Origin of the sequence: Saccharibacillus sp. JS10, assembly GCF_024436065.1 — a bacterium.
GTDB lineage: Bacteria > Bacillota > Bacilli > Paenibacillales > Paenibacillaceae > Saccharibacillus.
Map to the genome: position 1 here is coordinate 908,688 of NZ_JANFNS010000002.1, position 57,671 is coordinate 966,358.

Below are 57,671 nucleotides of genomic sequence, written 5' to 3' on the forward strand. Positions count from 1 at the left end.
CGCGAATACGGTTCACCTAGTAAATTCAGCGCTTGATCTTGCGTGGTGCCGATAGGCAGCGAAGTTTCGGTTACGCTTCGAATCATCGAAGTCGGTACAGTCGAATCGGATGCCATCAAGCCGGTGATCGGTTTTTGTGTGCTTTGGATCTGCTCTTTTTTCACCCATAACAAAGCTGGACGCACAACCGAACCATTGGCATAACCGGGATCGGCGGAGAGCGCTACACCATACCAGTCTTTGTAACTCATCGTGGCAACGACGCCGTCTGACGCATAATCGGCAGACCATGATTGCTGACTATCGGGAAAAAGAGATAACGTAGCTTCCGGTTTCAGTTGAAGAATGGTCGGTTGAATAGACTTCGCACTACGCGCTTGGTCTTCGGTATACCAGATCGGGACATAGACTTTTTCTCCAAAAGGCGTTTGGCTTTCAAGCATTTCGCCAGACAAGACCGCGTTCGGCAAGATCGATTTGGCTTCGCCATAGTAGCTCACACCAAGTGAACCGCGCTCGTTGGTCGTAGGAACACTTTTGAAAAAAGGAGCCGGAATTTGAAGCACAGTTTGTTGTTGATTTATGTAGGAAGTCGGCTTCGGTGTTGCGTTGGAAGCGTAAGCTGATGTAAAGGTCATAGGAAAAATCAAGATCGGAACACTCAAAGTCACGCCTACGCGTTTTGCCAGAGTCTTGATCCGTTTCGCTTGCTGCTTATTTTGTTTATTTTTAATTGCCGCTTCACGCGACATATTGGAGTAACGATGTGTCATGACAACCTCCTGAATGATAGATGAAAAAACTTTTCTTTCTTACATTTAGACGCAATAGGGGAGCTTCGACGCTGGAAAAAGAAAAAAAGTTTATCCAATTTATATAAAAAGACGAAATTTGTATCAAACATGCGGATTCGTTCTTTGGAAAAGGAAGTAGTATAATGAAAGCATTAATCGAAGCGGAAGCGACTATAGATCGTTTTCGTCCGCTGGAGGAAGAAGCTATGAACTCTGCGTCCGAACCCCGTTCACTTTTTCCCAAAACGTATCATATTCAAGGTCTTCACGTAACGTTGGCGGGAATACGAAATTCAGAATATCCACCTGTTGTATTCGAGCACGGTTGTGGGGTGTCCTCGGAAGTATGGTCGTTGGTCTATCCGGAACTTGCCGAAATCACGCAGACCCTGACTTATGACCGAGCCGGTTATGGTTTTAGTGATCCCGGAGAATTGCCCCGGACCAGCGATCGTTGCGTCGAAGATTTGCATCGGGTGATCGAAGCGTTGAACATTGTGCGTCCTTTTATATTAGTCGGTCATTCTTTGGGTGGATTTTATGCTCGGTTGTATGCGGAACGTTACCCTGAAGATGTGGCGGCGCTTCTATTGATCGATGCCTCGCATGAAGACGAAATTCGAGGAGCATTCCCGATTCCGTATATCAAAAAGCAAAAGTGGAGTGTCCGGTGGTACAGATTGGCGAAATACGCCGCTCGAATCGGCCTATTGCCTTGGCTTGCCAAGCGGCACTGGATTCCGGGGTTTGGCAAGTTCGTATCGAAGCTTCCGGAAGCTTCTCAACATGCAATGTGGGAACGTGTATTTAGCGAAAGCAGTATGGAAGCCGCCGAAAGCGAATATGATTGTTTTGTTGGCGAGACCGGCAGTGTGCCGAGATCGAGGTTCGCTCGCTTGCCTCTAGCTGTTGTCAAAGCCGGGGTCTATCTGCCGGGTAACAACCGCAAAGCCACGCTGCGTCAGCAAGTGGAGCGTACGTTGTACGATACAGCGGTCAAAATGCAGCATTTGTCGGAAGCCGGACGCTTGATTGAAGCTGGCGGAAGCGGTCATCATGTGCAAGTGGACAAGCCGGGAACGATTATCGGAATCGTCAAACGATTACTAGAACAGACACGTGAAGCCTGAGGAGGACTATAGGATGAAAAATATACCTTTGAATACTCATGGAATTCCAGCAAGTCGCTTGGTACTCGGATGTATGCCTTTTGGTGGAGATTGGGATCGTTCGACGCTCACCGACGAACGCGTGAAGCTGTCGGAACAAGCTGTAGATGCCGCATTGTCGATCGGAATCAATATGTTCGACCATGCCGACATTTATACGCGCGGAAAGTCTGAAGAAGCATTCGGGCGTATCCTTCAAAATAAACCGAGTTTGCGAAGCGAGATTGTACTTCAATCCAAATGCGGGATTGGTTTGGAAGGATATGGACTGCCTTCATTATTCGATTTTTCGCGAGATCATATTTTGGAGTCTGTCGACGGATCGTTGCAACGGTTAGGTACCGATTATTTGGATGTGCTATTGCTGCATCGTCCTGATCCATTGATGGAACCGGAAGAAATCGCCGAAGCTTTCGCTAAGCTTAAAGCGTCGGGTAAAGTCCGGTATTTCGGCGTGTCCAATATGAGCGTTGCTCAAATACGTTTTATCGAACAAGCGTTGACCGATCAATTGATCGTGAATCAATTGGAGATGGGATTAGGTCGATTGGACTTTGTTGAAGAAACGGTACGCGTCAATCAAACTCGCGGAGCTAATATTCATTTCTCGGACGGTCTTATGGAGTATTCCCGCTCGGAAAATGTACAGCTTCAAGCTTGGGGCCCTCTTGCTCAAGGTAAATTCACAGGGCGCGATGTGAGCGGAGAATCGGAAGCGGTTCGCAAAACAGCAAAATTAGTCGCAACGATGGCTGAGGAACGCCAAACGACTAGAGAAGCGATTGCGCTTGGATGGCTAATGAAGCATCCTGCAAAGATCCAGCCTGTCATTGGCACCATGAATCCAGAGCGTATCGAAGCTTGCCGGGATGCCGAGCAACAAGCGGAGCAGATGAGCCGGGAAGATTGGTACCGACTGTACATGACCGCTCGTGGCGATTGAGGTTGTGTTTAATACGATTTACCTGTATAAAGAATCAGAGATCAACCTCAATCTTTAAATAGAGGTGAACGGAGGAATTACAGATGAATAAGCAACAATGGGTAGAGGCAGTAGATCGCGGTGAAATTCCAGAAGAACATGTGGAGCACGTACTTTGGGTATTATCCAATACGCCTTTGCTGTTCGACGATGGATCTACGATTGCAGTCGAAGATTATATGCAAAGACTGGATCGCGAACTTTCAACCGAAGAAGCGGAAGCTTATCAAGAATTATTCGATCTGGCGGTAGCATTAAGCCGTCGATATAGCGAAGCGAGCGAATATGATCGTATGCAAGATGTTCTGAGCCTGCAATTCGATCTATGGGCACGCGGGACATTAACTTTGCAAGATTGGATGGCTTGGTTGCAAGGCGCGGTGAAAGGCGAAATTCTTTTGCCTGAATACGATTTTGATGAAGTACTGGGTAGTGCACCGGAAGAATTTATGATCCAGGATTTCCATGACGAACTGAATTTTCGACTGGAAGATGCGCCGGAAGACGAATGGGCTTTGTCGCATCTTGACGAACTATATCGGAAAGTCGGCGTAACGGAAAAAATATAAATTCGGCTATAAGGGTTGACGCTAGCAAGCAAAGCCGATATGATGGGAAACAACGAGAGACGAGCCGACCACGGCTTGTCTCTCGTTTTATTTTGCTAACTTTTCAACAAACGCGAAGAAACCGATTAAAAGTCGAAAAAAAGTGATAAATTCAAGATATAATATAAGTATAAGTAGCTTATTTTGATGAATAATCGGGTATTTTGCGAAAAATATAGATAAATGTCGATTGCTTTTCCTCGAATTGCCTTCAAAAAAACTTATTTTACGCGTATAATCAAGCACAATCTATGTATTCGGAATGTCAAACGGAAAGGAGCGAGGATAAGTTGAACGATGGAAACAGAGCGAAAGCTATCGATCATTTACAACAAGGTATACGTGGATACGTACCGGAATTGATAGGTCGTGAGATTGCTCCGTTAGGCAAAATTATCGAAGCTTATCCGATCCTAGCCGGCACGTCCGCTGATTTAAAATATAAAGTTCATTTTTATGGATATGACGGAGCGTATCTATTGCGTTTATTTGATGAATCCGAGCTCTCATTCAAACGTTTCGAATTTGAAGCTCTGCACCGTATGCAATCGATGACTGTGCATTGTTCCCGCCCGATTGCGATGGGACGTTGGGAAACAAAAAACGTTTATTTTTTGCTGGTTTCTTATATAGACGGTATTGATGCAGGTCAGATCTTATCCACTGTACCCAAACCGCAGCAACTTCGAATCGGGATGCAAGCGGGTGAAGAACTAAGTCGGATTAGCGCATATCCCGCACCGGAAGGGATAGAGCCGTGGGCAGATCGTTATCGGAAAAAGATCAAGCAACAACTAGAGCTTGTCACCAAGCACGCAGTTTCCTCGAAAGGCGTAGCAGCTGCTATCGAAATGATTGAAGCCACACAAAATTTGGTGGAAGAACGTCCTTCGGTCTTTTTGCATGGAAACTTCCGACCGGCAAATTTGATTGTGCATCATAGCCGATTGACAGGTGTTGTTGGGTTTGGACATTTCGATTGGGGCGATCCGTTATACGAATTTGCCAAATTGGGTCTATATAGTCGAGAGCTAAGTTCGTTATTTTGTACCGGACAAATCCTAGGCTATCATGGCGGGCAAGCGCCATGCGCCGAATTTTGGGGACTCTATCGTCTATACGCGGCTTCCGCAGCGATTTCTTTACTAGCGGAAGTTGTGGCAAATCAGTCTCCACAATTAAATAGGGTATTGAAGTCTATTGATCGATTAGCGCAAGATCATCATGATTTTCGTGAAGAGCAGCCTTCTTGGTTTGCTTCTTTATAGAAAAGAAATGCACGGTGAATCGTTTTGATCCTCGTTATCCAGACTCTTCAGCTTGGGATTTACGATGTTTTGCGTTATAATTGATCCATATCGCTCGGTTAACCGAGCTGTCAGCCAGCGCTGAGATCATAAATTGCAGTTCATAACGCGCGGTTTACAGCGTTGTTTTACTGCGGATGGTCGTTACTGAAAATCGGGAGGAATATAGATGACACAAGATCAAAAAATGTTCGTTTTCGTCGGTTCTTATGCCGAAGCGAATACAAGCGGTGTATACACGTATGAGTTTGATGAACAAGAAGGCAAACTTCAATTGTTGGATCAAACTTCCGATTTGAAAAACCCGACATTTTTGAATGTTGATGTTGAAAATCGGCATATTTATGCGATTGGAGAAACAGAGACAGACAGCGGTAAAGCTGGTGAAGTCATGATGATTCATTTTTCCGATGAAGGCACATTAACGCGCTTTAATCGTACAATCTCAACGCCGAATACGACTTGTCATATTCAACGCGATGCAGAAAATCGTTTTCTGGTCGTAACCAGCTACCACGGGGGTATGGCAGGGCTTCTGTCGCTCAAGCCTAACGGTCATGTGGGCGAATTGCTTGATGTGCAAACGCATGAGTCGATCGATGGTGCAACGCCTCGTGTACACTCGACGTTCTTCAGCCCAGATGGAAAGTTCTTGCTTGCTCAAGATCTCGGTCTGGATCTGATTCGTACGTATTCAATCGATCAAGAAGCAGGCAAACTCGTACCGCATGGCGATACCAAAGCGGCGAAAGGCGCAGGTCCTCGTCATTTGGTCTTCCATACAAGCGGTAATTTTGCTTTCGTTATTAACGAATTAAATTCGACGATCGCTTCGTACCGTTATGATGCAGCGACAGGTTCGCTCAGCGAAATCGAAGTTGTACCTACGCTTCCGTCTGATTATACAGGCGAAAACGGCTGCTCCGAGATTACGGTATCGGCAGACGGACGCTTTGTATACGGCGGCAACCGCGGACATGATAGTATCGTGGTCTACGCATTCGACGAAGCTTCGGAAAAGCTGACTTTGGTTGAACATGTATCGACAGAAGGCGGACATCCCCGTCATTTCGCATTGACGCCAAGCGGCAAACACGCACTGGTTGCAAACCGCGATGCAAATAACATTGTCGTATTTAATGTGGATCAAGAAACAGGTCGTCTGACTTCGACAGGCAATTCGGTCAGCGTATCCAAACCGGTATGCGTACGTCCTTACTACATCTAAATGAATGTCTGGTCCAGAAAATTTGCGGTTTTTCCGTTATACGGAAAAACCGTTTTTTTAACGACAGATTTTTATATAATGAAAGAATAACAAAAGACAAAGGAGGAATAGAAATATGAATGATCTGCCATCTTCGCAACCGGATTGGCCGCATATTATTTCGGAACTGCGTTCATCGGTTACGATTACGGACGCGACAGATCCTAAGCAACCTCTCATTTTCGTTAATGATTATTTTGTACAGCTCACCGGATACTCCAAAGAAGAAGTAATCGGTCGCAATTGCCGCTTTTTGCAAGGTGCGGATACGCGCAGCGAGACCGCTCGCGAAATTCGTCACGCGTTGTCGAAATGTATGCCTGTACGTACCGAAATCTTGAATTATCGCCGCGACGGAAGCACATTTTGGAATGAATTGAATATCGATCCGATCTTCGACAAAGAAGGACGCTGCGTATTGTTCGTCGGTTTACAATATGATGTGACGGATCGCAAACTTCTTGAAGAAGAAGCGACGCATGCTGCACGTTCGGCACACGGACAAAGTCGGGCATTGATGGAGTTTATGGGCAAGCTCAATCATGAACTGCGTAATAATATGAACGGCATGTTGGGGTTAATCGATATTGTATTGATGGACGAGACACTGCCGGAAGACGTCCGCGAATATCTGGAACTTGCTAAAGGCAGCGGGGATACCCTGCTTAATATCGCTAACGATGTGCTGGATCTAGCTGGCGCTACAGACGGACGCATGAAACTGGAGCGTATCGAGTTTAATCCGAAGCATGTTTTGGATTCAATCGTCAAAACCCATCGATTACGCGCCGAAGAAAAAGGATTGCCGCTTATTCTAAACGTAGAAGGGATTCATCATCAACGATTGTACGGCGACCCGCATCGGTTGCGTCAAGTATTGGATAACCTTATCGGCAATGCGCTTAAATTTACGACGACGGGCAGTATTACGTTGACGGCGGAAGAATCCAAACGCGCGGAATCAAGCCCATTCATTTATATGCGGTTTACGGTTCGGGATACAGGGATTGGAATTCCAGAAGAACATATGGATAAATTGTTCAAAGCATTCAGCCAGACAGAAGCTTCTCATGCCCGAGTATATGGCGGCAGCGGACTAGGCTTGAAGATTTGCGAAGAATTAGTGACTTTGATGGGTGGTAGCATTTCGGTAGACAGCCGCAAAGGCGAAGGCAGCTCATTCCATATCGATATTCCTTTTTCAAAAGAAAATCAAGCGCAGTTACCTTTGTGAGTCGATCGGTAACTTGTGTGCAACCAAGCAAAAACACTCTCTATAGAGCGAATGGACGTTTCGAACTTCCAACTCTCTTCGAGGGTGTTTTTGCGTTTTACAAATTCATACCGGTCAGTAAAAGCAGAACAGGCAGCACGATAAAGGATGCCAGTGTCGTCCATACGATGCAGCGAGAAACAAATTTAGGCGAAGCTCCGAACTGTTCAGCCAAGATGACCGCATTCACCGCAGTGGGCATAGAAGCCAAAATCAGCAATACACCAAGCAAAGTGCGATCTGCTCCAAGTAGGATCAAGATAAGCGCGCTCAGCAGAGGAGCAATCAATAATCGAAGCGCTAGACCGGCTTGAAACGCACGTTGTAGTCGAGGTTCCCATGAACCGCTGTTTTGGCTAATCATCTGAGCGCCAAGAATAACGAGAACAACAGGCGAATAAGCATTTGCCAGTAAGTTTACGCCAGTCGACAAAGATTCTGTCAAATGAATATCTCCCAAGCGGAGTAATCCAGCAAGTGCAGCCACGTACAAAGCAGGCAATTTCAACACAGCCAAGCCTGCTTTTTTAATTGAAAAGTGCGATCGTGCTGCGAAAAAGACACCGATTGTATTTACGATCAGAATTTGAAGCACGACATAGATTGCGGCTTTATCCAATCCGACTTGTCCAAAAGCAAGCAGTACAAGCGGCAACCCGTAATTCACACAGTTCGTAAATGAAGCGACCAAGGTCAATCCTGATTTTTCGGCATCTCCTAAGCGGAGTAGGCGACCGAGCAATACCGAAATGCCCCACATCGCAATAAGATTGATCAAACTGAAGGCAACAGTGATTTTCAGATCTTCTGACGAAACATCGGCGTTAAGCAGCGTCGTAAAAATAATCGACGGGCTAAGCAGATACAGTGCCAATACGGATAAAGGCTGGGTATCGAGCTTTTTGAATTTTTTGAGTAACATGCCCGCAATGACAGGCAAAGCCAGAGGAACGAACACTTGTACAAGAATTGATCCAAACGAAGAAAACATGTCAACCCATCCTTTTTGTATACCGATTCACTTGATATGAAGATGGGTCTAACTGTATCCAATGGTGATCAAGACGTCCAATACCGAATGCCTATAAACTTATTGCAATCCTAAAAAGACCATAATGCTTACTTCAAATCACGCTCGACAAATCGATGCAATTGATCCCACAATCCTTCTTTTCGTAAAATTTCGGCTTGTTTGGTTCCCATCAGATCGAAATGCGGATAGCGGTCGCGCTTATGAATATATTGAGGAGGTAGCCCATTGTCGATACACCAGGTCGTTAACTGATTCAAATCGGAGCAACCGACTTTCGTTACCGAAGTAATGCCCGGAAATCTGGGGTCTAGCCAAAAATGAGTAAGAAAAGCAATCTCGCCGCGTTCGACTGATTTTTTCCATGCTGAAAGTTCTTGTCTACGGATTCCAAATGCCATACTAACCCTCTTTTCTTGAGCGATTCTTTAAGTATACCAGCCCTGATTGCGTAAGAGAAAGATGCATGCAATACTTGTCCGCAGAAGAGTTAGCGCGTACACTGAAAGAAGTTTGATGATAACGTATTCAGAGGAGAACAACCCACTATGCGAAATAATCAGGTAGATGTCGTTACACTCGGGGAAAGTATGATTTTGTTTCAATCGTACAATCAAGGAGCTTTGCAATACGAGCCTTTATTTACCAAATCACTAGCAGGTGCGGAATCCAATGTCGCGATCGGATTGAGTCGGCTAGAGAAGTCGACCCGTTGGATCGGTCGTCTCGGTCATGATCCATTCGGAGATCTGGTGTTGACTACATTGTCTGGTCAAGGCGTAGATACGTCTTATGCGGTGCGAGATGCAGAAGCGCCGACCGCTGTATATTTCAAAGATTTCAAACGTTACGGCGATCCAGCCGTCTATTATTATCGCAAAGGATCAGCGGCAAGCCGTCTTACGCCAGAGATGATCGATGTTTCATGGCTTGAGGGCGCAAGTCATCTTCACGTGACCGGCATTACACCAGCGCTGGGTGAGCAGACTGCTGCGGCTACGCGCAAGCTGATGGAACTTGCGCGGAAGCAAGGGCTAACGGTCTCTTTCGATCCGAATTTAAGACGCAAATTATGGAGTGAGGAGCTGGCGCGCGAAACATTGCTATCATTGATTCCATTATGTGATATTTTTATGCCGGGCGATGAAGAAGCCGAGTTTTTACTTGGTGAAATGGAGATCGAAGCCTACGGCGAAGCTTTTCTGGATATGGGCCCTAAACTTGTCGCGATGAAACTTGGTGCGGAAGGGTCGATCGGGTTTACGCAAAAAGGTTTCGTACGCGCAGAACCTTTTGCTGTGGATCGCTTGATTGATACGGTGGGAGCCGGAGATGCTTTCGCTTCAGGATTGTTATCGGTACTGCTGGATTATCGAGAGCAAATTGAAGGCGGGTTGGATGAAGCACATCTGCATGAAGCTTTGCGCCGCGCCAATCTGCTGGGATCGATGGCAACTCAGTTCAAAGGCGATTGGGAAGGATTACCGACGCTTGCGGAAGTGAATGATATTTTGGGTGGGCAAAAAAGCGTAACCCGTTAAGTTTAATCTATAGATAAGAAAAGGAGAATGAATCCGATGAGTAAACAAATGCTTGTGTTAGGCGGAACTCGATTTTTCGGTAAAATTTTAGTACATAAGCTGCTGCAAGCCGGGCATCAGGTGACGATTGCGACGCGCGGAACCACAGAAGATTCATTCGGCGATCAAGTTCAGCGTATCCAAGTAGATCGTACCGACGAGTCAGCTTTGGCGGCAGCACTTGAAGGCCGCAGCTTCGATGTGGTGTTCGATAATATTTGTTACAATGCGGACGAAGCAAGAGCGGCAATACGGGTATTTTCCGGGAAGATCGGCCATTATGTCCTAACTTCCAGTCTGTCGGTATATAGCGATTGGGCTTTTGATATGGCGGAATCTTTAGTCGATACGACAACTTTATCTGTACCGCCAAGCCCGGTAGGGAAAGTGGCTTACGGAGAAGGTAAAGCACAAGCGGAAGCCGTCTTTTTCCAAGAAGCGCCGTTCTCGGTATCTGCGGCTCGTTTCCCGATTGTGCTGGGCCCTAACGATTACACCAAGCGTCTACATTTCCATGTGGATCGGATTCAAAGCGGGACTTCATTCGTGATGCCGAATACCGACGCGCAGATTTGCTTTGTCCATGAAGAAGAAGCGGCAGATTTTCTAAAATGGTTAGGCGAGAGCGGCGTTACCGGAGCTTTCAACGCGGCATCGCAAGGTAAGCCGAAGCTGCGCGAGTTGTTGGCGGAGATCGAGAAGCAAAGCGGAGGTTCGGTAATTGTACTGCCGGAAGGGCCGGAGGGAGAAAGTTCTCCATTTGGAATTCCGGGTGATTGGGCAATGGATACGTCTAAAGCCGAAGCGGCAGGATTTACTTTCCGTTCTCTCGAAGATTGGCTGCCTGATCTAATTGGGATGCTGGTGCGTAAAGAAGCTTAGAGTAAAGACGTAAAGTAAAGGCTTAGCATAAGAGTTTAAATCCAAAAGCCGGAGTCGCTTCGACGTGAAGCGACTCCGGCTTTTTATATTGACGCAATTTTGTTTACACGATACTTTTTGGTCGTCTGCGTAGCATTTGATTCAATACTTCAGATAAGACTAGACCTGCTGCGATTGCTCCTGCAATCATCAGCGTCTGAGCACCGATTTGAAGCGCTTCGTCGTAGCGGTTTTCTACAAAGCGGCGCATCGCATTATACGCCATACCGCCGGGCACGAGAGGAATGATCCCAGCCACGCTGAAAATAATGACAGGAGTTCGGTAAAATTTGGCGAACAGTTGGCACAAAATGCCGACCAGTAGCGAAGCGGCAAGTGTTGCTGGAGCTTCGCCAATGTCATCACGCACATAAACATATAATACCCATCCCAGCATCCCGACCAGCCCGCAATGAAACAGCGATTTTTTCGGTGCGTTAAATAAAATGACGAACGCAGCGGCGCCGAAAAAACTCGTCAAAAAATGAGCCCACATCTTATAAATCCTCCTAATGGAAAAAGAGTAAAGCAACAGCGATTCCGGCGCCGATCGCAAAAGCGGTTAAGCACGCATCTGCGCCTTTGGAAATGCCCGATACAAGATGACCTGCCATCAAATCGCGAATCGCGTTCGTAATCAACAATCCCGGTACCAGTGGCATCACCGAGCCGACCGCAATCCGGTCGAATTCATAACCGAATCCTGCCCATATAAATAATAAAGCCAATAGGCCGACAAGCAGTGCCGCCGAAAACTCAGCGAAAAATTTAACTTGTACAATACGATGCAGCCAGACTGAAGCGGCAAAGCCTGCTCCACCTGCTAAAAAAGCCGCTAAGAAATCCGGCCAACTTCCACCGAACATAATGAGGAAGCAAGCACTTGCCAAAGCCGCGGCAAAAATCTGCATCGGTAAATTGTAATCAAAAGAAGCAGATTCGCTTTGCAGTAATAAAGCTTTTGCTTCATGTGCGGATAATTCACCAAGCGCAATCCGTCGAGAGATCGCGTTCACTTCCGCGATCTTGTGCAGATCGGTCGTTCGATTTTCGATACGAATAAGTTTTGCCGGTTGTTCTCCGCTTGTCGAAAAAATAAGCGCTGTAGGCGTGACATAACTATGACTTTCGGTTAATCCAAAAGCTGTCGCAATCCGTACCATTGTATCTTCAACCCGATAAGTCTCTGCTCCGCTTTGCAGCATGATTTTACCGGCAAGTAAACAAAGTTCTATCGTTTCATAAATCGAAGTTTTTTGTTCCAAAACGTTCCGTTCTCCTTCACCTATTCATTCGTTACAACATGTGGCAACTTATTGTAACACAACTGAAATCTGTTTTTCAGCTTGTCTTAAGCTTTGCTGTTTATTATATAAATACAACCCCCTTAGAACTATATATTTTGGACCGCAGGCGCTACGTAGCGCGGCGGTCCCCTTTTTTTGTTCAAAATTTTGCGTCGAGAGTGCGAAGCCGTTATACTAAGAAATCGAGCTTTGCTAGGCAGCCGACTTTACTTTGGAGCTGATCTTGAAGCTGTGTATAACTTTCCCTATAACGGGTAATAGGAACAAATGAGAAAGAAGCAGCCGAATCTAACTCGGTGCGTATGAACAAAGGAGGAATGGGCGTGAATTTCGGCGCACGGATGCTGAAAACAGGGATAGCGGTTACCCTTGCTCTTTATTTAACGGCGCTGCTGAATCTGACGCCGCCCGTGATCGCGGCAATCGCAGCGATTTTTGCGATGCAGCCTACGATCTATAAATCGTGGACGTATTTTTTGGATCAATTATTAACGAATACATTGGGAGCCGTGATCGCGGTTACCGCAGGACGCCTATTATCGAGTGAACCGATTGCAGTAGGATTGACTTGTATCGTCGTTATTATGATTTGTTTGAAAATGAAGCGTGCCGATACGATCGGGCTTACGCTTGTGACCGTTATCTCCGTGATGGAAGCATCAGGAGACTTTGGGTTTGCGCTTAACCGGTTTATGATCAGCGTTATCGGGATTTTCTCGGCGTTCTTCATTAATATCGTGGTGCTTCCTCCGAAGCCGCGTCAACAATTTATCGGTCAGATTCAATCGACTTTTACTCAACTTTCCTTATTGATGCGAACCGCTGTTTCTGACGAGATCAAAGAAAGCGTGTTTCGAGACGAGCAAAAAGCACTTGAAGGTTCGATTCAATCGTTGACGGAAAAATACAATCTTCTTGAGGAAGATCAACATAAACGTAAACGTCCTTCGTATACAGAAAGTCGTCATCTAGTGGTCTATAAGCAAATGCTGAATACGTTGAAAAAAGGGAGCGAAGTGGTCGAAGCGGTAGAAGAACATTATTTCCCGACTTCTCGAACACTGCTGCTCGATAAGTTATTTGACGATCAACTAGAGTATCAGGTCAAATACCATGAACATGTTCTTTTGAAATTCGAAGGAAAATTAAAGCCTGATGATTTGCCGTGGCAAAACCTCGAAGAAGAAAATGAACGTTTTGCGTTAGCGATGAAAGAATACATGCAGCAACAAGACGGAAGTACGATGCGGCTTTCGATCGTTGCGGCTGAAATTCAAGCTTATGGCTATCAATTAGAGCGACTTAACCGTCTGGTCGATCATTATGGAGACAACGAAAGAAGCGTGCCGAAACCGTGGCAAAAATGGATCGATCCCAAAAGCTGGCGCAAATCCAAATCGTAAATCTTTACTAATCCTCGTTTATGTAAAAAGCCCTGGGGTAATGATACAAGAACGTTTGACTTCGGATTAACGTGAAGGAGGAAAAGAGGATGACGAAAGAAGAAATGCGCCGATGTATCGACGAGTGCCTAAAATGTATGGAGACATGCAACAACTGCTACGATGCTTGCTTGCAGGAAAAAGACGTAGCCATGATGAAAGAATGTATCCGTCTGGATCGTATATGCGCGGATATGTGTGAATTTGCCGCCAAAGCGATGACGCAAAACAGTGCGTACGCGGCGCAAATTTGCGGGCTATGTGCTCAAATCTGCGAAGATTGCGGCAACGAATGCGCCAAACATGATATGGATCACTGTCGCCTGTGCGCGGAGCAATGCAAGCGTTGTGCAGAAGTTTGCCGGGAAATGGCTGCGTAAGTCTAGATCCGAACGCGAACAAAGGGAAGGAACGGCCGAACAGCGGCGCTCCTTCCCTTTCTCTATGGTCGGAATTTTCGGTATATTATTCTATAGAAACAAACATGCGGTAGAGGTTGATTTCATTTGGGCTCGGGCGTACAATTAAACTCTGTTTATTTGACGACTATATGAATTTTCCAGTAAAACCATATATTTTTATTTAATTAATAGAAAGTAAGCGGAGTAAAGTGGGATTAGAGGGGGAATAACGAGATGGAAATGAATGATCCGGAATGGAAGCAAGAACAATCGCGCGTCGATGATGTAACCTCCAAAATCAAACGTCGTATTCGCGGTCTCGAAGCTCAAGTCGGAGAAATGCGCGGCGATGTCGTCGGCTTGCGTAAAGAATTTTGGGACGAAGTTACGATGAATTTTGCCGAACCGGACGATTTGGGCGAGACGTCGACCAGTATGCGTCAGCAATCGCAAGTATTGGCAGAACGAGAATTCGGGCATAAAAGAGCTTTTTCTCAACTGGGGAAATTACGCAGACTCCAACATTCTCCGTATTTTGGACGTATCGATTTTCGTGAATCGGATGAAGCGACAGCAGAACCGATCTATTTGGGGATCGCTTCGCTGCTGGATGACAACGAGCAAGACTTTTTGATTTATGATTGGCGTGCGCCAATTTCCAGTCTTTATTATGACGGTGCCCCGGGCGACGTGAAATATCGCACACCGGGCGGCAGCGTCGAAGGAGAAATGGAATTGAAACGGCAATACGTGATCCGGGACGCAAAAATTCGGGTTATGTTCGATACGGGAATGACGATTGGCGACGAGTTACTTCAAGAAGTGCTCAGTCAAAGTGCCGACGATCGGATGAAAAGTATCGTCTCGACGATCCAACAAGAACAAAATGCGATTATCCGCGATGAGCAAAGTCGGTTGTTGGTCGTGCAAGGTGCGGCAGGAAGCGGCAAAACATCGGCGGCGCTTCAGCGTGTCGCGTATTTGCTATATCGGTATCGAGATACCTTGAGTGCCGATCAATTGATCTTGTTTTCGCCCAATTCGTTATTTAATAGCTATGTCTCGACCGTGCTGCCGGAGCTTGGTGAAGAGAATATGCTACAAACGACTTTTCAAGCGTATCTGGAACGCCGGATCGGCAGAGAATTTGAGCTTGAAGATGCGTTCGATCAGTTGGAGTATTTACTACGCGGGGATGTTTCCGAAGACGGCGAATACGAAGCAAGACTGGCGGGAATTCGATACAAGTCGTCTTTAGCTTATTTGGAAGTGATTCGTGCGTATCGGAAGCATCTCGCAGAGCGCGAAATGATGTTCCGTCCGATTCGGTTTCAAGGTCATGAGATCGTATCTGCCGAGCAGATGCGCCGTAAATTTTACGAGTATGATGAGACCATTAAAATCCCAAGCCGGATCGAGCAAATGAGCAAATGGTTATTGAAGCAAGTGAGTGAATATGGCAAAAGCCAACGCGACGAAGAATGGGTAGACGAGCAGATTCAACTGTTGGATTCGAGCGCGCTGCACCGAGCGTATAATTTGATGCGCCGCAAGCAAAAAGGAGCTGCCGATACATTCGATGATTTCGATCAACAACGCGAAGCGGCGGCTCGAATGATCGTCAACGATTGGCTTAAGCCGGTACGCAAATGGATCAAACGCCAACGTTTTGTCGATATCAAAGGGATGTATCGTCGACTCTACAAAGACGAAGCGTTATTCATGAAGTTATCCGGTGGACGTCCGCTTCCGGCGATGTGGCATGAATTTTCGCGTCAGACGCTGGATCGGATCGGAAAATCGGAATTGATGTTTGAAGATGCGACGCCATTATTGCTTCTTCGAGAATTGGTACAAGGTTTTATTACGAATACTTCGATTCGTCATCTGATTGTCGATGAAGTGCAAGATTACACGCCGTTCCAACTTGAATTTTTGAAGCGTCTGTTCCCGCGTGCGCGTATGACCGCGCTCGGTGATCTGAATCAAGCGATCTATGGGCATGATTCGGCGTTAGACGATTATGATCCGCTATTGAATCTATATGGAAAAGACGAAAGCAAAGTATTGCGTCTGACCCGAAGTTACCGATCCACACGCGAGATCACAGAGTTTACCAAAGCGATGTTGCCGGAAGGCGAAATGATTTTGCCGTTTACGCGTAGTGGCGATAAGCCTATTCTCCGTCAATTTGATCCACATGCCGAAACGCAGATGGAAGCAGCGATTATAGACGATATCGAAGCTTTGAGTGAGCAAGGTCTAGACTACACGGCAATTATTTGTAAAACGCAAAGTGAATGCAACCAACTGCATGAACGATTGAAAGATCGATTGCATACACGATTAATTACGAAAAACACGCCAGCGTTCGAAAAAGGGACGGTCATCGTTCCTGCGTATCTTGCCAAAGGGATCGAATTCGATGCCGTGCTGCTGCATAATGCTTCGGCAGAGCGGTATTCGCGAGAATCCGAGCGCAAGCTATTTTATACCGCTTGTACGCGGGCGATGCACGTTCTACATTTGTATACATTAGGAGAAACAAGCCCTTTCGTGAGCGGTGTAGATTCGGCTTTATATGAAGTTCGCTAATAATAGACAGTAGATTGCAAAAGTGCAGATCATATCGATAAAAAGGCAGCTCAGGAGTTTTTCGGGCTGCCTTTTTGGTATCCTATTTTTTCGAGCCAGCTCATGTTGACTTTGACGTAACGTCATAGTTTAACGTAGCAGGTAAATCGACAAAAGGAGAGATTCATATGAATATTACGATGCTTCGTTCCGACACGATCTACCGCCAAATCATAGAACTTAAGCCAGAGGAAAAAAGAGAAGCTTACCGCGAACAAATGCTGGCTCCATTCAAAAAGAAATGGGAGATCCAACAAATTCCGTTTCGCTCTGAACGTCCAGGCGGATTTGATGTACTGACGCTGAATGACCTAATGTATCTGCCTGCGGATCGGATCGATGAATCGCTACTTGAGACTGTAGATCTGATCTCGCCTAATGACTTTTGGGCAGAATGCGAACAGATCGTAAAAGACAGCTTTTCTTGTTTCGAGCAGCAGGGAATATATCTTCCGGTGCAGAAGGTTGTTTTTACCGTTTTGCTTGGAAATCCAGATAGCCAAATCTTGAAGATCAACGAAGGATATTCGGGAGACGGCGGTATTCCGGGTTATATTCTAACTGTGCTGACGCCGAACACTTACACGTTACCTCGTATCCGGGCGGCTCTAGCCCATGAATGCAATCATAATGTAAGATATCAATTTATCCGTTGGGATATGGACGTAACGCTTGCTGAGCTGATCGTAAGCGAAGGGCTGGCGGAGAGTTTTGCAGTATCGCGTTGCGGAGAAGAATGGTTAGGGCCGTGGGTATCCAAGACAGATACGGAGACCTTGAATAAGGTCATCAAACCTATGCTAAAGCCGATACTACAGGGTAAAGGTTGGGCGAATATTGCACCTTATCTATACGGGGACGAGATCGCCGCTTTGCAAAGCATGACTCCGGTCGGTGCACCTTATGGAGCGGGCTATGCCTGCGGTTATTATCTCATTCAACATTATTTACGCAAAACCGGAGAAACGATTGAACAGGCTACTTTAAAAAGCGCAGAAGAAATATTGAAGGTGACGGAGGATTATTGGTATGCCGAAAGTGTTGTTGACGGTACATGAAGTCGTAGGCATCACAGGCACGACGGCGCGAACGCTGCATCATTATGACCGAATCGGTCTGCTGAAGCCTGCGAAGGTGAAGGAGAGCGGCTATCGGCTGTATGACCGCGACAATCTGGAGCGGCTACAGATCATTCTTTTTCTAAAAGAAGCCGGCTTGCGTCTTGAAGATATTGCGGCATTGTTGGAGTTGCCTGAATCGGAACGCCGCCCAGCGCTCCAAGAACATCGTGAACGATTAGTAGAGAAAAAGCGTAGGCTAGAGCGTACGTTGCATGACTTCGATCAGTATTTGGAAGCTGGGACGATCTTCGGACCTCGATCGCCGGATCTGCCAGGTCTTACGTTGCGTGAGCAATATGATCGCGAAGCAGAGGTCGTCTATGGAGATACGCCGGCTTATGCGGCATATCGGCAACAGATGCAAAAATTAGAGCGGTTGCCGCAAGAGAAGCGAGAAGCAGAGTTGAATCAAGCCCAACAACGCATAAACGATGTGTTCGTCGACATTTTTTCTTTATTGAAATATGCTCCTGACTCTCCCGATGTTCAGCTCAAGATTGCGGAATGGGCAAATGCGCTAGAAACCTATACGGCGATTACGCCGCAGCTTTTGGAGCATATTGCAGAAAACTATCGTAGCGACAATCGGTTCCGAGCTTTTTTTGATACGTTCGGAGGAGAAGCGGGACAGTTTTCCTGTTTTTTGTATGAAGCGATACGGATATACAGCCTGTCGTTGCCGGATCGGAACAAAGAGGGCTAAACATGCTGAGCCAAGCTCGAAGCGGATACGTTTCCGCTTTCCAATCTTTTTCGATATTGAGAAGGCGTACAGCCTTGATGTTGTTTGAACAAAGAAATAAAGTAGCTCAAATTATCGAATCCGACTTCCATCGCGATCTCGACGATTTTATGCCCGCTTTCTTCAAGGAGCCGACAAGCCTGCTGCGTTCGGTAGCGATTCAAATAATCGACAGGCGTTTTGTGCACCATGCTTTTAAAAAAGCGACAAAAATATCCTTCGCTCATGCCGAGTAGTTGTGCCAGATCGCTAAGTTTGATTGCGGACGCGTAATGATGATGGATATATCCAAGCACTTTTTTTAACCGTTCGATCTTTTCTCGATCGTTGCCGGTCACAGTAGGAATCGGATCACGCATATGACCATGAAGCAGCGCAAAAATATGATACAATCTAGCTTTTGTCGTGAGCGCATAAGCGGGAGCCGCTTGTTCGTTATCTTCAATAATCGCCAAGATCAGATCCAAAATATCGCGTTCCCACTGTTCTTGTCCGGTTAGATGAGAAGGAGGGAGCGATTTTTTTTGCAATAAAGGTTCGATATATTGTTCTTGCAGCCCGTCATACCCTCGACTGGACAAAAATTCGCCATCGAATACGACGGCTGAAAAAGCGCAAGGTTCATCGCCTACCTTTTGCCCGGAATGAAGTTCTCCGCTATGCACAAACATGGCTTGTCCTTGATGTACTTCATAATATTCGGTTCCGATCTGAAAACGAATTGTACCGCGCGTGACGATCGTAAATTCCATTTCTTGATGCCAGTGCGAATCCATAATCGTCGTATAGTCCAAATTTTCCATGACATAGACGCTGACTGGATACATCGGATTACCGTGAACACGTTCTTCTTTGAGCAAAGCTCGATTCATACCGATAAGCTCCTTTCATAGGTCGAAATAAGAAATCGCTTCCAAATCTATATCGATCTTCATAGAAAAGTCGTTGAAAGATCAAAATAATGATAATTTAGATCAAAATATCGTAAGAATTTTATAATCAAGATCAATATCATTATAAATGTAGTCACGGTATATAAACAAGATTGCCGAAGACTTGAGATGATAATCAAAGGGGATTTGAGAGATGAAATTTACCGATGGATATTGGATGGTGCGAGACGGATACAATATGCAAAGCCCGGTCGATATTCGCGACGTCGTACAGAAAGACGATTCCTTTACTGTATATGCAGCAACGAAAAAAGTAGAAAAACGCGGCGATACGCTGAACGCGACGCTGCTCAAAGCAACTTATAGCTCGCCGATGCCAAACGTGATTCGCGTTCGCTTGAACCGTCATGCTGGCGGCGTAAAACAAACGCCTGAATTTGAACTGTACGGTTCGGACACGAATGTACAGATTACCAATAATGAAGAATTGCTTGCGCTGCAAAGTGGCGAGCTTAAGGTCAGCATTGACCGCAACACGGGTTTTGCAAGTGAGTTCCATTACGGTAGCCGCCGCCTGACAGGCAGTGCGTTCCGCCGTGCCGCACATATCGAGAACAAATCTTTGGGCAAAACGTATTTCCGCGAGCAGCTCGATCTCGGAATCGGCGAATATGTATACGGCTTGGGCGAGCGATTTACTCCTTTTGTGAAAAACGGTCAAACAGTTGATATTTGGAATGAAGACGGCGGTACAAGCAGCGAGCAATCCTACAAAAATATCCCGTTTTATTTGTCCAATAAAGGCTACGGCGTGTTCGTAAACCATCCGGAAAAAGTATCGTTTGAAGTGGCTTCGGAAAATGTATCGAAAGTTCAATTCAGCGTCGAAGGCGAAACCCTGGAATACTTTATTATCGGCGGCGAAAATCCAAAAGACGTGCTGGATAACTTCACGAAGTTAACCGGTAAACCTGCGCTTCCACCTGCATGGACATTTGGATTATGGCTGACGACTTCGTTCACGACGAATTACGATGAAGAAACGGTTAATCATTTCGTTGATGGCATGAGCGAGCGTGATCTGCCGTTATCTGTATTCCATTTCGACTGCTTCTGGATGAAAGAATATCAGTGGACCGACTTTGAATGGGACAAAGACGTTTTCCCTGATCCTGCGGGATTGCTGAAACGTCTCAAAGACAAAGGGCTGAAAATTTGCGTCTGGATCAATCCGTATATCGCTGAAAAATCCGTGTTATTCGAAGAATGTATGGAAAACGGATATTTGATCAAACGCAAAGACGGCAGCGTATGGCAATGGGATATGTGGCAAGCCGGAATGGGTATCGTCGATTTTACCAATCCAGCTGCGGTGAAATGGTATCAAAGTAAACTGGAAGAACTGGTCGACCAAGGCGTCGATTGCTTCAAAACGGATTTTGGCGAACGCATTCCGGTTGAAGACGTGATGTACTTCGATGGTTCCGACCCGATGAAAATGCACAACTACTATCCGTTCCAGTACAACAAAGCGGTATTTGAAGTATTGGAAAAGAAACTGGGCAAAAACGAAGCGGCGCTATTCGCACGTTCCGCAACTGTCGGCGGTCAACAATTCCCGGTTCACTGGGGCGGCGATTGCTCGTCGACTTATGAATCGATGGCGGAAAGTCTGCGCGGCGGTCTGTCGCTCGGCGTCTCCGGATTCAGCTTCTGGTCGCACGATATTTCGGGCTTTGAACAGACAGCTCCAGCAGATGTGTACAAACGTTGGGTACAATTCGGGCTGTTGTCTTCGCATAGCCGTCTGCATGGTAGCGACTCGTACCGTGTACCGTGGTTGTTTGACGAAGAAGCGGTGGATGTATTACGTAAATTTACCAAACTCAAAAACTCGCTGATGCCGTATTTGTTCGATCAAGCGAAAGAATCGTCGGCGCGTGGTATTCCGATGATGCGTCCAATGTTCCTGGAATTCCCGGAAGATCCAACATGCGCGACGCTGGATCTGCAATATATGTTCGGAGATTCGATTCTTGTGGCTCCAATCTTCAATGAACAAGGCGACGTCACGTATTATTTGCCGCATGGCAAATGGACAGGTCTGCTGGATGGACAAGTGAAAGAAGGCGGGCGTTGGTATAGCGAGAACTATGACTTCATGAGCTTGCCGGTGTTCGTTAAATCCGGTACGCTGCTTGCGATCGGATCACAAGATTCGAAGCCGGATTATGATTACGCGGATGGCGTAACCCTGCATTTGTTCCAACTGGAAGAAGGACAGACCGCTTCTGCGCAAGTTATTGGTCTGGATACGACGACTCAAGTTCAAGCTTCGGCAGTTCGCAGCGGCTCTGAGCTTAAGATTCAAGTATCGGGTGGTCAAGCTGTCAAAGTCGTACTGCGAGGCGTTGAGAACGTAGCTAGCGTAGACGGTGCTTCGCCAGAAAATAGCGAACAAGGGCTTGTGCTGACGCTGAATAGCGAATCTGCAACGATCCAACTGTAATCGATCACAAATGAACAAAGGGTAAAGTTTCTTGAATTCACCAAGAAGCTTTACCCTATTTGTCGTATTGTTATAAGAGCTGTCTACAGGCTTAAACTTGACAGTAAGCAAGCAGCCCTTTATGGTCAAATAGTATCTTTATGCGGGAAGTAAGCAAAAAAGACGGAATGGGGCGATCGATATGGGAGCAAAATTAATTACGCCGTCTATTCGCAGTGTAGGCGTCTGGGTGGGGCTTTCTATCCATGTGTGGATCGTCGCGGAAGAAGATGGAGTGACTTTGGTCGATACGGGAATGGCTTTTATGACCAAAAAGATCCTTAAAGCCATAGAAGAGATGAATGCAGGGCCGTTAAAGCGAATCGTACTCACACACGGTCATTCGGATCATGTCGGAGGGCTTGAATCGATCTTGCAGAAGTATGACGTACCCGTCTATATGCACGCAGTCGAAATTCCTTATGCGGAAGGCGACAAAAAGTATCCAGGCAAAGACAAACCGCATGCTCATGTGAAAAAAGGAATTTTGAAGCCGCTTGAACAAGTGGGCAGCTCTGGAACACTTGCCGCGATCGGCTCGCTGATTCCTTATCGGACGCCAGGGCATTCACCGGGTCATGTCGTGTATTTCCATGAAAATGAGAATGTATTACTCGCTGGCGATTTGTTTAATTCCAAAAAAGGCAAATTAATTCCGCCTCGTTTTACTTATCATACCGATCAAGCGATAGAAAGCGCAGGAGCGATTGTACGTCGGCTTGATCCTGAACGAATCGAAGTCTGTCATGGCGGTACGGTATATCGTCCAGTCGGGCAACTGCAAGATTTAGAGAACGAATATAGAGCGGCGCTTGAAGCAAAAGAACGATTGAAGGCACGCAAAGAAGCGAAAGCAAAGTCGAAAAAACAATAAACTTTTCAACGCGCATTAAAAAAACGGCTTTAACCTCCAAAATGCCAAATAGAGGTTCATGCCGTTTTGTTTTACTGAAAATTTGAAACGTTTTCGGTAATTAGCCTTCGAGTTCTTCGCTATCCCCGTAACGCTCTGTATTTCTTTCGATTCGGCGGAAAGCTTCGGCAAGCAATTCAAGTTGTTCCGGCGTAAAGTCTTCAATCATCGCGGCATTATGATGACGCTCGATTACGGACGTTTCTTCGGTGACTTGACGACCTTTATCTGTTGGATAGATCAAGTAAGCGCGCCGATCCGCGCGGTCGCTACTGCGCATAATAAAGTTTTTGCGATGCAGCACATTCAGAATTCGAGTCACCGTAGGTTGGTCTTTGGACGTACGTTCGGAAATTTCTTTTTGGTTCATGCCTTCTTTGAAACAGATTGCACACATCACAGACCATTGTTCAGGCGTCAAGTCGTAATCTTTCAGTCGCGCAGCCAGACGATTGCTGACTTTGCGATAGATTACGCCGAGCTGGAAGCCGAGAGAATCTTGCGGCTGGTACAAGGAAAATCCTCCTCTTGAAAAGCCGGGTTCTACATTTGCAGATCGGCTTATGGTTTCTAAGTTGCAGCTTGCTCAGGCAAGTATACGAAGTTCAGAGAGCGGTGTCAAATCCCGCTGTAGAGCGTTTGGTTACAAAGCGGGAAACGTCAAAGAAATACATGTTCCCGCTCCCAAACGAGATTCTACACTGATGGTGCCAAGATGTGCATTCACGACAGCACGGGCGATACTCATCCCAAGTCCTGATCCGTCTACGTTCTCATCGGTGCTGGTTCCGCGATAATAGCGGTCGAACAATCGGGTCTTCGTTTCTTCATCCATTCCTACGCCGTCGTCACGAACACGAACGACAGCATTACCCTTTTCGAAGCCTACACTAATCTCAATAGCTGTTCCTGGCGCGTTATGCTTGACCGCATTCGAGATCAGATTGTCGAGTAGGCGTTGAAACCATTTGGTATTGGCAAGAATACGAATTGAAGCATCGCTTTCCTCAAAGTCGAAAGTGACGTCAGACCATGTAGGATCATTAACGTAGCGCAGAACAGCTCGGCGCACGAATTCATTTAATTCCAGCGGCTCAAGTTTTTCGCCAGGCGTGTGATTTTGCAACTCGAAAGTCAACGAGAAATCTTGAAGCAGTTCTAGCATATAGCTGCTTTTTTCTCGGATCGTAGTGCCCATATCCAGCAATTCTTGTTCGCTCCATTGAAATTGACCGCTTTCCAGTAAATGACCATAACCTTGCACAGCAGACAGCGGCGTGCGTAGATCATGAGAAATGCCTGCCATCCATTCTTCCCGTGACCGTTCCAACCGGAGTCTTTCAGTCCGGGCTTCAGCTAATCGCTCTGCCATATCTGAAAAACCGTCAATCACTTCGCGGTACAATTTATATTGGGAGCGGAAGCGTCCGTTTTTACGAAAAATTCGGCGCTGTTCTTTTTCGGTGAATACTTGTTCATATTCGCCGCGTCCCATCCTTTCGAATCCGCGCATGAACAGCAGCAGCGGTCCACCATATCGATATCCATGCCAAGCAGCAAGACCCAACGCCAACAGAAGGATAAATCCGCCTACCAGCGAAGACACGATCACAATCGTGCGAAGAAGAGGCTGTTCAGGAGCAATTGAATCGGTACGGGGGGATTCGAGTAACCACGTATATCCAGACTGTTCATCGTAAAAGGAAGAATATTTAACTTTGGATGCTGCGGGTTTGAGACGGTTCGCAGCAAGTTCCAATGCTGCATACGTTTTGGAAGTATCGCTATTTATTCCGGCCCTCTGAACGACTTTTCCCGAGGAATCAAAAATATGCAGCGAAGCGTCCTGACGCCGCGTTTCAGCGTCCAGTTCTTTCAAGCCGGTTTCAGTTCCGATCTTCCCTTGCGCCGCGTACTGCCTGAACCAGCGTTCTAATTTTTGATTTTCTTCGTCCACACGACCGAGTAGGTATAAGCTGCGAACGCCGGAAAACTCTTCGTACAGCGATTCCACCTCATATTCTTCCCATTTCCTGTCTTTGTCGATCCGTAGCAAATCGATTGCGGAATAACGTATAGGTACTCCTTGAGGTACGTTTGCCGAATAGACCACGGTTCCTTGTTCATTCAAGATTTGCAGCCAATACCCCATACTCTGTAGTTGTTTTTTCCAAGTCTCCGGCAATTCCACACTATCGGGATTGATGATTGCTTCTAAAGACAAAGAACTGAGCACTTCATCTGGAAGATCGCTGCGAAGTTGATCTTTGGCAGTGAAATAAAAAATAGCAAACGCGCATACGAATACTGCAATTAGTACAGACACCCAAATCGCGAAAAACTGAACCGTAAAATGAATTCCAAGTCTTCGGGCGAGTCGGCGGCTTTTGATTTTGCGTGGCTGCTTCATGAGCGGTTCACCCGAACCAGCTTATATCCAAGTCCGCGAACCGTCAGCAGGTAACGCGGATTGCTTGGATCTGGTTCGATTCGTTCACGAATTTTGCGAATATGAACCATGACCGTATTATCGTCGCTGAGCCCATCAAATCCCCAGACGGATTCATAGAGCTGCGATTTAGAGAAGACGATATCAGGATTTTGGCATAAAAATAGCAGCAGTTGATAAGCTTGAGCCGGACAAGGAACTGGCGTTCCGCTAACACGGAGTTCGCCCGCGCGTTCGTCCAGCATGAAGCCGCCAAAATCATACAGGCGCCGAGAATCGGATATAGAGGAAGCCTTAGGCGAAGCAATCGGCTCTGCACTATCTCTGCGCAGTCTGGCTTTGATACGCGCCGCGATCTCAAGCGGATTAAACGGCTTGGTCACGTAATCGTCGCCACCAACGGCAAAGCCGGTTAGACGGTCAAGATCAGTCGTCCGAGCTGTCAAATAAATCAGATGAGCATTGGATAACGCACGAATTTGTGGACCTAGTTCGAAGCCTGTTCGGTCTGGAAGCATAACGTCGAGCAAGATGACGTCTGCTCCGTTTGCGCGCAGTAGTTCCATACCATCCGTAGCGGTGCCCGCTGAATACAGATTTTGGAAACCTTCTTTTCGCAGAGCGATCTCAATCATCTGCACAATAGCTTTTTCGTCATCGATAATCAAAATTCGGGTGGGGTACATCCTTAAGTTCCTCCTTGCCTAAGTTCAATCTTTATCAGTTCGCTTGATCGGCTTTCGACATTGTATCAAACAAACCTTAACAAGCGTTAAACGAAAAAACTTCTTTTTAAAGATTGTTAAGCAAATGGTAAGGTAGCGTTTAGCCGTTCTTCAAAGAGCAGAAGTAAGCTTGATGCAGAGGTGATGAGGAATGGATACAAATAAAAGAGTAACTTTGATCGATGCGCTTAGAGGATTCAGTTTATCGGGAATTATTGTGGCTAATATGCTTATTTTCCAATACGGGCTAATGGGTGAAAGTCATCCCGAATTGTTCGGCATTGCAGGAGCAGACTTTGCTTTTCATTCGTTTCTATTTATCGCAGTCGTTGGAAGCTTTATGCCGATCTTTGCGTTTATGTTTGGATTCGGGATGGCGAAGTCGGCAGACAGTCTTAGAAGGCGCCAATTAAGACCCAAATGGCATTTATCGCGCCGTTTTCTGCTCCTGTTCGTGTTGGGAATATTGCACGCCACATTTTTATGGGAAGGGGATATTCTTACGTTCTACGGGCTCACCGGATTTTTCTTGCTACTCTTTCTGAACCGCAAACCGAAAACGCAATTGGTCTGGGCAGTTCTGCTAATGATCCTCATCGGAGCTATTGGCTTCGTGCCAGATGAACAGGGAGTAACTGCATTTGGACAATCGGAACACACGAAATCTTATGTCATGCAGAGTAAAGACGTTTATAGCGCTGGCACATATGCCGAGATTAAAGCTTTCCGTAATGAAGCCGATCCGTTTGGCGAAGAAGAAGGTTGGATATTGGCGATCGGAAGTTTGCTTGCTCCGCTATTAATCGCGCCTATGTTTTTACTGGGCATGAGAGCGGCTAGAATCGGTACTTTCGATAACCCTGAAGCTTCCAGACGACTGTATAGACGTAGAGCCGCTATTCTCATCACTGCTGGTCTTTTGACCAAAACGATTAGCGTATTGGCTCCTCAGTTCGGCGCGACACATATTCCGGGGATTGCGATTGGAACTACGGTAGGCGGTTCGCTACTTGCGCTGGGATATATCTATGCGTTCGCGTTAATATATCCGCGTCTTCGTTCTTTTTCGCTAATGACAAGGTTTGAAGCCGTAGGCAAATTGTCGCTCACCAATTATTTGATGCAGAGCGTAATCTGCACGACGATCTTTTATGGATATGGATTGGGTTTGTTTGGCCGTACAGGCGTATTCATCGGAACAGTGATCGTATTGACGGTCTATGCGGTTCAGCTCTGGCTCAGCCCACTGTATCTGAAAATATTCCGTACCGGTCCTGTCGAAAAGTTGCTGCGGATCGGAACTTACCTACATTGGAACGGGCAACCGAGAAAAAGCCGCGCTGCTCGGAAAAGAGAAGTCCAAAAAATGCACGCATCGTAAAGATCGTAAAGATCGTCTGTACAAAAAAAGGTCTTCCCAAATATCGGGAAGACCTTTTTGCGATCAAATATCCGCGTTAGATAAGCAGATATTTGTATAAAAGCAGCTACGGAATTTCGATTAAGACTTGGTATTCGCTTGTTCTTTGACCGCTTCTGCGGCTTTCGGAACGGTTTCCCAGTCTTTCAAAAATTGTTCGATCCCTTTGTCTGTAAGTGGGTGTGCCCAGAGTTTTGGTAAAATCGAGCCTGGGATCGTCGCGATATGCGCACCTGCAAGAGCAGCTTGCTGCACGTGACCGATATGACGAATACTAGCTGCGATAATTTCGGACTTCAGACCATACGTATCGAGGATGGTGCGAAGATCGGAGATCAGTTCCATACCATCGACGCCGATATCATCCAATCGTCCGATAAACGGACTGATAAACGTTGCTCCTGCTTTTGCCGCCATCAAACCTTGTGCAGCGGAGAAGATCAGAGTCACGTTTGTACGAATTCCTTTTTGACTCAATTGATTACACGCGTAAAGGCCTTCTTCCGTCATTGGAAGCTTGATCACGACGTTAGGCGCCCATTGCGCAATTTCCAGGGCTTCTTCAATCATCTCGTCGCCTTTAAGCGATACGACTTCGGCGCTGACCGGTCCTGGAACAATCGCCGTGATCTCCTTGATTACGTCCTGAAATTGGCGACCTTCTTTTGCAATAAGCGAAGGGTTCGTCGTTACACCATCCACCAAGCCTAATCGTACAATTCGCTTGATTTCCTCCAGATTACCGGTATCCAAGAAAAATTTCACGTCAATTCCTCCTTCAACAATTTGGGAAATTTTCGTAGACTTGCTGCGAAAACCTCGTACCTATTTGTTTCCCCTTTTTCAAAGGATTTGACACATTTTTTTTGAGAATTATGCTTGTAAGCTTGAATCGAACCGTAGAAACTCGATATAATTACATTTAGTCGATCATGTGCATATTTGTTCCAAGCGCAGAATATGCCAAACGGACAAACTTAAGGATAAGGGGAGCAATAATGAGTAAAAACAAAAAGTCGGCATCGAAAAACAGGAAGCCGCAAACAACGAAATCCAATACAGGTGGAGCGGGCAGACCTCAAAATACACCTAGACCGCAAAATCCAAACAGTGCAGCGTCGCAGTGGACATCCGGTTCCAAACGCAAAAAAAGTAATCTGAGCGCGATCGCACTTGGGTTTGTAGGTCTGATCGTCGTACTGGCAGTATTGATCTTTGTTTTGACGAAAGTCGGACAAAATCAATCTTCTTCCGCAGAACCTGTCGTATTGACCAATTATGAAGCGACCAACCAACCGACATTGGGTGATCCTGATTCGAAGATCAAGATCGTGGAGTTCGGTGATTTCAAATGCCCGGATTGCAAATTATGGTCGGAGACGGTCTTCCCTGATCTGAAAGCTAAATATCTCGATACAAACGAAGCTTCGTTCCAATTCGCAGATTATCCGTTTTTGGCAGATGATTCGACATTGTTAGCATTAGGTGGACAAGCATTGTATGAACAAAATCCGGAATACTTCTGGACTTACTACAAAGCGGTGTACACCAACCAAGATACAAGCAAAGTTCGCGAAAGCTGGATCACCGAAGATTATATTGTGAATTTGGTCAAAGAAAACGTACCTGGTGCGGACCTTGAAAAATTCACCAGCGATTTGAAAAACAAAACGTATCAAGCCGCAGTGGATGCCGATGTCAAAGCCGGCGATGACAGCAAAATTTCAGGAACGCCTTCGATTTTCGTGAACGGTACGAAAGTCGAAAATCCAACTCTTGAAAATGTCGAAGCGGCTATTGCAGCAGCAAAAGCAAGCTAAATCTTATTTTACAAAGCCGTCTGTAGCAACGAAATCGTCCTCGACATTTCGCTGCTACAGACTTTTTTTGTGCAAAAATAAAAGGATATTGAAACGAATAGGAGGTTAGAGACGTTTAGGATAAAAAGATGGTTTTGAAGGAGAGAAAAAAATGGTTGATGATCGAATGAGTGATGAAATCAGAAAAGCAATTGAAAATGGAGATGCCTCGTATAGTAATGTGACTTATGTAGATGGGTTTGACACAGGAAGCGCATTTGATGGTTTTCTAGCAGGAGCGCCGGTATGGTTTGTGATTCCGTTTGTATTGATTGCGGCACTTATCATTGGTGCGATTGTTTTTGCTATTATCAAAGGTTCGTCTACATATATGAAAAACAATGCGTCGGATATTGAGCGTGTCGAAGTTCGTTTGATCGGCAAACGTAACAAAGTATGGGGCGGAAGTGGCGATCGCAGTGCAAGCACCAGTTATTACTTGACTTTCGAAGCCGAGAACGGAGACCGCAAAGAATTTCAGGTGAACGGAGAACAATATGGTCTGAATATCGAAGGTGACGAAGGGCTGCTTACTTTTCAAGGTACACGCTTCAAAAGTTTTGAACGAAATATTCAGACTTAACCGCAAAACGGGTAATACGATAGAAAGACTCTAGAAGAATTACTTTAGCGGGAGGGCATCCAAGATGAAACATGAGAATAGTAATACGCAGAATCAACCCTTGATCAAAGTTATTTTAGGCGATATTACCACATACAGTACCGACGCGATTGTGAATGCGGCGAATTCATCGCTGCTTGGCGGAGGCGGCGTTGATGGGGCAATCCATCGTGCAGGCGGTCCAGAAATTTTGGCAGAATGCCGCAAAATCCGAGATCGTCAAGGAGGCTGCGAGACCGGGCAAGCTGTTGTAACGACCGCAGGCAAGCTGCCGGCCCAAATCGTGGTCCATACGGTAGGCCCCGTGTATCAAAATGGGCAGCAAGGCGAAAGCGAGTTGCTCCGAAGTTGTTATCTGCATTCGATTGAGCAAGCGGTCTCGGCAGGCGCACATCGTATTGCGTTTCCTAATATTTCGACAGGGATCTACGGATATCCGAAAAAAGAAGCGGCGCAAATCGCTTGGGATGCGGTGCAAGAAGCTTTGCGGCTTCATTCGTCCAAATCCGGTGAAAATCGTCTGGAAGAAGTCGCTTTTGTCTGCTATGACGAAGAAAATCAACAATTGTATCGGCAATTGCTTGAGGCTCAATCAAATTAATTCATATCTAAAAAGTCTTGCGACGTTGCAAGGCTTTTTTTCTTTACGCAAAAGTATACTGTTTTCTTTAAATCATATACTTTACTTTTGTAAGCGATAAGTTTATAATCAAAGTATCAAATATTACTTCAAAGAAACAAATAATGATATAACTAAACTTTTGGAGGTTATACAATGACTAATTATCATATTCACCCTGATGCCCATATGGGACGTGTACAATTGAAGGTCAGTCAGCTTCAACGTTCGGTAGACTTTTATACGCAATTGATTGGGCTTCAGTTATTGAATCAGACTGACACAACAGCGGAATTCGGTGTAGCAGGAAGCGGCGTATTGCTCGGAATCGAAGAAGTCGCAGATGCACAAATCATGCGTCCGCAATCGGTCACAGGTCTGTATCATTTCGCGATTTTGATGCCAGATCGCAAATCGTTGGCAACGACTATTTTGCATATCGCACAAACGGGAACAAGTCTCGGTCAAGGCGACCATTTGGTAAGCGAAGCCTTTTATCTGAACGATCCAGACGGTAACGGAATAGAAATCTATGCCGATCGTCCTCGCTCACAGTGGCAAAAAGACGAAAGTGGCGAGTACAAGATGGCGACTGACCCGGTCGATGTAGACTCGCTCTTAAGTTTAGCGGAAGATTGGACAGGCATGCCGCAAGGTACGGTTATCGGTCACGTCCATCTGCATATCGGTAATTTGCCGGATGCACGGAAGTTTTATGTAGACGGGCTTGGCTTCGATATTGTCTCTCATTTCGGTAACGCCGCATTATTCGTATCGGCTGGCGGTTATCATCACCATATGGGATTGAATACGTGGGCGGGCGTAGGGGCTCCGGCAGCTCCAAGTAACGCGGTCGGTCTACGATACTTCACGATCGTATATCCGAATGTGGAGCAATTGAAGTTAGCATTGGATGCCTTGATTCAGATTGGAGTCGAAATTACGAATACGCCTGAAGGGGCTTCGGCATTTGATCCATTTGGAAATCGTGCGGTTTTGGTGGTTGGATCATAAAAAGGTTAAGAAAGAACGATACTCCAAGCTGCTTTTAGCGTTGGGTATCGTTTTTTTTGTGTATATGTAAAGTAAGTAGGTTGAAAAAGGAGAGAGAAAAATGAGGGTAATCGGCATTTTACTGATCGCACTTGGGTTATACTGGATAGGTGTAGGCTTCTTTTTTGCGGGTTCTTCTTTGTCTAAAGAGTATCCGCTTCCTGTAATCGCAATCTCTTATTTAATCTTTTTCTTTTTACCAGGAGGACTATTTGCTTGGCTTGGAAGATGGTTGCTTCGTCGTTCCAAATCACGAAAAAATCAACGGATATTAGTCGAAAATCCAAGTGAAGACGGAGCGCCTACGTATATGGAATATAATTTCGATAAAGAAGGCAATCCGATTTCGTTAGAAAAGCCTTCGCCTGAGCCGCAACCGGATGTGTATCGAACACAAACACAACGCCGGAAAAAAGAACGTGCCGAGTTGGTGACAGCCGTCTGCCGTTCTTGCGGTCGCCGCAAAACGATTCGAGCCGGAACTTCTGCGCAGTGCGATTATTGCGGTGGAACGGTAATTGAAGAAGATTGAGAAAGGACTGGAATCATGAAGAAAGCGATTTTCACCAATGATTGGGCAGAAGTTTTACATCCTGAAATGGAAAAGCCTTATTATACGGAATTGCGAAGTAAACTTGCCGATGAATATCGTTCACGTACTGTTTACCCCGATATGTACCGGATTTTTAGTGCGTTTCATTTGACTTCTTTTGCAGATACCCGCGTAGTGATCTTGGGGCAAGATCCGTATCATGGACCGAATCAAGCGCATGGATTAAGCTTTTCGGTTCAACCCGGAATTTCTGTGCCGCCTTCATTAGAAAATATTTATCGTGAGTTACAAGACGATCTGGGATGTCCGCCTGTAAAGCATGGGTTTTTGGAACATTGGGCAAAACAAGGCGTGCTCATGCTTAATAACGTACTTACCGTGCGCCGGGGCGCCGCGGCTTCGCATCAAGGGTTAGGCTGGGAGATATTTACCGACGCCGCGATTGCCGCAATCAATGAACGAGAAACGCCGGTCGTCTTTATTTTATGGGGGCGCAGTGCGCAAGAAAAAGGTTCGTTTATCAACACCGATCGGCATCTGATAATCAAATCGGCGCATCCTAGCCCACGTTCGGCAGATCGCGGATTTTTCGGTAGCCGTCCTTTTTCAAAAACAAATCAGTTTTTAACGCAAAACGGCTTGCCGGAGATTCAATGGTGCTTACCAGAAACACCGGAACAATTAGATGAACAAGGGGAAACTACGACTTGAAAACTTACCGGTATATTTTATTTGACGCAGACGATACCTTATTGGATTTCCAACGCTCTGAGCGTGAAGCTTTCGCTGCCGCATTGTTAGAATCTCAACTTGGATTAGACTTTGAACAATCTTATGAACAGTATACGATCATCAATCGAGCGTTATGGCTGGATTATGAACAAAATAAAGTCACGCAAACGCAGCTTCGTAGCGAACGATTTTATCGACTATTTCAACAATTGAAAATGGATCACGATGCAAAAGTATTCGGAGACCTGTATTTGCGGCATTTTGCGGCAGGCTCGTTTTTGACACCGGATGCTTTGGCTGTATGCGATCAATTGAAATCCAAGTTCCAGCTGTCTATTATTACGAACGGAATTCGCGATGTGCAATTTTCTCGAATTTTAGGCTCGGCACTTCATAATCACTTTGATCATATTATCGTCTCGGATGACGTTGGGTTTGCAAAACCGGCACCTCAAATTTTCGATTACGCGATGGAAAAGATCGGATGCACCGACAAATCCGAAGTGCTGATTGTTGGCGATTCGTTATCTTCGGATATTCGAGGAGGGCATCAGTACGGAATCGACACCTGTTGGTATAACCCCAATGAATTCACGAATACAAGCGATATCAAGCCGACTTATGAAATCTCTAAGCTGACTCAGTTGGTCAAATTATTGTCGGAACGTACGCGGTAATTTTCTTTTTCGTACATAGATATTGAGGTCGATTATACAAGTCGATCAAAGAATGAAGCAACGAAATTTTAAATTCACAAAAAATGTTGCTTGGAAAGCTATCTTTTTGACTGTTGAAAACGCTACAATTACAATCAGAGTGAGAACCTGCATGTTGGATATACATAGGTCGATGATGATCTGGATTCCACGATGCAACTATTTTGTGATCGCATTAAAGGAGGAGACGGATTTTGGATTATCGCATTGAAAAAGACACGCTTGGAGAAATGAAGGTACCTACAGATAAAATGTGGGGTGCGCAAACGCAGCGCAGTAAAGAGAATTTTCCGATCGGTCAAGAACATATGCCTTCCGAAGTGATTCGTGCTTTTGCTATTTTGAAAAAATCTGCGGCACTTGCTAACCATGACTTGGGGAAATTGTCGGAACATAAAGCCGGAGCGATCGCTCAAGCTGCCGACGAAATTCTCGAAGGCTTGCTGGACGAACATTTTCCTTTGGTCGTATGGCAGACGGGTAGCGGCACGCAGTCCAATATGAATGTGAATGAAGTCATCGCATACCGGGGCAATCAATTGCTCGAAGCCAAAGGCGTGACAGACGAGCGTCTCCATCCAAACGATGATGTGAATATGTCGCAAAGTTCGAACGATACGTTCCCTACAGCGCTGCACGTAGCAGGCGTAATCGCGGTCGAAGACAAATTGCTTCCTGCAATCGGAGTGCTCAAAGCCACTTTCGATGAAAAAGTCGAAGCATTCAAAGATATCATCAAAATCGGTCGTACCCATCTGCAAGACGCGACGCCGCTTACGCTCGGTCAAGAAGTTAGCGGTTGGTCTGCGATGCTGGAAAAAAGCGGCACAATGATCAAAGAAAGTGTTCAGCATATGAAAGAGCTTGCGATCGGCGGCACGGCGGTCGGTACAGGCATCAATGCACATCCTGAATTTGGCGACCGCGTTGCGGCATACATTTCGCAATTCACGCAAGCTAAATTCACATCGGCAAAAAATAAATTCCACGCGCTTACAAGTCACGACGAAGCGGTATACACGCACGGAGCCATCAAAGGGCTTGCAGCCGACCTGATGAAGATTGCCAACGATGTGCGTTGGCTCGCAAGTGGACCGCGCAGCGGTCTTGGCGAGATTCGTATCCCAGAAAACGAGCCAGGCAGCTCGATCATGCCGGGTAAAGTCAATCCGACGCAGCCGGAAGCGATCACGATGGTTGTGGCGCAAGTATTCGGCAACGATACAACGATCGGATTTGCGGCAAGCCAAGGCAACTTTGAATTGAATGTATTCAAACCTGTCTTGATCTATAACTTCTTGCAGTCCGTGAATCTGTTGGCAGATTCCATGATCGCATTCAACGACAAATGCGCGGTAGGCATCGAAGCGAATCTGGATAAGATTGATCATAACTTGAAAAATTCGCTGATGCTCGTGACTTCGCTCAACCCGCATATCGGATATGAGAACGCAGCGAAAATCGCTAAAAAAGCACATGCCGAAGGCACATCGCTCAAAGAAGCCGCTTTGTCTACGGGATTGCTTACGGAAGAAGAATTTGATCGTTATGTCGATCCGAAAAAAATGATCTAAACGCGACTGCTCGCCGACGAGGAGGCTTCCCGAATGACCGAAACGAATACAGGTAATCAAACAGACGAACATCTGCGGTATCCGATCGGACGCTACAACGATGCGCTTCAATCTACGCCGCAAGAGCGTGAAGAGTGGATCGAACATCTTCGTCGCCTACCGGATCATTTGGAAGAAGCGATCGAAGGGTTAGACGAAGACCAACTGAATACGCCTTACCGCGATGGCGGGTGGACGGTTAGACAAGTGGTCCATCACCTTGCCGATAGCCATATGAATGCTTATATGCGCTTGAAGCTGACGTTAACCGAAGATCAACCGACGATCAAGCCGTACGAAGAAGGAGACTGGGCGAAACAACCCGATGCTTTCGGAATGTCTGTCGGATCTTCGCTACTCATCTTGCGCGGTCTGCATATGCGCTGGACGTTTGCGCTTGAATCTTTGACGAACGAACAATGGGGACGAACCTTTTTCCATCCGGAGTCACAGTCTTGGACGCGTCTGGATACACAGACTTCGCATTACGTATGGCATGGGCAACATCACACGGCGCAGATTACAACGTTGAAAAAGCGGCTAGGCTGGGTCTAACAAGTTCCTTAACATGCACAAAAGGCTTCGATTGCTGGATATCCAGCGATCGAAGCCTTTTTATATGAACATCGCTTTCGCGATTTTAACGGAATGAACGATTGGCAGCCGAAGATTTTTGATTCGATGCGTTTGATTTTTTCGAATTTTTGTTCAGGTTCTGCGAAGCGAAAGTATCGGAAGAAGCATCGCGTGCCGGAGCAACTTTTGGCGCAGCAGGTGTCTGAATAACAGAACCGTTACCGAGTAGACGGTTGAATGAAACCAATCCGTAGCCGTACAAAGGATCACGACCTTTGTCTCCAAGATCAATAGCACTTTGTTGCAAAGAAGTACGAAGTTCAGCTGCGCTAATATTTGGATAAGCTTGCTTGAGATCGGCAACCATTCCACTTACAAAAGGAGTTGCCATCGAAGTACCGTTATTGATTTTGTATTTACCCGATACGCTCGTGCTGATAATGCCTACACCGGGAGCGGACAATTCGACTTCAGAACCCGTACCCGAGAAATCAGCGCGTTTCAGATTGGAGTCGATAGCGGCAACGGTAATCACTTCCGGCAATTTAGCCGGGAAAGCGATCGTATCGCCAGTTCCTTCTGCGTTGCCTGCATTGCCCGCTGCCACGATCACTGTGATTCCTTGATCGGTAGCTTTTTGCAGCAAATCTTGTATCGCACTCGATTGCTCAGGGAACGATAACGACATATTGATGATGTCCATATTTTGACGAATCGCCCAATCTATTCCTTCGGCTAAAGATTGTGTCGAACCGTTACCGTCTTTGTCCATCACTTTGACTGCGTATACAGACGCATCAGGTGCGATTCCTTTATAAGCTTTGCTTGTCGCGCCGATGATGCCAGCCACCGCCGTACCATGACCGTTGTCATCATTATATGAAGGGACGCCTTCGATTGTCGAAGTGCCTCCGCTAATTTTCAGCCCTGATTGATCCGAAATGCCGGTATCCAAAACTGCGATTTTGACTCCTTTGCCGGTATAACCCGATTTTTGAGCTTCGCTAGTATCGATTGCATCGTAGCCCCAAGAAGCTTGTTTGATTTTGGAGGCCGAAGATCCAGCTGACGATGAGTCATCTGACAACGACGCTGTAGAAGTTACGCTTTGAGCGACGCCTTTATAATTACGACTCAACTCGACCGATTGGATTGCATCGCTAGCATGTAATTTAGCCAAGCCTGCTTCATTGGTACGTAGCGAGATCATATTCATATCCCAGTAAATATGGTATTGCAGATCGTGAGTAACGCTTAAGGCAAGCTGCTCGCCATCTCGGCAAGCATATTTGACGAAAACGTCGAATACAGGTTTAGGATGAGTTATTTTTTCGACATTTTCAGCGCGATTGAACGAGGAATAAGTGAGACAAGCAAAAATGATACAAAAAACGGAAAAGATGGATACAAACAATTTTTTACCCTTTTTTTGTCGAAACATTGGAATCTCCTGCTTTCTTTTGACATTTTTCGACTTTATTCGCTACGTTGTTTATCGGTTAGCGAGACAAGTGAGTGAATAGTAGAATTGTAAAAAAACTAATTATTTTTCAAATAACGATTATTTTCGACATTTTATGCAACTATCTCTATAACGTAGCAGACAAGCGCTTGGATCATAATAAAAAGATTGTTTTACAAAAAAGATTTGCCTAAAATAAATGAAGAACAGCTTTTAAATGCGGAGTAGAACGGAGTGGGGAAATGAATATCAAAAAACTAGCAGCTGAACGAGCGGTAGAATCGGTGAAAGATGGTATGGTTATTGGTCTTGGAACGGGTTCAACCGCTTATTTTGCGATCGAAAAATTAGGGCAGCGCGTACAGGAAGGGTTGTCGATCGTTGCCGTTGCGACATCTAAGCGTTCAGAAGAACAAGCTTTGGGACTGGGGATTACGATCGTTCCTTTTGCACAAGTGGGGAAGATTGATATTACGATTGACGGTGCCGATGAGGTAGACGGTCAACTTCAATTGATTAAAGGGGGCGGCGGTGCCTTATTGCGGGAAAAAATCGTAGCCTCGCGCAGTGAAAAAATGTTCGTGATCATTGGCGAGGACAAATTGGTTGATACGCTTGGCAAATTTCCGTTACCTGTAGAGATTGTTCCTTTTGCTTATGAATGGACATTGGATGCTCTGAAAGCGTTACAGTTAAATCCAAAGCTGCGTATGAAGGAAGAAGACTATTATGTAACGGATAATGGGAATTACATTGCGGATTGCTACGATTCGTCGATAACTGATCCTACATCGTTACATACGCGTCTGAACAATATCCCGGGTGTCGTTGAAAATGGGTTGTTTGTCGACTTGGCGCATACGGTTATTGTAGGTCGCGAAGACGGTACAATCGATATTATTACCAAATAAATCGATCATATTTTGGGAGCTTATTTGCGTATCTATGCCTAGTGTGGGAAGATGAACCTAGACGATAAAGGGTCATCGGCAGCGCGACGCAGAGGAGGAGAGCGTAAATGAACATCTTGAGAATAGCAGAGCAACCTCGATTTTTGCGTGAACAAAGAAGGTGGATCTTATGAGTATTTCCGAAAAGCCCACCTTTTTTACAGAGATCGATACATGGGCGTTAACAGTTACAGAAGCTCATTATAAAATGGAACCGAATTTGTTTGAACGGTATGGAAAAGCGGGCTTTGAAAAGTCAAAGCGAGATACCGTATACACCCTGCACTATTTGGCAGAAAGTCTGCAAATGGACAGCCCTTTGCTGTTCGTTCACTATATAGGATGGTTGAAGCAATTATTGGCGGGTTACGGATTGACCGATGCCGATATTCGGCTCAAATTGGAATTGGTTTTGCAGCATATCCAATCGGAAGAGCATCAGGAATGGACAGATCGCGCTATAGAAATTTTGGAACTGGGGATCACTCGAACCCGAGAACCCGCGCAGACGCCTTCGTTTATTTCGGAGCAATACCGACTGGGGAAAGAAGCCAGATTGTATTTGGATGCTCTTCTTCGCAGTGACCGCACCGAAGCGTATGCTTTGATCGATACGTTAGTGGAGCGCGGCGAGAAAGTTGAAGATATTTATCAATATATTTTCCAAGCTTCGCAATATGAAGTAGGGTTACTGTGGCAAACTCAGCAGATTAGCGTAAATGAAGAAACTCATTGCGGTACTGCGTGCAGATGAACGAACGGCTCAAGTTAAAGTCTTGGTCGGAGGTCTTCCTTTTAATGTAGATTCTTCGCTTTGGAGACAGGTAGGTGCAGACGGTTCTGCGCCAGATGCGACTTCTGCGCTATTGGAAGCAGATCGGCTGATCGCTGAAAGCAAAGCTGAACGTCAAGAAGAAACATCTCATTCAAGACGCCGGTCGGATGGGGTGGCTGAAGGAGGGCATGAATTTGGAAGCTGAGGAAAAAAACGAGATCGAACGTCTAAACGCGATCATTGAGAACCTCAACGACCGGATCGTGCGCGGACAAATGAAAGAAGAAAAGATTCTGAACGAATTTTCATCGATGAATAATGAATTGGTCACTCTTCAACGACAATTGGCGAAAAGTCATGCAGAGTTGGAAAAAGCGGTAACCGAAGCCCAGCAAGCTAATGAATCGAAAAGTCACTTTTTAGCGATGATTAGTCATGAGTTTCGGACGCCGATGAATGGGATTTTAGGCATGACAGAATTACTGCGTCACAGTTCACTGAAAGAAGAACAGCAAAAGTGGACAGCGTTAGTTGAAGAATCAGCTTCCGAATTGCTCGGAATGGTCAATGATTTGCTTGATTTATCTAAAAGTGAAGCAGGAGCATTAACGATTGAAGAAAAGCCGTTTGATCTGCGCACAGTGATTTCTCACGTGGTTCAACTACTTGAGCCTAAAGCATCCGCCAAAAACAATACGATCGAAGTCCAGGTCGAATCTTCGATTGCATCGATGTTAAGCGGCGATCCAACTCGAATTCGGCAGATTTTAATCAATTTAATTAATAATGCGAATACGTTTACTGAAAACGGGAAACTTCAAATCGTTGTCTCTCAATTAGAAAGTCGTTCAGATCAGATTCGTTTTGAAATCCAAGATAGCGGTATTGGCATTTCGGAGCTGAATATGGAGACGTTATTTAAATCTTATGCGCAGACTACAGCCGGTAAAGCCAAAGAAGGCACAGGTCTTGGGTTGATGATCTGCAAATCGTTGGTCGATTCGATGCAAGGCAAGATTGGAGTATCCAGCCGGGAAAATTGCGGATCGACATTCTGGTTTGAATTAAACTTGCCGCAAGTCGAAGTTGCCAAAGACATTCAACCTTCGCTTCATCCGGTAGCCGAACAATCTTCTTATCCTTTGGATCTACCCATCTTGGTTGCTGAAGATCATGCGATTAATGCTAAAGTGATTGCCATGCAGTTCAAAAAACTGGGTCTGAAATCGGTTAAAGTCGTCGAAAACGGACAAGAAGCCGTGCTTGCTGTCGAACGTGGTTCGTATGCGTTAATTTTGATGGACAAACAAATGCCGATCATGGATGGAACCGAAGCAGCGCGCCAAATTCGTGAACTGGAGCGTATTCAGATGCGCCAAGCGATACCGATTATCGCGTTGACTGGCGAAGGAACTGACGCTGAACGAGAAGCTTGCCTTGCGGCGGGAATGAACGATTTTTTATCCAAGCCACTCAATATAGAGACCCTAGAACATATCTTGCAAAAATGGCTACCGAATTTTTCGCAAAAGTTGTTGAATTCCGGTGTGATCCAAGAGCTTATCGGTTTGGATGAAGGCGAAGAACCGGAAATTTTCCGCTCGTTAGTCGATTTATATGAACAAGAAACGCCACAACAACTTCTTGAATTGAAGCAGTTGATTCATGACGGTGAGATTGGGCAAGCGCTGCGTATGGCGCATCGCTTGAAATCGGGGAGCTTGAGTCTGGGTGTCGATTACTTTTCCGAATTGCTTGGAGAAGTGGAGTATCGTTTGAAAGAAGGACAGATTTCTCAAGTCGAAAAAATGTTGCCTCGATTACATGAAGTGTACGAAGCGGCTTGCAGCGAACTGCAAAAGTTCGCTTGAGCCCACAAGGAGGAAAAAGATCGTATGTTAGAGTCAGTCACAAAACAAGTACGCAATCCCAAAGTTGCAAATTTATTAGAATATTCGGTATTTCCCGATCCTGAACAGATCGAGCAAGCTCTTGCGTTTTATGAGCAAAATGATCAAGCGGAATTGATGGGCTATATCGAACAAGGCGAGATGATCGGAGTTATCGGATTTCGACCGAGCGGAGACAAAGAATTAACGATTACGCATCTTGCTGTTGATCCTGGAAGCCGCGGTTTGGGTTATGGACGCGGGATGCTGCTTGATCTGATGGTGCAAGAACGCCCAGAGCGTGTATTTGTTGAAACGGATGAAGAAGCGGTAGACTTTTATCGCAGTGTCGGATTTTCGGTGATGAGTCTGGGAATTAGCCCATCTGGGTTGGAGCGTTTCCGCTGCTTCTATGAAGCAGACGAAGAAGAATAGTTTTATGAGGAAGCCTTTCTCTTATTGGGAAAGGCTTTTTTGTGCTGTTTTTACGAAATCGATCAAAATTTGACAAGAGCCTTCAGACGTTTTATAGTTTCATTAATGAATAGTTTCACTATAGAACTATTTTATTGGTGAACTAATAAGAAAGGAGATTTATTATGGGGAAGCAGCTTCGCAAAAGCCAGGAGCGTCCGCCAGAAGATACGAAAAAGCTGATTGATCGATTTCTGGATTCGTGGCTGTCGATCGAACGAGAGATGGGTTCTGTGGTACGCAGGCAAATGCCATTGGATCTCACGAATGATCAATATTATCTGTTGCAGCATATTATGCAGCACGGACCGCGTACTTCATCTGAACTTGCAGACACATTCAAAGTCGTTAAAAGTTCAATCACTGCAATCGTAACGAGGTTGGTTGACCGAGGTCTGATCGAGCGAACGCGCAGCGAAGAAGATCGACGCACCGTATATTTGTCACTGACCGAAAGTGGTCAACAAATTGCCCAGCAAGTGGAGCAACGGATCTCGGAAGCCGTTGGCGGGTACCTTAGTCATTTTGAAGAACAAGAAATTTCGATGGTGATGTCGGCGTTTGAAAGACTTGCCGAATTGGTGATCGAAGATGGAGGCGGAGAGAAGAAATGAGAACGATCTTAAAAGCCAGATGGTTCATCCTGGTCATCTGGTTAGTCGCGGCGGTTGGATTGTTTATGACAGCGCCCTCGATGTCCGACCTAGTACGGGAAAAAGGCGGAATCTCGGTTCCGGAAGGTTATAGTTCGACAGAAGCATCGGCGATTTTGAAAGAACTGGCTGAGCAAGAAGGCGGAGCGGAAGGGACGACGATCGCGCTTGTGTTCCATAATCCCGACGGTCTGACAGCAAAGGAAAAAGAGCAAGCCAAACAAGCGGTACAAGCGATTGAAAAAGACAAAACGAATCTACACATTACTTCGATTCTAAGTCCATTCGATCAATCGGAACTGGAAGATCAGATGATCTCCAAAAACGGGCAAACGATTCTGGTATCGTTGACAGCCGAAGTCGCGGAAGGCGAAGCTGCGGAAGTCCAAAGCGGTCTGGAAGCGGCGATCGAGCCTTATGAAGTCCAGCATTATTTGACCGGGCAGTCTTTGATTAACGAAGATACGGTTCGAAGCTCGGAAGAAGGGTTGAAAAAATCCGAGTATATTACGGTCGTCTTTATTTTGCTTATTTTGGTCTTGGTGTTCCGTTCGGTTATTGCTCCGTTCGTTCCGCTTCTGACCGTAGGGCTTAGTTATATCGTAGCTCAAAGTATTGTTTCTTTCTTAGTGGATCGATTTGATTTCCCCTTATCGAACTTCACGCAGATCTTTATGGTTGCGGTTATGTTCGGGATCGGGACAGACTATTGTATTTTGCTCATCAGTCGTTTCAAAGAAGAAATGGGACGTAGCGAAAGTAAATGGGATGCGATCGTCGAGACTTACCGGACAGCTGGACGCACGGTAATTGTATCGGGTATCGCCGTTCTGGTTGGCTTTGCAGCAATCGGATTATCTCAATTTATGCTATATCGTTCCGCTGTTGCAGTCGCGGTCGGAATCGCAGTCATGTTGATTGCGATGGTTACGATCGTACCGTTCTTTATGGCGGTATTGGGACAAAAAATGTTCTGGCCTTCGCGTAAAGCGATCGGACATAACGAAAACCGTTTATGGGGCTGGGCAGGTACATTTTCATTGAAACGTCCGTGGGCGGCGATGCTGATCGTGCTCGCGGTATCGCTACCGTTTTTGCTCACTTCAAGCGGCAAGCTTTCATTCAACAGTCTGGAAGAAATTCCGGGCAATTATCAGTCTGTGCAAGGGTTCAACATTATTGCGGATAGCTTTGGCGCCGGTCAAGTGATGCCGGCAAAAGTCGTGATCAAAAACGATCAAAAAATGGACAATGCCGAATATGTCGCGATTGCTGAGCGGATCAGCCGCGAAGTATTGAAAGTGGACGGCGTCGATAGTGTTCGCAGCGCCAGCCGCCCAACGGGCGAAGAAATTAAAGATTTCAGCGTTGCCGATCAAGCAGGAACGCTCAAAAAAGGTCTTGGCGATGCCAGCGAAGGCGTGACGAAAATCCAAGATGGGTTAGCAGATGCAAGTAAGCAGCTTAGCGATAATGCTCCGCAAATCCAAGAAGCTTCTTCAGGTGCCGAGCAATTGATTAGCGGAACCGAAGATTTGAAAAATGGAGTCACGCAGCTTGGCGACGGTCTTAAGCAGATCGAAGACGGTGTTCGGTCCGGTGCAACTGGCGCGGGAGACCTGCAAGCGGGTGTGGAACGTCTAGCTGTTGCTAGCCAGCAACTTGTCGATGCGCATACGCAGTTGTTGGCGGGTTATGAACAAGTCGGAAGCGGGCTTACTTCGCTTAACGGCGGGTTGGATCAAATTGGGCAGCAACTCAATACGGTGTCCGGTGCGCTGGCAAGCGTGCAAAGCAACTTCGGTAGTCTGGAGCAGAAGTTCCCGGCGCTGCTGCAAGATCAAGATTATTTGACGATTCGCGGAACGGTTACGCAGACGGGTCAAGGTACAGCGGCTCTAGCCGATGCGTTCGGTCAACTGCAAGGACAAGTCTCTCAAGTTTCGACCGGAATCAATCAAGCGAACCAAGGGTACGCTCAAGCGATTGAGGGTCAAAAACAACTGGGTAGCGGATTTGATCAATTGATCGCAGGAATTCAGCAATTACAGACGGGTCTGAATCAAGCTGCTGATGGCCAAGGGCAGATTGTTGGAGAAGTTCCTGGTCTTACAGACGGTCTGGATCAGTTGCAAGACGGACAAGAACAGTTAAGCAAAGGATTCCAAGATTTATCGGGTCAATTGACACAATTAACCGATGGATTGAATCAAAGTGTCGATGGACTGAAGCAAGTTGGAGACGGTCTGGGATCCGCGCAAGATTATCTGACGCAGTTGCAAGACAATTCGGATTCGGAACTTGGCGGTTGGTTTATTCCGCAAGAAGCATTGGAAAACGAAGATTTCCAACAAGTGTTCGATACGTATATGTCCAAAGACCGCAAGATTATGACGCTGGATGTCGTGCTATCGGACAATCCATACAGCAACGAAGCGTTAGCGAAGATCGATGATATTCGAGCTGCGGTTGATCGCGGTACGAAAGGCACAGCGCTTGAACAAGCGGATGTTGCGATCAGCGGTGTCACCAGTACATTTGCCGATTTGCAGACGGTATCCAATGCCGATTATAGTCGGACGGTTTACTTGATGATGGGCGGCATTTTGATTATTTTGATTTTGCTGCTTCGTTCGATCATCATGCCACTGTATCTGATGTTGTCGTTATTCGTGACGTATTACGCCGCTCTCGGCGTAACCGAAGTGATCTTCGTAGATATGCTCGGATATTCCGGTATTACATGGACGACTCCGTTCTTCGGATTCGTGATGTTGATTGCCCTCGGCGTCGATTACAGTATCTTCTTGATGGATCGATTCAACGAACATCGCGATCTGGATCCAAAAGAAGCGATCGTGCATGCGATGCGCAATATGGGTACCGTTATTTTGTCGGCGGTTCTGATCTTGAGCGGAACGTTCGCTTCGATGATTCCTTCCGGCGTCTTATCGATGATGCAAATTGCGACCGTCGTATTGGCAGGGCTTGTGATTTACGCACTGTTCATGCTTCCGTTCTTCGTACCGGTGATGGTGAAGACGTTTGGGAAAGCCAATTGGTGGCCGTTTGCGAGGGAAGATTCGGCGGGGCGGAAGGAATAGATTACGTTGAGTTTTTGAGTTGCTGCGAGATTGAGGCGCTGCAACCCCTTCGCTAAGCTCGGCGCACTTTAAGAATCAGATCTTCCCTTCCTTTTTTGTAGAGGGGGAAGTGATTAAAAATTAAAGATTAAAGAAGCGGTTCCCATTAGCGGAAGCCGCTTCTTTATATTTTGAGAAAGATTTTATTATAAGCAAAGCGGATAGCGGAAAGAGAAATTTAATGAAGGAACGATAGTGTTCGCCTTTGAAATTGAGAAAACTCTTATCCAAAGTTAAATCTATTTTCTCAATTTCAACACGCGACCGTAATAAATTTCTCTTGAAGCGTTCTTTTCGATCTAACAATTAAGAATTTTAGTTACGACCGTTATGATAGATAACGGAGCAGATATAAGCGATTTGGCTGATGACGAAAAGAGCCATCATGACGAAGAACGAGAGCCCGATTCCTTCGAAAAGAAGGATCAGAATCCAAGCTAGAAGAATTGCAGGAATCAAAATGTTCCATCCGAATGATTTGGCGCGCGTGGTGATAATGTCTGCGCGTTCATCGACGCCGCGATTTTTGCGTTGCATATGTCGACCGAAAGCCCAGCCGAGAAGTCCAAGGATCAGACCTCCGAATAGTCCGATTAATCCTCCGAGATTCATAGGAACCGCCATTTGCATCATCATTTCATTCAATGTTCTCATCTCCTTCGAATATAAATAGGTCTTCGATTTGACAGTTGAAAATTTGCGACAGCTTATGTGCCAAGACTAGCGAAGGTTTGTATTTGCCTTTTTCTAAAGAAATGATCGTTTGCCGAGAGACGTTCAATCGTTCCGACAACTCTTCTTGGGTCATGTCTTGCAGCGTTCGCTTTTCACGGATTTTCGTTTGCACAGCAACTCTCCTTTTTGTTTTTGTAAACTTAACTTTACGTAAAGTATACTTAACAATCTTCGATTTGTAAAGGGTGCTTTACGTAAAATTCACTTTACTTTTTAAAGAGCATTATTTTGGTTTGAATCTGAAGGTTGTATTTCTGATTTGTTTCGCTCAAGATGGCGCTTTCTGGGTAAATGGGATAAGAAAGGGCTTGCTCGCCGATTGGGCGAAAGTCTTCAGCACCGTCATTCGTGAGAAGGAGTGATTAAGATGAATACGTATTCGAATTCGGAAGCATCTGTTAAACGGGAATTTTGGAAAGAAGCCGTGGTGTATCAGATTTATCCGCGCAGCTTCAAAGATAGCGATGGAGACGGCGTAGGCGATATTCAAGGCATTATTGAAAAACTCGATTATCTCAAAGAATTAGGCGTTGATGTCATCTGGTTATCTCCCGTATACAAATCGCCTAATGATGATAATGGTTACGATATTAGCGATTACGAAGATATTATGGACGAATTCGGAACGATGCACGATTGGGAGCAATTGCTTGCCGGTCTGCATGAGCGCGGAATTAAGCTCATGATGGATCTAGTCGTCAATCACACGTCGGATGAACATCCGTGGTTTATTGAATCGAAAAATAATCCAGACGGGGAATACGGCGATTATTATATCTGGCGAGATGCCCATTCAGATGGAAGTCTGCCGAACAATTGGGAATCGTTTTTCAGCGGGAATGTCTGGGAATATAGCGAAGAACGCGGGCAATATTATCTGCATCTATTTTCCAAAAAGCAGCCGGATTTGAATTGGGAAAATCCCAAAGTCCGTCAAGCCGTTTATAAAATGATGAAATTTTGGCTGGATAAAGGCGTAGACGGCTTCCGAATGGACGTGATCAATCTGATTTCCAAAGTAGAAGGATTGCCTTCTAATGGAACAGAAGAAATTGCCGATGGCAGTATGTATTATGTCGACGGGCCGCGTATTCATGAATTTTTGCGTGAAATGAACGAAGAAGTATTGTCGAATTACGACATGATGACGGTTGGGGAAATGCCGGGAGTTACAGTAGAAGAAGCCAAAAAGTACACCGCGGAAGAACGTAAAGAATTGCAGATGATTTTCCAATTCGAACATATGCGTGTCGATGCAGGTGAAGGCGGTAAATGGGATATTGTACCGTGGACGCTTCCGCAATTGAAAGAAGTGATGCACAAATGGCAAATTGGATTGGCGGATAAAGGATGGAACAGCCTATATCTGAACAATCACGATCAGCCGCGTATGGTATCGAGATTTGGTCATGACGGCGAATATCGTATTCCATCTGCGAAGCTTTTAGGAACCTTACTGCACACGCTCAAAGGCACCCCGTATATTTATCAGGGCGAAGAACTTGGGATGACCAATGTGGCATTCGATACGATCGACCAATACAAAGATATCGAAAGTCTAAATATGTATGTGGAACGCGTGACTGAAAAAAAAGCCGATCCGGATCAAGTTCTCTCGATGATTCAAAGACGCGGACGCGATAACGCCCGGACTCCTGTACAATGGGATGCTACTGAAAATGCTGGGTTTACCAACGGAACCCCGTGGATTGGCGTAAATCCAAATTATACACAGATTAATGCGGAGCAACAGTTGGACGATGCTGATTCCGTATTTCGCTATTACCAGAAGTTGATTGCGCTGCGTAAACAATATCCGATTCTTACGTACGGCGATTATGAATTGCTACTGCCCGATCATGAGCAACTTTATATGTACACACGAACGCTCGGAGAAGACACTTGGCTGATCGTGCATAATTTCTCGACAGAACCGACAGACTTTGACTTGTCATCCTATACAGGAGATCAACAAGCGACGCTGATTCTCAGCAATTATCCAGAAGAAAATGCCGATCTTGCACATTTGCGTCCTTACGAATCGAAAATTTATGCCTATAATTAGGATTATAAATTGATTGGAGCGTGTAACGTTCTCTTTCGGTCATACGTTCAATATACAGAAGCACAAAGAAGCGGCGCGCAGCCAATCAAAATCGGACAAAGAACGGTGGGATAACATGAGCGGAAAAGACGGGGAAAAAGGCAAAGGAGGTCAAGGTAGTTCCGAACCGGAGCAAGGGGGTCTGTTTGGCGAAGGAGGTAGAGCGGACTCAAGCTTGGACCCAACCCTATCCGACGAGTTCGAGCGTAGACGCCACGAATACGAATCACAAAAATTGAAACGTGAAGAATCAGTTCAACCTAACATCCAGATTGAAGACGCTGAACCGCTTCAATCTGTTGATCTTCAAAAAAAGCATGAGCCTGTTGAACCAAACAAGTTTCCCGATGATCGACAGCCTTTGTACGAGGTTCCAGATCCACTTTACGAACCTTTTCAAGATCCGTATGCAAAAGATGTAGATCCTAAAGCAAACTCTTATCGTGATGCCGATCCTTATCTCCATACTCCACCGGGTTTCACGCCTGAACCTGAGTATGAAGAGCGAGTGCCTGATGCCCAGCGAAATCTATCTCCGTGGGTAGGCATCTGGCTATATCCAAGAAAAGTGACACGAGATTTATTGTCAGCGCCTGATTCGCAACGAAATATACTTATACTTGTGCTCATTGCAGGGGTATTAAATGCGATGAATGCGTCAGTCAACCGGAGTATTTTTTGGGGATTTAATAGCGCAGGACTCGCGGCAAATATTTTGGTAGGCGGCGTCGTAATCGGTCTGCTTACCTATTATTTAGGAGCATGGGTTCTCAAAGTTGTTGGGAGATGGCTAGGCGGTGTCGGAACAGTCAAAGAATTACAGATTTTGACTGGACGGATCTACGCGATGTTTACGATCATGATCTCCGTACTTTGGTTGCCTAATTTTGTCCTTCGGATGCTTTCCTACTATGCTCCGAACATGGAGGGAATAGGTATAAGCCTACTGCAACTCTTTTTGATTTTTGGATTGGGTATCGTTCAATTTGTGTTTAATATTTGGGCATTCGTATCGATTGTGCAAGCTACAGCGGAAGTTCATCGTTTTTCTGCCGGCAAAGCTTTTCTGATCTATCTGATTTTGGGCGCGCTTTTGTTCTTTTTGTTTGTGTTTTGGTTGATTGTTGTAATAGCGTGATCGAAAAAGAAAACGAATGTGTGAAGAATGAAAGGATGAAGAGGTTTTGAACGACAATGATCGAAACGACTTAAATTGGCGAGACGAAGAAAGCGGTGATCCCAATCAACGTGATGGACGTTCTCCGTGGTTAGAATTATGGGTGCATCCAAGACAAGTGACGCGGTGGTTTTTACGATCAACAGAACCTTTGAAAAACGCATTGCCACTGGCTTTGCTCGCAGCTGTATTCGGTGCATTCAATACCGCTTCCAGTAGTAATTGGGGCGATGATTCTTCGGTAATCGGTATGATTTTCCGTATTTTGATTACCGGGTTGATCTCGGGTCTAGCCGGTTATTATATCGGAGCGCCTTTGCTCAGATGGGTCGGAAGTTGGTTTGGCGGCGAAGGTACGACAGATGATATGAAAGTCGTGATCGGTCAAATCGCAAGTCGGGCGAGCATTTTATTAGGGTTACTTTTGATTCCGGAATTATTGATTGCGGGCAAAGAGTTGTTTACCTCGGCAACGCCGCAATTGGATGCCGAACCGATACGCGCCGCAGGGCTTTCTTTCTTATTGATCCTTGAAGCGGCTTTGGGGCTTTGGTTATTTATCGTGAGTCTTCAGTCGATCGGCGAAGCGCACGGATTTTCGGCTTGGAAAGCTTTGGCGGTTGAATTGATTTTGATCGTCGCGGCTTTTGTAGTCGTATTCATCTTCGCTATGATTGTACTCGCCGTTTTTTCAACACCATTTTAATTGTATACCTAACCTCAACAGCCCGCGTGCCGAAAATTCGGTATGCGGGCTGTGTCGATTGTGCCGCAAAAGGTTTATTGTATGACAGACCTTATTTAGCAACTTGAAAGTAAAGCAAAAGTAAAAGTAGACGATACATAAGAAATAAAAATGGGATGACGGATCAAAACCACTATAATAAGTGTAAGCTTGCCGGGTAGTGATTTAGAATGCTTAAGTTTATTTGAGTTTTCGCCGTGTTCGGCATTAAAGGGGGTGCAGCAATGCACAAACGATATTTTACGGAATTGAAAGATCAGCCGTTGCCTTTGTTTATGGAAAGTATAGGTTATAACGCGCACCAAGAGTCTTTTGTCAGGCCGCATGGCTATAACTGCTATCATTGGCTACAAACCGTCGGAGGAAAAGGCGAATTTACGATGGGCGGCGTCAAGTATGTGATGGAAACGGGTTCAGGGATTTTACTTTTACCCGGCGAAGCGCATGAATACCGGCCGCTCGAAGAACGCTGGCAGACCTTTTATATAACCTTTGGTGGAGCGCAAGCTGGAGGTATACTCGGAACGCTGGGATTACCTGTTTCTTCTTATTACGGATGGGATGAATCTACAGAACTTGCAGGCTTTGTCCCTTCGCTACTGGATCGGATGGGCAACGAACGTGATATTTCCGGTCTGAGTATTTCGGTGGAAGTGTATCGATTTTTGACATTGCTCAAAAAAGACGGTCGGGTCAACAGTCTTCCTTCCTTATCGCATTCCGTACGTCGTTTAACTCCAGTTCTGGAATTTTTGGATCGGTATTACGCGAATTCGGATATTGGGTTAGAAGATATGGCGGTGCGGGCTGATATTACGCCAAGACATTTGAATACTTTATTCAAGCAAGCTTTCGGCATGACCGCTTATGCGTATTTGATTTTATTGCGATTGCGTAAATCCAAAGAAATGATGACGTTGCATCCGCGAATGACCGTCAAAGAAGTATCAGGATTGGTCGGATTTCGAGATGCCAGTCATTTTGTCGCAACCTTTCGCAAGCAAGAAGGCGTAACACCCGAACAATTTCGATTGCTGCATTAAACAACCTTATTTTGGAAAGCTACAGGAATCGACGATCTACATATCGAAATGGATTAAGCGATAACGTTTAAAATGATGATTAAGATCGATCAGGGGACAGAGGAGATGAATATTCATTATGAAATTAGATCGTCATGACAAATTGCTGATCATCGGAGATTCCGTGACAGATGCAGGACGCGAATACCCGATCGGTTATGGAAATGGGTTGGGTAGCGGTTACCCGGCTTTGGTCGATGGATTGTTACGCACGGGATACCCGGAATTAAACTCGGTTGTGCTAAATGTCGGAATCGGGGGTAATACGGTACGTGACTTAAAAAGCCGTTGGCAAAAAGACGTCCTTGATCTAAAGCCGGATTGGCTATGTGTCATGATCGGCATCAACGACGTTTGGCGGCAGTTTAGTACACCGGAAGTTATTCAGTCTTTTATTACGCTGGAAGAATACGAATCGACATTGCGGGAACTGCTAAGCGCTGTGCAACCGAATGTAAAAGGGCTGATCTTAATGACGCCTTTTTACATGAGCGGTCAGGAAGATCCGATGCGTTCGATGATGGATCGTTACGGCGCCGTAGTGAAACGTATTGCCGGCGATTACGGTGCAGAATTGGTCGATACGCAAGCCGGGTTCGATCGGATGGGACATCATATGATTCAGTCGTCCTTATCGAACGGCTGGGATCATGTCCATCCGAATACGACCGGTCATATGGTGCTTGCGCGCGGTGTCCTGAATGCGCTTGATTTTGAATGGAATCGATAAAAAGAGCGTTATCTATTTTCAAAAACGAGAGGAGCTTGGCGATGAGTGAATGGGCAGGCGTAGAACCGAAAGAAATTACAGATTATCGCGCGACGTTGGGTGAAGGCCCTTGCTGGTTAGAAGACTCGCAGACTTTAATGTGGCTCGATATTGAAGGTCGACAACTCCGTTTTTACAATCCGAGCACAGGTCAAGAAGACGTACATGAATTGAAAGAACGTGCGGGGGCGGCTGTCGGATACGAAGATCGCAAAGTGATTTTGGCTTCGGAAAACGGATTTATGTACTACGATCTGGATACACGCCAAGCTACGGCGATTTCCGATCCGGAAAAACGTGAAGACAATCGGTTTAACGACGGAAAATGTGATGCCAAAGGACGTTTTTGGGCAGGTACGATGAGTCTGGTCGGTAAAGACGGCCAAGGCAGTTTTTACCGGATGACTCCGGATTTGTCTGTGCAAAAAATCTTCGGCGACGTATCGACGTCAAATGGACTGGGTTGGAGCCCGGATCAGACGGTCATGTATTATATCGACACAGGTACAAAAAACGTGCAAGCGTTCGAATTCGATCTGGAAACCGGTGAACTTGGAGCAGGGAAAGTTGTGGTTTCTTTTGAAAACGAAGAAGGCTGGCCTGACGGAATGACGGTCGACGCTGACGGCAATCTCTGGATTGCGCATTACGGTGGCGGGCGTGTCAGCCATTGGGATCCTGTCGGCGGTGTGAAGCTCGGTGAAATATTATTGCCGGCTCAAAATGTGACTTGCTGTACGTTCGGCGGAGAAGATTACGGAGATCTGTATATTACGACGGCGTCCGATGGTGTTTCCGATGAAGACTTGGCGAAATTTCCGCTAAGCGGCGCTTTGTTCGTATGTCGTCCGGGGCCAAAAGGTCAGCCGGCATACAAGTTTGCTGCGGATGTTCAAGCTTAATCCAATAGATCATCGTGTTAAAATTCAATAAGATTGCGATTCGTAAAGAGTAGCGGTGCAGCCCTTGTTTAAAGGCTGCGCCGCTTTTTTCATGAAGCTTGGAAATTGCGGTACGGTCAGCAATCCGATGATGTTACTCCTTGATCGGTTGTGTTACGATAAGACAAGCCGATGATGAGGCATAGCACATAGATAACAGGAGGATTTGAAGCGTGAGAGTCGTAGCTGGGGAAGCCAAAGGAAGACCCCTTAAAGCAGTGCCGGGCAATGGAACGCGTCCGACAACTGATAAAGTAAAAGAAGCGATCTTTAGTCGAATCGGGCCTTTTTTCGATGGAGGAAGTGCGCTTGATTTGTTTGCCGGAACCGGCGGGCTTGCGATCGAGGCATTGAGCCGCGGAGTAGAGCGTGCCGTATTCGTAGACGCGGACGCCAAAAGTATAGAAGTGATCCGCACCAATCTCAAAGCGACGAAGTTCGAGAATCGCGCGGAAGTGTATCGCAATGATGCAGAGCGTGCACTCAAAGCTTTGAGTAAACGGGAAACGCCTTTTGACCTGGTGTTTCTTGACCCGCCTTATCGGATGAAAAACGGAGCCGAACTCTTGCTTCTTATGGAAGAATATCAGCTGTTGCAACCGGACGCAGTGATTGTGCTGGAATATGAATCTTCTTATGAGTATCCCGAAACATTCGGTGGTTTTGTATTGCGAAGAAAAGCAGTCTATGGAGAAACAGCAGTCTCGATCTACGATTGGGAACCCCCTGCTAAGGAGGACTTGGACATCTAATGGAAACCGTAGAAAAAAAAGAACGGATCGCCGTATATCCGGGGAGTTTCGATCCGGTTACTTTAGGGCATATGGACATTATTCACCGCGCCGCCAAGCAATATGATCGGCTGATTGTAGCGGTGCTCAACAATACAAGCAAAAGCCCTTTGTTTACGATTGAAGAACGCGCTGATTTACTCAGACAAGCGACAGCCGATATTCCGAATGTCGAAGTCGATGTATTCCGCGATCTGCTTGTGAATTATATGGATCAAAAGCAAGCGCAGGTGGCGGTACGAGGCGTTCGTTCGGTGACCGATTTTGAATATGAACTTCAGATCGCGACAACAAACCGCAAATTGAACGAAAATGTAGAAACGATCTTTATGATGACGAACCCTCTGTATTCGTATTTAAGCTCCAGTGTAGTCAAAGAAATTGCCCGATTCGACGGCGATGTCAGTGAATTGGTGACGCCTGAAGTTCGCCTTGCGCTGAAAGCAAAATTACACGGAGAATCATCGCAATAAAGGAGATGAAGAGCATTGCCGCGATTAACGCGCTTTCGGACTTTAGCGTATATACTCGGTCTGGTTTTGCTTGTGTACGTCGTGATCTATATGCCGACGTCTTATAAGATCGAACGACCCGGTAGTGCCGAAGAAGTGAAACCTATGGTTTCGGTAGTCGGCGCTGATCCTGAAGAACGTGGAACTTTTATGATGACGACGGTCTCGGTCACGTATGCGAATCTAGCGTTGCTTGGTTTATCGTGGTTTGACGACAATGCGGAAGTTTCCAAACGCGATCTGGACCAAAGTGACGACGAGTACCGGATCACGCAACAATATTATATGAATTCTTCGCAAGCTTCTGCGATTGCGGCGGCTTATCGGGAAGCGAAGATTCCGTTTAAAGTTAAAACCGATTATGTCTTTATTACGAGTGTGCCGAATCAAGATCCGCAGCAAAAAGAATTTATCGCGGGAGATCGGATTCAAGCGGTAAATAAGCACTCGATTACTACGCTTGAAGATTTGCGGCAGACGCTGGAAACCTACAAAACAGGCGATCAAGTCGAAGTGACGCTTGAGCGTGCAGGCAAAGCTGTGACGCAATCGGTAACCTTGATCGATATTCCGAATGAAGACGGTACGACGCGTCCGGGATTTGGGGTGTCGACCGGTGAAGTGCTGCGGATCGATCCGGATCGTGAGCAAGACGAAGTGAAATTTACGCAGACTCAAGTCGGCGGTCCTTCGGCGGGATTGATGTTCACATTGGAGATTTATAATCAATTGACTCCAGGCGATCTGACGCGGGGGTATCGTATAGCCGGTACGGGTACGATTAAATCGGACGGTACCGTCGGAGAAATCGGCGGCGTACAGCACAAGATTGTAGCCGCCGAGCGTAAAGGCGCCGAAGTCTTTTTCGTACCAGCAAGCAACTACTCGGTCGCGAAAAAGAAATTGGATGAAACGGGCGGAACGATGAAGTTGATTTCCGTAAAAACGTTAGAACAAGCGTTAAATGATCTTCAAAATTTGCCGATCAAGAAGGATTCCAAATAATCGGCGGCTGATAATAATCGGCATAGATCTCTTGGATATGAGGTTTGGCAAAAGCGGAAGCATGTACGGCAGACGCCTGAATATCAAGCTGAAGCTGCGGATGATCGAAATCCGCGGCTCGCATGACGATCGGGAGTTTTGCCGTTTTTTTCATGGTTTTGAGCAGTTGCCTGCCTTTGGGCGAAAAGCCGAGTACGCGAAGATATTGCGGGCCTTGAGCCAGTGTGCTTTGCTCAAACAGAGCGCCGCGATGATTGAGCAGGGCGTGCACGAGCAGACGCTGCAAGCGGGTGCGCGTATAGCGCTTGGTCTTGATCGCGGCGAGCAGCGATTCGACGTTCCAGTTGTCTAGCCGCGGCAAAGCGGCGGCGATGCGGTGCTCCAAGCCCTCGCTGACTTCGGGTACGAGGGCAAGGTCTTGCGGCGCGCGCGTCATCAGCGCGGCGAATAGAGGCTGCGCCAGCGCCTCCCAGCCGGACGCAAGCAGGCGACCGGCGCTCGCTTCGCGTCGCAGCACGCGTAGCGATGCCGCAGGCAGGTACGGCGCGGCATCTTCGATGCCGCCGCTTTCGCGCGCCAGCGCCGCGCGAATCGCGGTCGCGCTGGCGATCTGACCGCCAGCGGGCAAGCCGGCGTCGTGATAGCCGGCTTGTTCGCGCCGCACGGCAAGCGGCGCGATGTCGCTCGCGAGCGCGTGCAGCGCTCGCACATAATGCAATCCGAGCGTATCGTTCGGATTGCTCAGCAAAGCGGCGGACTGCTTCCCGCCGCTTTGCTGCGACGCCGCCTTCGCGTAGGCGGCAGGGAAACTCATGCCTTCCGCCAAGGCATGAGAAAGCGCTTCTTGCATAGCGGGCGAAGGTTCGCCCTGCATCCGCGAAGCCAGCTTTTGCAGCGGCTCGACCTCGCCGCTCTCGCTGCCGAAGCAGACGCTATTTACGACGCCTGTGGCGTCAAGCAGCGACACCGCGCCGAAGGCGAACCACTGCGCGGATTGCACCGCGTAAGTGATCGGCAGTTCAATAACCAGATCGACGCCAGCAGCCAGCGCCATCTCCGCGCGAGCGCGCTTGGATAGCAGAGCAGGCTCGCCTCGCTGCATAAAAGCCCCGCTCATCACTGCGATTGAAGCTTCCGCACCGGAAGTTTGCAGCGAGCGCTCCAAATGAAGTTGATGCCCGTTATGAAACGGATTATATTCGACGATCAATCCGACCGTTTTCATCAAAAGATCAAGTCTCCTCTCTTAACAAAGCAGGATTTATGTGGTAGAATAAAACTTCGTCCGGGACATTCCCGGGTTGTTTTTTTACGTCGCGAACGAATATGCTGGATATTGTGAATCCAAGAGACACATTCCGACCGTTATAGAAGCTGTGTGGAAAGCTTTTGACGGCAAGCACTTCTTTTAGCTTACACGCGTAAACGCTTCGGGGAAAGAGCGAAAAATCTCTGTAACCCGCGTCGCGCGCCGAAAAGGGCGTAAATGAAAAATACTTGACTGACGGTTGACAAAACGTGAGTGAAGTCGATATAATAACTTTGTTTGTTTGGAGTGGTGAATATGCGTCTGCATTTAGGCAGAACGATTCAAAACGGCGAACCGGTTCGTTTGAACGGCTCAGTGCCAATTGAACGGGCGATCGAAGGTCGATCGGATGTGATTTCTGCTTCTCCTGTGCTTGCCGAACTGACGGCAACGCCGTCGCTAGATGGCACGGTGGGTGTGAGCGGAACGCTTACGGCGCATTTGGACATGGTTTGCTCGCGCTGCTTGGAGAACGCTCATATCGAATTGGAGATTCCATTCGAAGAACGTTTCAAACTGCGTGAAGAAGACGAAGCTGACCTTGAAGACGACGAAGACATGATCCTCGCGGACGACGACGTGATCGAGCTTACATCTTACCTGGAAGAATACGTGACGCTTGGCGTACCGAGTGCGCCGCTGTGCAAAGAGGACTGCAAAGGACTCTGCCCGACTTGCGGAACTAATCGGAATGAGACAGATTGTGGCTGCGACAATACGGTAATCGACCCTCGGCTTGCCGGGCTCAAAGATTTCTTTAAGTAAGCTCGCAAGTTATGGTATAGTAGCATCCGGCTTTCGAGTCGGTTGACTTGAATAAGGAGGTGTTAAACATGGCAGTACCTCAACGTAGAACGTCTAAAACGCGCCGCGACAAACGTCGTACGCATTTCAAATTGGCGGTGCCGGGCATGGTGAAGTGCGAACAATGCGGAGAGCTGAAATTGGCTCACCACGTATGCAAAGTTTGCGGAACTTACAAGTCCAGAGAAGTTATTTCCCAATAATTCTCAAACAAAAAGTCTCGCCTAACGGCGGGGCTTTTTTTGCGTTTATTAAGATCTTGATTAAGACGTAAATGACATAAGAAAAATCGATAATGCTCGTTTTGACTTTCTTTTTAAGACAGAATGATTTATACTAGAAGTTAGTACCAGGTTCTAAAAGCCTTTGCGAAGGACCTACATAAGAAGCGCACACGATTGCGCGGCCTTTTCAAAGCAAGCATCAAAGGGGAAGCTGCCCGCTAGCGGGAGCATATAATCGGACTTAGATTGTCGCTTGAA

The 57,671-nt window shown here is 46.3% G+C and carries 57 protein-coding genes (1 of these 57 only partly in view); 43 read left to right on the plus strand and 14 right to left on the minus strand.

Translation table 11 applies throughout. The features are described from left to right. Positions 1-773: the beginning of an outer membrane protein assembly factor BamB family protein gene (locus NOM90_RS09515; protein ID WP_255941558.1), read on the minus strand. It extends 1,549 nt beyond the left edge of the window; only the first 773 of its 2,322 coding nucleotides appear in the window; it begins with the start codon at positions 771-773; its stop codon lies off the left edge, out of view. Between the two features lie 164 nt (positions 774-937). On the opposite strand from NOM90_RS09515, the gene NOM90_RS09520 reads away from it, so the two are divergent. From NOM90_RS09520 to NOM90_RS09545, 6 genes are all read left to right on the plus strand, one after another. Next, complete coding sequence (locus NOM90_RS09520) at positions 938-1,924, plus strand: alpha/beta hydrolase (protein WP_255941559.1); 987 nt, start codon at positions 938-940, stop codon at positions 1,922-1,924. Between the two features lie 13 nt (positions 1,925-1,937). Beyond that, complete coding sequence (locus tag NOM90_RS09525; protein ID WP_255941562.1) at positions 1,938-2,906, plus strand: aldo/keto reductase; 969 nt, start codon at positions 1,938-1,940, stop codon at positions 2,904-2,906. A gap of 83 nt (positions 2,907-2,989) precedes the next feature. Next, positions 2,990-3,514, plus strand: a complete 525-nt coding sequence (locus NOM90_RS09530) for a hypothetical protein (RefSeq protein WP_255941563.1) — start codon at positions 2,990-2,992, stop codon at positions 3,512-3,514. Between the two features lie 329 nt (positions 3,515-3,843). Continuing rightward, positions 3,844-4,821, plus strand: a complete 978-nt coding sequence (locus tag NOM90_RS09535; RefSeq protein WP_255941564.1) for a phosphotransferase family protein — start codon at positions 3,844-3,846, stop codon at positions 4,819-4,821. A 208-nt stretch (positions 4,822-5,029) separates the two neighbouring features. Further along, positions 5,030-6,088, plus strand: a complete 1,059-nt coding sequence (locus NOM90_RS09540) for a lactonase family protein (RefSeq protein ID WP_255941565.1) — start codon at positions 5,030-5,032, stop codon at positions 6,086-6,088. A 115-nt stretch (positions 6,089-6,203) separates the two neighbouring features. Continuing rightward, positions 6,204-7,361: a sensor histidine kinase gene (locus tag NOM90_RS09545; protein WP_255941566.1), complete on the plus strand. Its 1,158-nt coding sequence runs from the start codon at positions 6,204-6,206 to the stop codon at positions 7,359-7,361. 97 nt (positions 7,362-7,458) lie between these two features. On the opposite strand, the gene NOM90_RS09550 is transcribed toward NOM90_RS09545, so the two are convergent. After that, the gene (locus NOM90_RS09550) at positions 7,459-8,391 is read right to left on the minus strand and encodes an AEC family transporter (protein WP_255941567.1); all 933 of its coding nucleotides are present in this window, start codon (positions 8,389-8,391) and stop codon (positions 7,459-7,461) included. A gap of 128 nt (positions 8,392-8,519) precedes the next feature. Beyond that, the gene (locus NOM90_RS09555) at positions 8,520-8,831 is read right to left on the minus strand and encodes a hypothetical protein (protein ID WP_255941568.1); all 312 of its coding nucleotides are present in this window, start codon (positions 8,829-8,831) and stop codon (positions 8,520-8,522) included. A 147-nt stretch (positions 8,832-8,978) separates the two neighbouring features. Between NOM90_RS09555 and NOM90_RS09560 the strand changes: the two genes are divergently transcribed. After that, positions 8,979-9,971, plus strand: a complete 993-nt coding sequence (locus NOM90_RS09560) for a sugar kinase (RefSeq protein ID WP_255941569.1) — start codon at positions 8,979-8,981, stop codon at positions 9,969-9,971. 36 nt (positions 9,972-10,007) lie between these two features. Next, positions 10,008-10,892 (plus strand): NAD-dependent epimerase/dehydratase family protein, encoded by an 885-nt coding sequence (locus NOM90_RS09565; protein WP_255941571.1) that lies wholly within the window; start codon positions 10,008-10,010, stop codon positions 10,890-10,892. Between the two features lie 103 nt (positions 10,893-10,995). Here NOM90_RS09565 and NOM90_RS09570 read toward each other — a convergent pair whose 3' ends face one another. Beyond that, entirely contained in the window at positions 10,996-11,427 is a 432-nt protein-coding gene (locus tag NOM90_RS09570; RefSeq protein WP_255941573.1) for a threonine/serine exporter family protein, read from the minus strand. 13 nt (positions 11,428-11,440) lie between these two features. Beyond that, positions 11,441-12,196 carry a threonine/serine exporter family protein gene (locus tag NOM90_RS09575; RefSeq protein WP_255941575.1) on the minus strand — a complete coding sequence of 252 codons (756 nt, stop codon included), beginning with the start codon at positions 12,194-12,196 and terminating at the stop codon, positions 11,441-11,443. Between the two features lie 359 nt (positions 12,197-12,555). Here NOM90_RS09575 and NOM90_RS09580 point away from each other — a divergent pair, with 359 nt between their 5' ends. The 5 genes from NOM90_RS09580 (at position 12,556) to NOM90_RS09600 (ending at position 18,539) form a co-directional block, all read left to right on the plus strand. Further along, positions 12,556-13,641, plus strand: coding sequence for an FUSC family protein (locus NOM90_RS09580; RefSeq protein ID WP_255941577.1), 1,086 nt, complete (start codon positions 12,556-12,558; stop codon positions 13,639-13,641). 89 nt (positions 13,642-13,730) lie between these two features. Further along, positions 13,731-14,060, plus strand: coding sequence for a four-helix bundle copper-binding protein (locus NOM90_RS09585; protein WP_255941578.1), 330 nt, complete (start codon positions 13,731-13,733; stop codon positions 14,058-14,060). Positions 14,061-14,315: 255 nt separating this feature from the next. Further along, positions 14,316-16,676 carry an RNA polymerase recycling motor HelD gene (gene helD / locus NOM90_RS09590; protein ID WP_255941579.1) on the plus strand — a complete coding sequence of 787 codons (2,361 nt, stop codon included), beginning with the start codon at positions 14,316-14,318 and terminating at the stop codon, positions 16,674-16,676. Positions 16,677-16,843: 167 nt separating this feature from the next. After that, positions 16,844-17,773: a DUF2268 domain-containing putative Zn-dependent protease gene (locus NOM90_RS09595; protein WP_255941581.1), complete on the plus strand. Its 930-nt coding sequence runs from the start codon at positions 16,844-16,846 to the stop codon at positions 17,771-17,773. Continuing rightward, positions 17,745-18,539: a MerR family transcriptional regulator gene (locus NOM90_RS09600; RefSeq protein WP_255941583.1), complete on the plus strand. Its 795-nt coding sequence runs from the start codon at positions 17,745-17,747 to the stop codon at positions 18,537-18,539. The genes NOM90_RS09595 and NOM90_RS09600 overlap by 29 nt, the downstream gene beginning before the upstream one ends. Here NOM90_RS09600 and NOM90_RS09605 read toward each other — a convergent pair. Further along, complete coding sequence (locus NOM90_RS09605) at positions 18,536-19,450, minus strand: helix-turn-helix transcriptional regulator (RefSeq protein ID WP_255941585.1); 915 nt, start codon at positions 19,448-19,450, stop codon at positions 18,536-18,538. The genes NOM90_RS09600 and NOM90_RS09605 overlap by 4 nt on opposite strands. Positions 19,451-19,664: 214 nt before the next feature. Here NOM90_RS09605 and yicI point away from each other — a divergent pair, with 214 nt between their 5' ends. Beyond that, entirely contained in the window at positions 19,665-21,980 is a 2,316-nt protein-coding gene (yicI, locus tag NOM90_RS09610; protein ID WP_255941587.1) for an alpha-xylosidase, read from the plus strand. Positions 21,981-22,161: 181 nt separating this feature from the next. After that, positions 22,162-22,893 (plus strand): MBL fold metallo-hydrolase, encoded by a 732-nt coding sequence (locus NOM90_RS09615; RefSeq protein ID WP_255941588.1) that lies wholly within the window; start codon positions 22,162-22,164, stop codon positions 22,891-22,893. Between the two features lie 100 nt (positions 22,894-22,993). On the opposite strand, the gene NOM90_RS09620 is transcribed toward NOM90_RS09615, so the two are convergent. From NOM90_RS09620 to NOM90_RS09630, 3 genes are all read right to left on the minus strand, one after another. Beyond that, positions 22,994-23,446 (minus strand): MarR family winged helix-turn-helix transcriptional regulator, encoded by a 453-nt coding sequence (locus NOM90_RS09620; protein WP_255941589.1) that lies wholly within the window; start codon positions 23,444-23,446, stop codon positions 22,994-22,996. Between the two features lie 129 nt (positions 23,447-23,575). Beyond that, the gene (locus tag NOM90_RS09625; RefSeq protein ID WP_255941590.1) at positions 23,576-25,342 is read right to left on the minus strand and encodes a sensor histidine kinase; all 1,767 of its coding nucleotides are present in this window, start codon (positions 25,340-25,342) and stop codon (positions 23,576-23,578) included. Next, the gene (locus tag NOM90_RS09630; protein ID WP_255941591.1) at positions 25,339-26,067 is read right to left on the minus strand and encodes a response regulator transcription factor; all 729 of its coding nucleotides are present in this window, start codon (positions 26,065-26,067) and stop codon (positions 25,339-25,341) included. The genes NOM90_RS09625 and NOM90_RS09630 overlap by 4 nt, the downstream gene beginning before the upstream one ends. Before the next feature lie 190 nt (positions 26,068-26,257). Between NOM90_RS09630 and NOM90_RS09635 the strand changes: the two genes are divergently transcribed. After that, positions 26,258-27,487, plus strand: a complete 1,230-nt coding sequence (locus tag NOM90_RS09635) for a DUF418 domain-containing protein (protein ID WP_255941593.1) — start codon at positions 26,258-26,260, stop codon at positions 27,485-27,487. A 120-nt stretch (positions 27,488-27,607) separates the two neighbouring features. Here NOM90_RS09635 and fsa read toward each other — a convergent pair whose 3' ends face one another. Further along, entirely contained in the window at positions 27,608-28,291 is a 684-nt protein-coding gene (gene fsa, locus NOM90_RS09640; protein ID WP_255941594.1) for a fructose-6-phosphate aldolase, read from the minus strand. A 233-nt stretch (positions 28,292-28,524) separates the two neighbouring features. Here fsa and NOM90_RS09645 point away from each other — a divergent pair, with 233 nt between their 5' ends. The 9 genes from NOM90_RS09645 to NOM90_RS09685 all read left to right on the plus strand — a co-directional run bounded on the left by NOM90_RS09645 (position 28,525) and on the right by NOM90_RS09685 (position 35,848). Further along, positions 28,525-29,346: a DsbA family protein gene (locus tag NOM90_RS09645; RefSeq protein ID WP_255941595.1), complete on the plus strand. Its 822-nt coding sequence runs from the start codon at positions 28,525-28,527 to the stop codon at positions 29,344-29,346. Between the two features lie 151 nt (positions 29,347-29,497). Beyond that, positions 29,498-29,968 (plus strand): DUF2500 domain-containing protein, encoded by a 471-nt coding sequence (locus NOM90_RS09650; RefSeq protein ID WP_255941596.1) that lies wholly within the window; start codon positions 29,498-29,500, stop codon positions 29,966-29,968. Between the two features lie 64 nt (positions 29,969-30,032). Further along, entirely contained in the window at positions 30,033-30,608 is a 576-nt protein-coding gene (locus NOM90_RS09655; RefSeq protein WP_255941597.1) for an O-acetyl-ADP-ribose deacetylase, read from the plus strand. Between the two features lie 174 nt (positions 30,609-30,782). Further along, the gene (locus NOM90_RS09660; protein WP_255941598.1) at positions 30,783-31,640 is read left to right on the plus strand and encodes a VOC family protein; all 858 of its coding nucleotides are present in this window, start codon (positions 30,783-30,785) and stop codon (positions 31,638-31,640) included. Positions 31,641-31,740: 100 nt separating this feature from the next. Beyond that, the gene (locus NOM90_RS09665) at positions 31,741-32,211 is read left to right on the plus strand and encodes a hypothetical protein (RefSeq protein WP_255941599.1); all 471 of its coding nucleotides are present in this window, start codon (positions 31,741-31,743) and stop codon (positions 32,209-32,211) included. Between the two features lie 15 nt (positions 32,212-32,226). Continuing rightward, the gene (locus NOM90_RS09670; RefSeq protein ID WP_255941600.1) at positions 32,227-32,943 is read left to right on the plus strand and encodes a uracil-DNA glycosylase; all 717 of its coding nucleotides are present in this window, start codon (positions 32,227-32,229) and stop codon (positions 32,941-32,943) included. Next, positions 32,940-33,641: a YjjG family noncanonical pyrimidine nucleotidase gene (locus tag NOM90_RS09675; protein ID WP_255941602.1), complete on the plus strand. Its 702-nt coding sequence runs from the start codon at positions 32,940-32,942 to the stop codon at positions 33,639-33,641. Before NOM90_RS09670 ends, NOM90_RS09675 begins: the two co-directional genes overlap by 4 nt. Positions 33,642-33,874: 233 nt before the next feature. Continuing rightward, positions 33,875-35,254 carry a class II fumarate hydratase gene (gene fumC / locus NOM90_RS09680; protein WP_255941603.1) on the plus strand — a complete coding sequence of 460 codons (1,380 nt, stop codon included), beginning with the start codon at positions 33,875-33,877 and terminating at the stop codon, positions 35,252-35,254. A 33-nt stretch (positions 35,255-35,287) separates the two neighbouring features. Next, positions 35,288-35,848, plus strand: coding sequence for a YfiT family bacillithiol transferase (locus NOM90_RS09685; RefSeq protein ID WP_255941604.1), 561 nt, complete (start codon positions 35,288-35,290; stop codon positions 35,846-35,848). Between the two features lie 85 nt (positions 35,849-35,933). Here the strand turns inward: NOM90_RS09685 and NOM90_RS09690 are convergent, their stop codons facing one another. Beyond that, a complete protein-coding gene (locus NOM90_RS09690; protein WP_255941605.1) occupies positions 35,934-37,310 on the minus strand; it encodes a S8 family peptidase in 1,377 nt (458 codons plus the stop codon). A gap of 263 nt (positions 37,311-37,573) precedes the next feature. Here NOM90_RS09690 and rpiA point away from each other — a divergent pair, with 263 nt between their 5' ends. The 7 genes from rpiA to NOM90_RS09725 all read left to right on the plus strand — a co-directional run bounded on the left by rpiA (position 37,574) and on the right by NOM90_RS09725 (position 45,176). Further along, the gene (rpiA, locus tag NOM90_RS09695; protein WP_255941606.1) at positions 37,574-38,242 is read left to right on the plus strand and encodes a ribose-5-phosphate isomerase RpiA; all 669 of its coding nucleotides are present in this window, start codon (positions 37,574-37,576) and stop codon (positions 38,240-38,242) included. Between the two features lie 169 nt (positions 38,243-38,411). Then, the gene (locus tag NOM90_RS09700; RefSeq protein WP_255941607.1) at positions 38,412-39,035 is read left to right on the plus strand and encodes a B12-binding domain-containing protein; all 624 of its coding nucleotides are present in this window, start codon (positions 38,412-38,414) and stop codon (positions 39,033-39,035) included. After that, entirely contained in the window at positions 39,001-39,261 is a 261-nt protein-coding gene (locus NOM90_RS09705; RefSeq protein WP_255941608.1) for a hypothetical protein, read from the plus strand. Before NOM90_RS09700 ends, NOM90_RS09705 begins: the two co-directional genes overlap by 35 nt. Beyond that, positions 39,251-40,927, plus strand: a complete 1,677-nt coding sequence (locus tag NOM90_RS09710) for an ATP-binding protein (protein WP_255941609.1) — start codon at positions 39,251-39,253, stop codon at positions 40,925-40,927. Before NOM90_RS09705 ends, NOM90_RS09710 begins: the two co-directional genes overlap by 11 nt. Before the next feature lie 24 nt (positions 40,928-40,951). Further along, the gene (locus tag NOM90_RS09715; RefSeq protein WP_255941610.1) at positions 40,952-41,380 is read left to right on the plus strand and encodes a GNAT family N-acetyltransferase; all 429 of its coding nucleotides are present in this window, start codon (positions 40,952-40,954) and stop codon (positions 41,378-41,380) included. 164 nt (positions 41,381-41,544) lie between these two features. Continuing rightward, positions 41,545-42,033, plus strand: a complete 489-nt coding sequence (locus NOM90_RS09720; protein ID WP_255941611.1) for a MarR family winged helix-turn-helix transcriptional regulator — start codon at positions 41,545-41,547, stop codon at positions 42,031-42,033. Continuing rightward, complete coding sequence (locus NOM90_RS09725; RefSeq protein WP_255941612.1) at positions 42,030-45,176, plus strand: MMPL family transporter; 3,147 nt, start codon at positions 42,030-42,032, stop codon at positions 45,174-45,176. Before NOM90_RS09720 ends, NOM90_RS09725 begins: the two co-directional genes overlap by 4 nt. 354 nt (positions 45,177-45,530) lie before the next feature. Here the strand turns inward: NOM90_RS09725 and NOM90_RS09730 are convergent, their stop codons facing one another. Together NOM90_RS09730 and NOM90_RS09735 are read right to left on the minus strand one after the other, a co-directional pair. Next, positions 45,531-45,860, minus strand: a complete 330-nt coding sequence (locus NOM90_RS09730) for a hypothetical protein (RefSeq protein WP_255941613.1) — start codon at positions 45,858-45,860, stop codon at positions 45,531-45,533. Beyond that, on the minus strand, positions 45,853-46,062 hold the full coding sequence (locus tag NOM90_RS09735; protein ID WP_255941615.1) for a helix-turn-helix transcriptional regulator: 210 nt from the start codon (positions 46,060-46,062) through the stop codon (positions 45,853-45,855). The genes NOM90_RS09730 and NOM90_RS09735 overlap by 8 nt, the downstream gene beginning before the upstream one ends. Before the next feature lie 255 nt (positions 46,063-46,317). Here NOM90_RS09735 and NOM90_RS09740 point away from each other — a divergent pair, with 255 nt between their 5' ends. The 9 genes from NOM90_RS09740 to NOM90_RS09780 all read left to right on the plus strand — a co-directional run bounded on the left by NOM90_RS09740 (position 46,318) and on the right by NOM90_RS09780 (position 55,076). Next, positions 46,318-48,015 carry a glycoside hydrolase family 13 protein gene (locus NOM90_RS09740; RefSeq protein WP_255941617.1) on the plus strand — a complete coding sequence of 566 codons (1,698 nt, stop codon included), beginning with the start codon at positions 46,318-46,320 and terminating at the stop codon, positions 48,013-48,015. 13 nt (positions 48,016-48,028) lie between these two features. Then, complete coding sequence (locus tag NOM90_RS09745) at positions 48,029-49,192, plus strand: Yip1 family protein (protein WP_255941618.1); 1,164 nt, start codon at positions 48,029-48,031, stop codon at positions 49,190-49,192. A gap of 46 nt (positions 49,193-49,238) precedes the next feature. Next, complete coding sequence (locus NOM90_RS09750) at positions 49,239-49,937, plus strand: YIP1 family protein (RefSeq protein WP_255941620.1); 699 nt, start codon at positions 49,239-49,241, stop codon at positions 49,935-49,937. A 263-nt stretch (positions 49,938-50,200) separates the two neighbouring features. After that, positions 50,201-51,019 carry an AraC family transcriptional regulator gene (locus tag NOM90_RS09755; protein ID WP_255941622.1) on the plus strand — a complete coding sequence of 273 codons (819 nt, stop codon included), beginning with the start codon at positions 50,201-50,203 and terminating at the stop codon, positions 51,017-51,019. A gap of 118 nt (positions 51,020-51,137) precedes the next feature. Next, on the plus strand, positions 51,138-51,788 hold the full coding sequence (locus tag NOM90_RS09760) for an SGNH/GDSL hydrolase family protein (protein WP_255941623.1): 651 nt from the start codon (positions 51,138-51,140) through the stop codon (positions 51,786-51,788). A gap of 41 nt (positions 51,789-51,829) precedes the next feature. Beyond that, the gene (locus NOM90_RS09765; protein ID WP_255941624.1) at positions 51,830-52,729 is read left to right on the plus strand and encodes an SMP-30/gluconolactonase/LRE family protein; all 900 of its coding nucleotides are present in this window, start codon (positions 51,830-51,832) and stop codon (positions 52,727-52,729) included. 212 nt (positions 52,730-52,941) lie between these two features. Continuing rightward, positions 52,942-53,520 carry a 16S rRNA (guanine(966)-N(2))-methyltransferase RsmD gene (gene rsmD / locus NOM90_RS09770; protein ID WP_255941626.1) on the plus strand — a complete coding sequence of 193 codons (579 nt, stop codon included), beginning with the start codon at positions 52,942-52,944 and terminating at the stop codon, positions 53,518-53,520. Beyond that, positions 53,520-54,032, plus strand: coding sequence for a pantetheine-phosphate adenylyltransferase (coaD, locus tag NOM90_RS09775; protein ID WP_255941628.1), 513 nt, complete (start codon positions 53,520-53,522; stop codon positions 54,030-54,032). The genes rsmD and coaD overlap by 1 nt, the downstream gene beginning before the upstream one ends. 15 nt (positions 54,033-54,047) lie before the next feature. Continuing rightward, a complete protein-coding gene (locus NOM90_RS09780; protein ID WP_255941630.1) occupies positions 54,048-55,076 on the plus strand; it encodes a SepM family pheromone-processing serine protease in 1,029 nt (342 codons plus the stop codon). Here NOM90_RS09780 and NOM90_RS09785 read toward each other — a convergent pair. Beyond that, positions 55,057-56,301, minus strand: coding sequence for a nucleotidyltransferase (locus NOM90_RS09785; protein WP_255941879.1), 1,245 nt, complete (start codon positions 56,299-56,301; stop codon positions 55,057-55,059). The genes NOM90_RS09780 and NOM90_RS09785 overlap by 20 nt on opposite strands. A gap of 339 nt (positions 56,302-56,640) precedes the next feature. On the opposite strand from NOM90_RS09785, the gene NOM90_RS09790 reads away from it, so the two are divergent. After that, positions 56,641-57,150 carry a YceD family protein gene (locus tag NOM90_RS09790; RefSeq protein WP_255941631.1) on the plus strand — a complete coding sequence of 170 codons (510 nt, stop codon included), beginning with the start codon at positions 56,641-56,643 and terminating at the stop codon, positions 57,148-57,150. A 68-nt stretch (positions 57,151-57,218) separates the two neighbouring features. Next, entirely contained in the window at positions 57,219-57,392 is a 174-nt protein-coding gene (gene rpmF, locus NOM90_RS09795) for a 50S ribosomal protein L32 (RefSeq protein ID WP_018975076.1), read from the plus strand. Positions 57,393-57,671 lie beyond the last annotated feature (279 nt).

Bases quoted from the DNA above. Each gene is read 5' to 3' on its own strand.
- NOM90_RS09655 (WP_255941597.1), top strand. From the start codon at position 30,033: ATGAAACATGAGAATAGTAATACGCAGAATCAACCCTTGATCAAAGTT.
- NOM90_RS09705 (WP_255941608.1), top strand. From the start codon at position 39,001: ATGAAGAAACTCATTGCGGTACTGCGTGCAGATGAACGAACGGCTCAA.
- NOM90_RS09545 (WP_255941566.1), top strand. From the start codon at position 6,204: ATGAATGATCTGCCATCTTCGCAACCGGATTGGCCGCATATTATTTCG.
- NOM90_RS09570 (WP_255941573.1), bottom strand. From the start codon at position 11,427: ATGTGGGCTCATTTTTTGACGAGTTTTTTCGGCGCCGCTGCGTTCGTC.
- NOM90_RS09645 (WP_255941595.1), top strand. From the start codon at position 28,525: ATGAGTAAAAACAAAAAGTCGGCATCGAAAAACAGGAAGCCGCAAACA.
- NOM90_RS09625 (WP_255941590.1), bottom strand. From the start codon at position 25,342: ATGAAGCAGCCACGCAAAATCAAAAGCCGCCGACTCGCCCGAAGACTT.
- NOM90_RS09540 (WP_255941565.1), top strand. From the start codon at position 5,030: ATGACACAAGATCAAAAAATGTTCGTTTTCGTCGGTTCTTATGCCGAA.
- NOM90_RS09565 (WP_255941571.1), top strand. From the start codon at position 10,008: ATGAGTAAACAAATGCTTGTGTTAGGCGGAACTCGATTTTTCGGTAAA.
- NOM90_RS09690 (WP_255941605.1), bottom strand. From the start codon at position 37,310: ATGTTTCGACAAAAAAAGGGTAAAAAATTGTTTGTATCCATCTTTTCC.
- NOM90_RS09595 (WP_255941581.1), top strand. From the start codon at position 16,844: ATGAATATTACGATGCTTCGTTCCGACACGATCTACCGCCAAATCATA.
- NOM90_RS09765 (WP_255941624.1), top strand. From the start codon at position 51,830: ATGAGTGAATGGGCAGGCGTAGAACCGAAAGAAATTACAGATTATCGC.
- NOM90_RS09550 (WP_255941567.1), bottom strand. From the start codon at position 8,391: ATGTTTTCTTCGTTTGGATCAATTCTTGTACAAGTGTTCGTTCCTCTG.
- NOM90_RS09580 (WP_255941577.1), top strand. From the start codon at position 12,556: ATGGGCGTGAATTTCGGCGCACGGATGCTGAAAACAGGGATAGCGGTT.
- coaD (WP_255941628.1), top strand. From the start codon at position 53,520: ATGGAAACCGTAGAAAAAAAAGAACGGATCGCCGTATATCCGGGGAGT.
- NOM90_RS09700 (WP_255941607.1), top strand. From the start codon at position 38,412: ATGAGTATTTCCGAAAAGCCCACCTTTTTTACAGAGATCGATACATGG.
- rpiA (WP_255941606.1), top strand. From the start codon at position 37,574: ATGAATATCAAAAAACTAGCAGCTGAACGAGCGGTAGAATCGGTGAAA.
- NOM90_RS09585 (WP_255941578.1), top strand. From the start codon at position 13,731: ATGACGAAAGAAGAAATGCGCCGATGTATCGACGAGTGCCTAAAATGT.
- yicI (WP_255941587.1), top strand. From the start codon at position 19,665: ATGAAATTTACCGATGGATATTGGATGGTGCGAGACGGATACAATATG.
- NOM90_RS09660 (WP_255941598.1), top strand. From the start codon at position 30,783: ATGACTAATTATCATATTCACCCTGATGCCCATATGGGACGTGTACAA.
- NOM90_RS09600 (WP_255941583.1), top strand. From the start codon at position 17,745: ATGCCGAAAGTGTTGTTGACGGTACATGAAGTCGTAGGCATCACAGGC.
- NOM90_RS09665 (WP_255941599.1), top strand. From the start codon at position 31,741: ATGAGGGTAATCGGCATTTTACTGATCGCACTTGGGTTATACTGGATA.
- NOM90_RS09790 (WP_255941631.1), top strand. From the start codon at position 56,641: ATGCGTCTGCATTTAGGCAGAACGATTCAAAACGGCGAACCGGTTCGT.
- rpmF (WP_018975076.1), top strand. From the start codon at position 57,219: ATGGCAGTACCTCAACGTAGAACGTCTAAAACGCGCCGCGACAAACGT.
- NOM90_RS09555 (WP_255941568.1), bottom strand. From the start codon at position 8,831: ATGGCATTTGGAATCCGTAGACAAGAACTTTCAGCATGGAAAAAATCA.
- NOM90_RS09650 (WP_255941596.1), top strand. From the start codon at position 29,498: ATGGTTGATGATCGAATGAGTGATGAAATCAGAAAAGCAATTGAAAAT.
- NOM90_RS09630 (WP_255941591.1), bottom strand. From the start codon at position 26,067: ATGTACCCCACCCGAATTTTGATTATCGATGACGAAAAAGCTATTGTG.
- NOM90_RS09685 (WP_255941604.1), top strand. From the start codon at position 35,288: ATGACCGAAACGAATACAGGTAATCAAACAGACGAACATCTGCGGTAT.
- NOM90_RS09785 (WP_255941879.1), bottom strand. From the start codon at position 56,301: ATGAAAACGGTCGGATTGATCGTCGAATATAATCCGTTTCATAACGGG.
- NOM90_RS09605 (WP_255941585.1), bottom strand. From the start codon at position 19,450: ATGAATCGAGCTTTGCTCAAAGAAGAACGTGTTCACGGTAATCCGATG.
- NOM90_RS09755 (WP_255941622.1), top strand. From the start codon at position 50,201: ATGCACAAACGATATTTTACGGAATTGAAAGATCAGCCGTTGCCTTTG.
- NOM90_RS09525 (WP_255941562.1), top strand. From the start codon at position 1,938: ATGAAAAATATACCTTTGAATACTCATGGAATTCCAGCAAGTCGCTTG.
- NOM90_RS09670 (WP_255941600.1), top strand. From the start codon at position 32,227: ATGAAGAAAGCGATTTTCACCAATGATTGGGCAGAAGTTTTACATCCT.
- helD (WP_255941579.1), top strand. From the start codon at position 14,316: ATGGAAATGAATGATCCGGAATGGAAGCAAGAACAATCGCGCGTCGAT.
- NOM90_RS09520 (WP_255941559.1), top strand. From the start codon at position 938: ATGAAAGCATTAATCGAAGCGGAAGCGACTATAGATCGTTTTCGTCCG.
- NOM90_RS09615 (WP_255941588.1), top strand. From the start codon at position 22,162: ATGGGAGCAAAATTAATTACGCCGTCTATTCGCAGTGTAGGCGTCTGG.
- NOM90_RS09725 (WP_255941612.1), top strand. From the start codon at position 42,030: ATGAGAACGATCTTAAAAGCCAGATGGTTCATCCTGGTCATCTGGTTA.
- NOM90_RS09740 (WP_255941617.1), top strand. From the start codon at position 46,318: ATGAATACGTATTCGAATTCGGAAGCATCTGTTAAACGGGAATTTTGG.
- NOM90_RS09530 (WP_255941563.1), top strand. From the start codon at position 2,990: ATGAATAAGCAACAATGGGTAGAGGCAGTAGATCGCGGTGAAATTCCA.
- NOM90_RS09560 (WP_255941569.1), top strand. From the start codon at position 8,979: ATGCGAAATAATCAGGTAGATGTCGTTACACTCGGGGAAAGTATGATT.
- NOM90_RS09760 (WP_255941623.1), top strand. From the start codon at position 51,138: ATGAAATTAGATCGTCATGACAAATTGCTGATCATCGGAGATTCCGTG.
- NOM90_RS09715 (WP_255941610.1), top strand. From the start codon at position 40,952: ATGTTAGAGTCAGTCACAAAACAAGTACGCAATCCCAAAGTTGCAAAT.
- NOM90_RS09720 (WP_255941611.1), top strand. From the start codon at position 41,545: ATGGGGAAGCAGCTTCGCAAAAGCCAGGAGCGTCCGCCAGAAGATACG.
- NOM90_RS09635 (WP_255941593.1), top strand. From the start codon at position 26,258: ATGGATACAAATAAAAGAGTAACTTTGATCGATGCGCTTAGAGGATTC.